The following is a 57,102-nucleotide window of genomic DNA, read 5'->3' as shown; positions in this document are numbered from 1 at the left end:
TAGTTATACGCCCGTCGGAAGATGCGCTCCGTCCCGTCTCCGCGAGCGCGCCGGATGTGCGCGAACGCCGGGATGACGGGGAACCCGATGGCCGTCGTCGCGTCGAAGTCCGGCTCGTCGAACTCCGACGTCCCCGTGAGCGGCGCGCCCTCGCGCAGGGTCCTCCCGACGGAGGCCTCGCGGCCCCCGCGATCCAGGCGGTCCCAGGCGTCGAGGTCCATGCGGATGCGGCGCAGGACCATGCCCGTGCCGCCGGCCAGCCAGCCGTCATCACTCCAGACCACGCGCTCGAAGTCGTCGGTCCCCGGCTGCGGGTTGCTCGTGCCGTCGACCTGTCCGAAGAGATTGCGCATGGTCGTCCCCGGTCGCTCGGTGCCGTGTGCGCGGCGGAAGCCCTGCTGGATCCACCGGACGGTCGCGAAGCCGCGCGCGTCCTTCAGGAGCATGCGCTGCGCGTGTGCGACGGTCAGGGGGTCGTCAGCTGCGATCTGGAGGAGCAGGTCTCCGTCCGAGAACTCCGGCTGCAGGCGGTCCACCCGGAAGGCGGGAAGCGGCGCGAGCCACGAGGGGGTGCTGCCGCCAGCCCGTGCCACGAGTGCCGGACCGAAGCCGAATGTGATCGTCAACCGGGCCGGGGCGACGGCGAGCTCCGGCTCCGAGTCCGCGAGCGCCGACCGTCCCTGGGTGAGCCTCGCCGCATCGTCCGTGAGGATCCGCAGGAGCCGGCGGAGCGCGTCGCGGTCGACCTCCGGGCGCAGATCGAGCGCCACGAACGAGCCGTGCGCCTGCGCCGCGGTGTCGATCCCGGCTTGATGGACGCCGTGGAACGGGACGGTGAGGGAGCCGTTGAGCGGTGCGGGGGCCGCGGGAGCCTCCGTGTCCGCTCGCGTGAGGGCGACATCCGCCCCGACCGCGACGGCGGCCCCGACACCGGCGACAGCCCCTCCGAGGAGGAACTGCCGCCGAGTCGAGCCGGTGCGGCCGGCGCGGGCGCCCGAGACGCGCGCGGACATCAGTGGTCCATGCCCTCGTGGTCGTCGGCGCCGTCGTAGTTCTCGTTCGCGCCGGAGTAGTCCTTCACCGGCGCGGCGAACTCGAACGTGGAGTCGTCCGACAGGGTGACGGTGAACGCGACCTCGTCACCGGCTTTCAGAGGCTCGGAGAGGTCCATCATCATGATGTGATTCCCCCCGGGCTCGAGGGCGAGGGTGCCGCCGGCGGGGACGACGAAGCCCCCGGCGATCTCCCGCATGACCATCTCCCCGGCCTCGTTCTCCACGGTCTCGTGCAGTTCGATCATCGGCGAGGCGGCGGAGGTGACCGACGTCACCGTCACGTCCGCCGCGCCCTCGTTGACGAGTACGCCGAAGCCCGCGGACATGCCGTCATCGGCCGACTTGACCCAGGCGTCGTCGATCCGGAGGACCTCACCGGCGGGGGCGCTGGTCGGCGTCTCGGCTGTGGGCGCGGTGCACCCGGTGAGCGCGACGAGCGAGAGGACGATCGCCGCGCCGAGGCGGGGAAGAGAAGTGCGAGTGTTCATGATGATGCCTTTCAGGAGTTCTCTGCCGTGTCGTCGCCGGATTCCGGCGGCACGGCGGCCGCGCGGCGGCGGCGGAGATTGAGGAGGAGGGCGAAAGCAGCGACGGCGAGTGCCGCGCCCGCCCCGCCGACGAGCAGGACCCGGATCGGGTCGCCCGTCTCGTCTGCGTTCTGATCCGATGCGGTCGACGAGTCGTCCGGGGCGGAGGAGGTCGGCTCCGGGTTCTGTGTCGACTCCAGCGGGACGGCGTCTCCGACGGCGAAGGGGATGACCCCCGCGATCGGGTGCCCGTCCTCGGAGACGACCTGCCAACGCACCTGGTACCCGCCGTCCGGCATGTCCGTCCTGAGAGCGGCCGTGACATTCCGGCCGCGCACCTCCACCTCGCCGGTCGCCCAGTCCTCGCCCTCCGCGTCGACGACGAGGACGACGGCCCCGGCGGTCGACTCGTCGAGGACGAGGAGCTCGCCCGAGAACGTCATGGTGACGCTCGAGGGCGCAGCATCGAGATGCTCACCGTCGCCGGGGTCGCTCTCGAGGAGTTGGTCATGGGCGGTCGCCGGCGCTGCCGTCGCGAGGATCGCGACAGCCGCCAGCACCGCCCCGGCCGCGAATCTGCGGACAGGGGACATGGAAGAGCCTCTCTTCAGACGTCGCCGAGCGACGTGGGTACCTGCGTTCGGACGCGCGTCACCGGGACAGCGCGAGGACGCACCGCACGGCGCGAAGCCGTGGGCGCGGATCAGAGCGCGGGAAGAGAGGGCGGTGCGCGCCCGAGAAGCGGGGTGAGGAGCCGAAGATCATGGGCCGTCCGGACGAGGAAGACCCCGGCCAGGCGACACGGAGAGGTGGCGGAGCGCGGGGCGAGCGTCACGTCCGCACGCCGACGCACCCAGCGGATCAATCGGACGGCGAGATCACGCACGGTGAGGAGCAGCCGCTCGCCGCGGTGGAGCGCCGTCACCGTGAGGAGGGCGGCGAGGGCGTGCCCGAGCCACATCGCGGCGTCCGCGGTCGCGACGACCGCAGCGCCCTCGGCTGCGGGAAGCACGAGCGGTGCGCCGTGCACGTGCCGGATCGCCACGCCGGACGGAGTGACCGTGCCGAGCACGAAGAGCACGTGGAAGAGGAACTGGCTCACAGCCACCGAGAGGGCGAGTCGGGTGAGGGAGAGCTTCCGTCCGGCGAGCAGCACGCTCACCATGAAGGCGAACAGCCAGGGCACGAGGATGCCCAAGGGGCCCGGCATCTCTCCGCCGCCGCTCACATGACCTGCGAGAGCCACGAAGATCGCGAGCGACGAGGTCGCGAAGCCCCGCACGACGGCGGGCTTGCGGGACGGGCTCACGGCCACCAGTCTGCCATGTGCCGGAGTCCGTGACGGGCCGGGGCGCGCGTCAGCCCCGTGGTGCTCCGGTGCGCTTCACGACGTCGTAGGCGGCGAGCGCAGCCTTGCGCGTCTCGCCGAGGTCGACGATCGGCTCAGTGGGGGCGTCCGCAGCCCAGCGCCCGATGTAGTGCCCCTCGCCGTCGAATTTCCTGGCCTGCAGCTCCGGGTTGAACACGCGGAAGTACGGGGCAGCGTCGGCGCCGGAACCCGCGACCCACTGCCAGTTGAACGGATTGCTCGCGTCATCGGCGTCCACCAACGTGTCCCAGAACCACTCCTCGCCGAGGCGCCAGTCGATGAGGAGGTTCTTGACGAGGAACGATGCCGTGACCATCCGCACCCGGTTGTGCATGTACCCGGTGTGCCAGAGCTCGCGCATGCCCGCGTCGACGAGGGGAACTCCGGTTTCGCCGTGCTGCCAGAGCTCCAGACGTGCGGGATCCAGCGGAGGCCACGGGAACGCGTCGAACTCCCGCCGCAGGTTCTTCGTCGCGAGGTCGGGGAAGTGGAACAGCGTGTGCCAGGCGAACTCGCGCCAGCCCAGCTCCGAGAGGAATCCGCCCGCCCCGTCGACCTCGATCGCCTCATGCCACACGGTGAACGGACTGAGCTCGCCCCAGCGCAGTCGCGGAGACAGCCGGGAGGTGGCACCGGCAGCCGGGGCGTCGCGAGCGTGGTCGTACGTGCGGATGTCGTCGGCGAGGAAGTGCTGCAACCGGCGGCGCGCGGCGGGCTCCCCGGGCTCCCATGTCTCGCGGAGCCCGCCCGCCCAGTCCGGGGCGGTCGGTAGCAGCCCCCAGTCGTCCAGCGCATCGGAGGAGAGCCGCTTCCCGGCGCCGGGGAGCTCGCGGGGTTCGGGGAGCGGAGCGCGCGGGGCCGGAAGGGCCAGACAGGCCCGCCAGAACGGCGTGAAGACCGAATAGTGCGTGCCGCTCCCGGTGGTGACCGTCCACGGCTCGTGCAGGAGCGACCCCGCGAAAGACGCCACCTGGAGACCGTCGTCGCGCAGCGTCGCCTTCAGCCCCGCGTCGATCTCGCGCCCGGCCGCCTCGTAGCGGCGGTTCCAGAAGACCGCTCCGGCACCCGACTCGGCGACCAGCTCCCGCACGATCCGGTCGGCGGGCCCGCGCCGCAGCACCAGCGTCGTCCCCTTCTCCTGCAGCCGCGCGGCGAGGGAGGCCAGCGAATGGTGCAGCCACCAACGCGCGGCACCGCCCAGCCGACGGATGCCGGGGGACTCCTCATCGAGGACGAAGAGCGCGATGATCGGTTCGTCGCGGTCGACCGCGGCACGCAGCGCGGGGTTGTCGGCCAGGCGGAGATCGTCGCGGAACCAGACGATCGAGGGCGAGGTCATCGGGTCGCCCACAGGGCCCAGGCGATCAGCAGAGGCTGCAGGAACAGGCGGCCGAACCGCCGCCGCTCCGTGTCGAGCCCGGGCGTCGATCTCCCGGTGCGCCACTGATGCCAGTTGCCAGGGAAGACCGCGGCGAAGAATCCCGCCGTCGCCCACCCCATCTTGCGGCGTTCCCGCGGCAGAGCCACCAGGCCCGCCGCGAGCGCGACCTCGGCCGCACCCGACGCCAGGACGATCGTGTCCTTGTCCATCCGGGTCAAGCGGGTCGCCCAGTCGGGCACGACGACCCGGAACCCGCGTGTCTGGGTGAAGTGCAGCACGCCCATCGTCCCGAGGGCGAGAGCAAGGAGCCAGCGGGCGATCGTCCGTGTCATGCGCCCACGCTACCGTCCCCGTCGGACGCCGTGCCTGTCACACTGAGGCGATGACCGTGCTGCGCATCACCGTCCTCTTCTTCCTCGCCGCCATCGCCGAGATCGGCGGTGCCTGGCTCATCTGGCAGGCGGTGAAGGAGGACAGGGGGTGGCTGTTCGCCGTCCTCGGGGTGATGGCCCTCGGTGCCTACGGGTTCATCGCGGCGCTGCAGCCGGACGCGAACTTCGGCCGCGTCCTGGCCGCCTACGGCGGGATCTTCATCGCAGGCTCCCTCGCCTGGGGCGTCATCGTCGACGGATTCCGCCCCACCTCGTGGGACGTGATCGGATCCGTGGTGGCGCTGGCCGGGGCGGCGATCATCATCTTCGCACCGGCGGCCGCGGATCCGCTGTCGGAGACCGCCGCGTGACGGTCGGCGACCGGCGAGCGGACGAGTAGCCTAGATCCAGACCCAGATGGAGTGATCAGTGCCTGAAAACGCCCAGCCGACCGACGGCTTCGCCCTGTTCTCTGACCGAAACGTCGTCGCCATGCGCGTCGGCGGCGTCCTGAAGGACCTCGCTGCGACGGTCACCGACACCGACGACGTCGAGCCCGTCACGATCGACAGCCCCGACGGCCTGAACATCCTGCGTCACTCGACCGCGCATGTGCTCGCGCAGGCGGTGCAGCGGATCAACCCGCAGGCGAACCTCGGCATCGGTCCGCCCATCACCGACGGCTTCTATTACGACTTCGGCGTCGACACCCCGTTCACGCCCGAGGACATCAAGGCGATCTCCAAGGAGATGCAGCGCATCGTCCGCGAGAGCCAGCGCTTCGTCCGTCGCGTCGTGACCGACGAGGAGGCTCGTGCGGAGCTCGCGGACGAGCCGTTCAAGCTCGAGCTCATCGGGCTCAAGGGCCCGTCGACGGCCTCCGAGGGCGAGATCGCCGAGGGGGCATCCGTCGAGGTGGGCGAGGGCGAGCTCACGATCTACGACAACACCACCCGCGATGGCGAGGTCGTCTGGAAGGACCTCTGCCGCGGTCCGCACCTGCCCAACACGCGCATGATCGGCAATGGCTGGGACCTCACCCGCATCGCCGCCGCGTACTGGCGGGGGAGCGAGAAGAACCCGCAGCTCCAGCGCATCTACGGCACCGCATGGCCGACGAAGGACGAGCTGCGCGCCTACCAGGAGCGCATCGCCGAGGCCGAGCGTCGCGACCACCGCAAGCTCGGCGCCGAGATGGACCTGTTCTCGTTCCCGGACGAGATCGGCTCGGGACTGGCCGTGTTCCATCCCAAGGGCGGCATCATCCGCTACGAGATCGAGGAGAACCTGCGCAAGCACCTGCTGCGCAACGGCTACGACCTCGTCAACAGCCCGCACATCACGAAGAAGGATCTCTTCATGACGTCCGGGCACCTGCAGACCTATGCGGACGGCATGTTCCCCCCGATGCACCTCGACGAGGTCGTCGACGACGAGGGCAACGTCACCCGCCAGGGCCAGGACTACTACCTGAAGCCGATGAACTGCCCGTTCCACAACCTCATCTTCCGTTCGCGCGGGCGCTCCTACCGGGAGCTGCCGCTGCGTCTGGCCGAGTTCGGCACGGTCTACCGCTACGAGAAGTCCGGCACGCTGTCGGGGCTCACCCGCGTGCGCGGTCTGACCCAGGACGACGCGCACATCTACGTCGCCCAGGACCAGGTGAAGGAGGAGCTCACCACCAACCTGAACCTCGTGCTCGACCTGCTCCGGGACTACGGCCTCAACGACTTCTACCTCGAGCTCTCGACGAACGAGGAGGGCAACCCGAAGTTCCTCGGCGAGCCCGAGCAGTGGGCGACGGCGATCGACACGCTGCGCGAGGTCGCGATCGAATCCGGTCTCGAGCTCGTCGCCGACCCGGGTGGCGCGGCCTTCTACGGCCCGAAGATCTCGGTGCAGGCCCGCGACGCCATCGGCCGCACCTGGCAGATGTCGACCATCCAGCTCGACTTCAACCAGCCCGACCGGTTCGAGCTGGAGTACACCGGTCCCGACGGGCAGAAGCACCGGCCTGTGATGATCCACCGGGCGCTCCTCGGCTCCGTCGAGCGCTTCTTCGCGATCCTCCTCGAGCACTACGCCGGCGACTTCCCGCTCTGGCTCGCGCCCAGCCAGGTGGTGGGTGTGCCGGTGGCCGAGCAGTACGGCGACTACCTGGACGACGTCATCGCGCAGCTCCGGGCGGCGGGCGTGCGGGCCGACGTCGACCACTCCGACGACCGGATGCAGAAGAAGATCCGGAATCACACCACCGCGAAGGTGCCGCTGATCCTCATCGTGGGGGAGCAGGATCGTGCCGCGGGGACGGTGTCGTTCCGCTTCCGCGACGGCACGCAGGAGAACGGCGTGCCGGTCGCCGACGCGGTGCGCCGGATCAGCGCCGCCATCGCCTCGCACGCGCTGGTGTTGAAGGCGGGAGACCTCGCATGACGGACGGTGAGGCGGACCTCGAGGACGCCTCCCGTCTCGTCGGGGTGCCCGACGAGTTCCAGCGGCTGTGGACCCCGCACCGGATGGCGTACATCCAGGCCGGGCCGGAGCCGCTGCGCGAGGAATGCCCGTTCTGCGAGGCACCGAAGTACCCGGATGCCGAGCGGCTCATCGTGGCGCGCGGGGAGACCGCGTACGTGCTGCTGAACCTCTTCCCGTACAACTCGGGTCACCTGCTCGTCTGCCCGTACCGGCACATCGCCACCTACGACCAGGCGACGGCCGAGGAGGTCGCCGAGATCGGCGCCCTCACCCAGACCGCGATGCGCGTGCTCCGCGAGGTCTCCGGCTGCGACGGCTTCAACCTCGGCATGAACCAGGGAGCGGTGGCCGGAGCGGGCGTGGACGCGCATCTGCACCAGCACGTGGTGCCGCGGTGGCGCTCGGACGCGAACTTCTTCCCGATCATCGCCAAGACGAAGGCGCTCCCGCAGCTCCTCGGCGAGGTGCGGGAGGCCGTCGCCGAGGCGTGGCCCCCCGCCGACCGCTGAGCCGTCGCGTCGGGGTCCCCGTTCCGGGGACTCAGCGCACCTGCCGTGCGGTGAACTGCATCCGCGGGTTCGCGTAGAACTCCTGCGCCTCGACGAGCTGCAGCTCGCGCTCGCCCGAGTCGAGCGTGGCCTGCAGCAGGTCGTAGACGCTCGAGGCGGTGCGCTCCAGAGCGGTCTGCGCGCTGCCGGTCGCGACGTAGTGCGCGGTGAACAGCGCCGCCGTCACGTCGCCGGAGCCGTTCGCCTTCATCGGCAGGTGCGGGGTCTGCACGAGCCACGCGCCCGCGTCGTCCACGGCGAGCATCTCGATCGTGCCCTCTTCGCGGTCCGGCCGCTCGACGCTCGTGACGAGCACCGTGCGCGGCCCCATCGCCCGCGCGAGGTCGACCGACGCGAGGGTCGACTCGAGCGTGTCGGGCTCGGTCTCGGTGAGGAAGCCCAGCTCGAACTGGTTCGGCGTGATGATGTCGGCCACCGGCACCACGCGTTCGCGGAGCAGGATCGGGATGGCCGGAGCCACGAAGCAGCCGGACTTCGCGTTGCCCATGACCGGGTCGCACGCGTACAGCGCCGTGGGGTTCGCGGCCTTCACCCTGGCGACCGCGTCGATGATGACGTCGCCGATGCCCTCGCTGCCCTGGTAGCCGCTGAGCACGGCGTCGATGGAGCCGAACACGCCGCGCTCCTCGATGCCGGTGATGACCTCGCCCACATCGGCGGGGTCGATCAGCGGGCCGCGCCAGGCGCCATACCCGGTGTGGTTCGAGAAGGTGACGGTGTAGACCGGCAGCACCTCGACGCCGATGCGCTGGAGCGGGAAGACAGCCGCGGAATTGCCGACGTGACCGTATGCGACGGCGGACTGGATGGACAGGATCTTCATACCCGGTCCCTTTCATTCTGGGCGGGCCGGAGCCCGCGTCGGGTGGTCATCGTCCGGCGGCGACGAGGTCGGCGATGAGGGTCGCCGTGTCGTCCTCGGAGAGGTCGTGCACGGTCAGGCGGAGGTGGCGCGAAGGCTCGGCGCGCTCGTCCAGCGCGAAGTCGTCGCCGGTGCGCGCGAGCCAGCCCCGGCGCATGAGGTGGTCGGCGATGGCGCGCGCCGGCTTGGCGAAGCCGACCCACAGGCTCAGGCCGTCCGGGTCCGGGGCGTCGATCCCCTCCGCGCGCAGGCGTTCCGCGAAGGCGGCGTTCCGCGCGGCGTAGTGCCGACCTGCCTCCGCGATCTCATCGCGCACGGCGGGGTCGGTGAGCTGGGCGAGCGTGAGGCGCTGCAGCAGGTGGCTCACCCAGGTGGTGCCGGGGCTGAGCCGCATCGCCAGGCGCTCAGCGGTCTCGGGATCGGTCGCCGCGAGGGCCAGGCACATGTCAGGGCCCAGGAACTTCGACACCGAGCGCACCAGGGCGAACCGTCGGTGCTCCGGGCCGATCAGCGACTCGTAGGGGCGCTGCGAGAGCAGAGAGAAGTGGTCGTCCTCGATCACGAGCACGTACGGGTGATCGGCGAGCACGGCCCGCAGCGCCTTCGCCCGGGCGGGGGAGAGGCTGACGCCCGTCGGGTTCTGTGCCCGCGGGGTGCAGATGACGGCGCGGACACCCGCGTCCAGAGCGGCACGGAGGCCGTCGACCGTCATGCCCTCCTCGTCCACCGGCACCGTGACGGCCCGGTACCCGCCGAGCCGCACGGTATGGATGCTCGCGAGGAAGCAGGGGTCCTCGAGGGCCACCGCGTCGTCCCGCATCAGGGCCTGGGCGAGCAGCCGTTCGACGGCATCCACGGCCCCGCTGGTGACGGTGACGCGGAAGTCCTGCCCTGGAAGGTCGGCGCCCATCCACTCCCGTGCCCACGCTTCGAGACCGCGGTCGATCACCGGCTCGCCGTAGAGCACGGGGCGGCGGCCGATCGTGCCGAGCGCCTGCGACGGGTCGGGGATCCGAGAAGGGTCGGGGTTGCCCGTGCCGATGTCGCGGAGCACGGTGTCCGGCGCGTAGCCCTCCTGCGGCACGACGTCGACGCCGGCGAGCACGGTGCCCGCGCGCCCTCGCGAATGCACGAGTCCCGCCTGCGCGAGCTGGCGGTAGGCGGCGACCGCGGTGTTCCGGTTGACACCGAGTGTCGCCGCGAGCTCGCGCACCGGAGGAAGGACCTCGCCGGGGCGGAGCGTGCCGCGGTCCCGGAGGGCGCGCACGCTGTCCGCGATCTCGGCCGCGGTGGTTCCCCTGATCTGCTCGCTCATGATCCTCCTCCGAGATTCTAGGTGGAGCGGACAGTGCTACCTTTGATCTAGAGCAAAAACCATTTCGGATCATCCGACAGGAGACCCCCATGACCGAGCAGCCCACCACCGGATCCGCACGCGTGAAGCGCGGTCTCGCCGAGATGCTCAAGGGCGGCGTCATCATGGACGTCGTCACCGCCGAGCAGGCGAAGATCGCCGAGGACGCCGGCGCCGTCGCCGTGATGGCACTGGAGCGGGTCCCCGCGGACATCCGCGCGCAGGGCGGCGTCTCGCGGATGAGCGACCCGGACATGATCGACAGCATCATCGACGCGGTGTCCATCCCCGTCATGGCGAAGGCGCGGATCGGGCACTTCGTCGAGGCGCAGGTGCTGCAGGAGCTCGGCGTCGACTACATCGACGAGTCCGAGGTGCTCTCGCCCGCCGACTACGTGAACCACATCGACAAGTTCGGCTTCACCGTGCCGTTCGTCTGTGGGGCCACGAACCTGGGGGAGGCGCTGCGCCGCATCAACGAGGGCGCGGCGATGATCCGCTCCAAGGGCGAGGCCGGCACGGGTGACGTGTCCGAGGCGATGAAGCACATCCGGAAGATCCGGGGAGAGATCGCCGCGCTGACCGCGCTGCCGAAGGACGAACTGTTCGTGGCGGCGAAGGAGTTGCAGGCGCCCTATGAGCTCGTCGCGGAGATCGCCGAGACCGGGAGGCTCCCCGTGGTGCTGTTCGTTGCCGGTGGGGTCGCGACCCCGGCCGACGCGGCGATGATGATGCAGCTCGGCGCCGACGGCGTGTTCGTCGGCTCCGGCATCTTCAAGTCCGGCAATCCCGCCGAGCGGGCGAAGGCTATCGTCAAGGCCACCACGTTCTTCGACGACCCGAAGGTGATCGCCGAGGTGTCCCGCGGGTTGGGCGAGGCGATGGTCGGCATCAATGTGAGCGACCTGCCCGCGCCGCACCGCCTCGCCGAGCGTGGCTGGTAGTCCGCGCGTCGGCGTCCTCGCGCTCCAGGGGGACGTGCGGGAGCATGCCGTGCTCCTCGAGGCCCTCGGCGCCGACGTCGCTCTGGTCCGTCGGCCCGAGGAACTCGCCCGGGTCGACGGCCTCGTGATCCCTGGCGGCGAATCGACCGTGATCGACAAGCTGGCGCGGCTGTTCGGGCTGCAGCAGCCGATCCGTGACGCGATCGCCGGCGGGATGCCGGTGCTCGGCACCTGCGCGGGGCTGATCCTGCTGGCCGATGAGGTCATCGACGCGATCGACGGGCAGCAGAGCTTCGGCGGACTCGATGCGGTCGTGCGGCGCAACGCGTTCGGGCGGCAGGCCGAGTCGTTCGAGGCGGAGCTGACGGTGCCCGCGTTCCACGAGCCGGTGACCGCAGCCTTCATCCGCGGACCTGTCGTGGAGGCGGTGGGGCCGCGGGCCTCGGTGCTCGCGACGCTGCCGGACGGCCGTGTGGTCGCCGTGGAGCAGGACGGGCTGCTCGGCCTGAGCTTCCACCCGGAGATCTCGAACGAGACGCGGTTCCACCGGCGCTTCCTGGATCGGATCTCCCGCCGTTGACTTCGCGACTGCGAGTTCAGGCCTGCGCGGGAGAACAGGCGCCTCCGCGCGCAGATGCCTGAACTCGCGCGAACGCCTGTGCCAGCGGAACCGGAGCGGTGCCGCGGCACGTTTCGATAGACTGGACGACGCCCTGGGCGGCGTTCCGGGGCGCAGACGACGAGCGGAGACTTATGTCCGGGCATTCCAAGTGGGCCACGACCAAGCACAAGAAGGCCGTCATCGACGCGCGCCGTGCGAAGTCCTGGGCCAAGCTCATCAAGAACATCGAGGTCGCGGCCAAGCTGGGCGGCGCCGATCTGCAGGGCAACCCGACGCTCTTCGACGCGGTGCTCAAGGCGAAGAAGACCTCCGTCCCCAAGGACAACATCGACCGCGCCATCAAGCGCGGTGCCGGCATCGGCGGCGAGGCCGTCGAGTACACCTCGATCATGTACGAGGGCTACGGGCCCAACGGCGTCGCGCTCATGATCGAGTGTCTGACCGACAACAAGAACCGCGCCGCGGCCGAGGTGCGCACGGCACTCAGCCGCAACGGCGGCACCCTCGCCGACCCGGGCAGTGTCGCGTACAACTTCAGCCGCAAGGGCGTCATCGTCGTCGGTTCCGAGGGCACCACCGAGGATGACGTCATGATGGCGGCGCTGGAGGCCGGCGCCGAGGAGATCGAGCCGCACGCCGAGGGCTTCGAGGTCATCACCGAGGCGAGCGACCTGGTGGCCGTCCGCTCGGCCCTGCAGGACGCCGGGATCGACTACGAGTCGGCGGACGTCGAGTTCGTGCCGAACCTCAAGGTCGAGATCGACGCCGAGACCGCCCGCAAGGTGTTCCGCCTCATCGATGCGCTCGAGGACAGCGAGGACGTGCAGAACGTCTTCAGCAACTTCGATCTGTCCGCCGAAGTCCAGGCGGAGCTCGAGAACGACGACGCCTAGGCGCGGCGCGAGTCGACGACGGCGCACGCGGCCTAGCCTGATCGGGTGACCACTTCGCTGCGCGTGCTCGGCATCGACCCCGGACTCACCCGGTGCGGTGTCGGGATCGTCGATGTCGACCGTGCCCGCCGCGGCACGCTGGTCCACGTGGGGGTGATCCGCTCCGCCCCGGATGCGGAGATCGGCGACCGCCTCGCCGTCGTCGCGGCGGGCATCCGCGCCGCGATCGCCGAGCACCGACCCGATGCGGTCGCGGTCGAGAGGGTGTTCGCGCAGCAGAACACGCATACGGTCATGGGCACCGCGCAGGCGAGCGGTGTCGCGCTCCTGATCGCCGCAGAGGCGGGCCTGCCGGCGGCGACCCACACGCCGAGCGAGGTCAAGGCCGCCGTCACCGGGTACGGCTCCGCCGACAAGCGTCAGGTCCAGGCGATGATCGCGCGGATCCTGCGGTTGGATGCCCCTCCGCAGCCGGCCGACGCCGCCGATGCCCTGGCGATCGCCCTCTGTCACGCCTGGCGCCGCGGCGCCCCGGTGTCGAGCCGCGCGGGCGGCGGCCTGACCCCCGCGCAGCGCGCATGGGCCGACGCGGAGCGTGTCGCTCGAACATATCTACGAGCCGGCTCCTAGACTGAGAGGATGATCTCCTCTCTGCACGGCACCGTGCTGCACACGACGCCGGACCAGGTCATCATCGACGTCGGCGGCGTGGGCTTCGCGGTCGCGGTCCCGGCCGATGTCGCCCACACCGCGACGGTGGGGGAGAAGCTCCTGCTGCACACGAGCCTCATCGTGCGGGAGGACTCGCTGTCCCTGTTCGGGTTCGCCGACCGCGGAGAGCTGGAGATCTTCAGCCTGCTGCTCAGCGTCACCGGGGTCGGTCCGAAGTCGGCGCTCGGCGTGCTGTCGCACCTCACCGCCGACCAGATCGCCGAGGCGGTGACCGCGGAGGACGACGCTCCGTTCCGTCGGGTCTCCGGCATCGGCCCGAAGACGGCCAAGCTCATCGTCGTGCAGCTCGCCGGCAAGGTGCAGCCCGTGGCTGCGCCGTCGGCTCCTGCGGCGGCCGGAGGCGGGGACATCGTCACCCAGGTGACGGTGGCGCTCGTCGGGCTCGGCTGGTCGGAGAAGGTCGCAGCCGAGGCGGCGACCCAGACGGCGACGGATGCGACGGACACCGAGCGCGCGTCGGTCGCCCTCCTCCTGCGGCGTACGCTCGCGCTGCTCGGACCCGCGCAGGCAGGCCAGGGCCGTGGCTGACGCCCTCGATCCGACCGAGCCGACGGACGAGTCCGAACTCGCCATCGAGGGCGCCCTCCGCCCCTCGAGCCTCGACGAGTTCGTGGGGCAGCAGAAGGTGCGGGGACAGCTGCAGCTCCTCCTGGAGGCGGCCCGCATCCAATCGCGCCCTGCGGACCACATCCTGCTCGCCGGCCCTCCCGGACTCGGCAAGACGACGCTGGCGATGATCGTGGCGCACGAGAGCGAGCGTCCGCTGCGCATGTCCAGCGGGCCTGCGATCCAGCACGCCGGGGATCTGGCGGCGCTGCTGTCGAGCCTCGTGCCCGGCGAGGTCCTCTTCATCGACGAGATCCATCGCATGGCCCGGTCGGCGGAGGAGATGCTGTACCTCGCCATGGAGGACTACCGGATCGACATCATGGTCGGGAAGGGCGCGGGGGCGACCAGCATCCCGCTGGAGCTGTCTCCGTTCACCCTGGTCGGTGCCACCACGCGTTCCGGGCTGCTGCCCAATCCGCTGCGGGACCGGTTCGGTTTCACCGGGCACCTCGAGTTCTACGATGAGGGGGAGCTGGAGCGGGTGATCGGCCGTTCCGCTGCGGTGCTCGGCGTCGACCTCCCGACGGACTCGCTCTCCGAGATCGCGCGACGCTCCCGCGGGACCCCGCGCATCGCGAACCGGCTGCTGCGCCGCGTGCGCGACTATGCGCTCGTGCACGGTGGCGGCGAGGCGACGCTCAGCGGCGTGCGGGCGGCCCTCGACCTCTACGACGTGGACGCGATCGGACTGGACCGTCTGGACCGCGCGGTGCTGGAGGCCCTGGTGCGTCGGTTCCGCGGCGGACCGGTCGGCCTGAGCACGCTCGCGGTGGCGGTGGGAGAGGAGCCGGAGACGGTCGAGAGCGTGGTCGAGCCCTATCTCGTCCGGATCGGCTTCCTGGGCAGGACGCCCCGAGGGCGGGTCGCGACGCCGGAGGCCTACGACCACCTCGGTGTGGCGCACCCGGACGGGATGCTGAAGTTGGATGACCTATAATCGCTGAAGACTTCCCCGATACCGCTGTGCGCCCAAAGGCTGGTGCGTGCACCTGAGAAAGGCGCCATCCCCATGCCCATGGAATTTGTCCTCTTCGGACTCCTCGCCGTCCTGCTGATCTTCATGATCTTCAACACGCGCAAGCGCACCCGGCAGATGAAGGCCGAGCAGGAGGAGAAGGCGACCAAGACGGTGCCCGGCGCCAAGGTCCTGCTGCAGGGCGGCATCTACGGCACCATCGTCGCGTACGACGCCGAAGACCTCGATTCCCCGGCCCTCGTGGAGATCGCGCCCGGCACCGTCATCGAGGTGCACAGCCAGGCCATCCTCCGTGTCGTGGAGCCCAAGGACGCCATCGTCGACGTGCCTCTCGCCGGCGCGGACGACCACATCGTCGACGAGACCGCCGCTCCCGCGCTGGAGACGCCGGAGGAGACCCGCGCCCGCCTCGAGCGGGACGCCGACGACAAGTAGCACGCGGGCCGTCACGGCCTCCCGGATCACCGTCCTTCCAGAAAGCTGAACACACGTGGCTTCATCCTCTCCCGTCCGCCACGCCTGGCGGGTCCTCCTCGGCCTGCTCCTCGTGACGGGCGTGCTCTTCGGCATCAACGCGCTGGGTGTGTACGTCTTCAAGCAGAGCTCGTGGACACCCGAGCTCGCGCTCGATCTGCAGGGCGGCACCCAGATCGTCCTGAGCGCCGAGACCGAGGACGGAGCCGCGCCGACGCAGGAGCAGCTCGATCAGGCCGCGGCGATCATCCGTCAGCGTGTCGACGCCTCCGGCGTCGCCGAGGCCGACATCACCACCGAGGGCGGGCGCAACATCGTCGTCCAGATCCCCGGCGAGGCTGACGAGCAGACGCGGCAGCGCATCCAGTCCAGCGCTCAGCTCGAGTTCCGTCCGGTGCTCTACACCACGGCGGCGAGCACCGAGTTCGTCGGCGAGGACGGCAACTCCACGCCGTACCCGAGCCCGGACCCGTCGCTGAATGCGGAGCCCACGGCGGAGCCCACGGACGCCAGCGACCTCTCGTGGGTCACCGACAAGCTCGCGGCGGAGTTCCAGGCGTACGACTGCGCCAACCCCGCCAACGACCCGTCGAAGGCCCCGAAGGACGAGCCGGTGATCGCCTGCTCGCCCGATGACACGGCCAAGTTCATCCTGGGCCCGGCTGAGCTGGACGGCCGCGCGATCACCGACGCCACCGCGGGACGCGACCCGCGCTCCGGTGCCTGGATCGTGCAGCTCACCATGAACGGCGAGGGCGCGGACGCCTTCGGCCAGGTCAGCACCCGCCTCAACCAGAACCGCATCGACGGACTGTCGCCGCGCGACCAGTTCGCATTCGTGCTCGACGGCGAGGTCATCAGCGCACCGCGCATGAACGGCGTCATCCTCGACGGCCGTCCCAGCATCTCGGGCAGCTTCACGCAGGAGAGCGCGACGACCCTGGCCGACCAGCTCAAGTTCGGAGCCCTTCCGCTCAGCTTCGAGGTGCAGAGCTCGGACACGATCTCCGCGACCCTCGGCACCCAGCAGCTCCAGATCGGTTTGATCGCGGGCCTCATCGGTCTCGCGCTCGTGGCGGTGTACTCGCTGCTGTCCTACCGCGCACTCGGGACGGTGATCATCGCGTCGATCGCGGTGATGGCGGTGCTCACGTACATCGTCATCTGCATCCTGGCGTGGCGGATCGGCTTCCGGCTGTCGCTCGCCGGCGTCGCCGGCCTGATCGTGTCGATCGGCTTCACCGCGGACTCCTTCATCGTCTACTTCGAGCGCATCCGAGACGAACTGCGCGACGGCAAGTCCATCACCGGTGCCGTCGAGGACGGCTGGGGTCGGGCGAAGCGGACGATCTACATCTCCAAGTCCATCAACGTCCTGGCCGCCGTGGTGCTGTACATCCTCGCCGACTCGACGGTCAAGGGCTTCGCGTTCACCCTCGGCCTCACGACGGTCATCGACGTGCTGATCTTCGTCATCTTCACCCACCCGGTCATGCAGCTGCTCGCTCGTACGCGGTTCTTCGGCGGCGGGCACAAGCTCTCCGGCCTCGACCCCGAGGCCCTGGGTGCCGTGTACCGGAGCCGCTCGCAGTACCGCGAGGTCGCCACGGCGTCCGCGGGGCGCGGGGCGAAGAACGCGCGCTCGCGCGGAGAGGCGGACCGCCGGCAGACCATCGCCGAGCGCAAGCGGGCGGAGGCCCTCGCCGCCGAGAGACAGACCACGGCCGGAAGAGAGGGAGACAACTGATGCCTTCCATGAATGAGTTCGGCAACAACCTCTACACGGGCAAGACCTCCTTCCCGTTCGTCGGCCGCCGCCGCCTCTGGTTCATCATCGCGATCGCTCTGGTCGTCGGCTCGGCCCTCGTGCCGCTGTTCCGCCCGATCCAGTTCTCGATCGAGTTCACCGGCGGCTCGCAGTTCACGGTCGCCGCGCCCGACACCACGGATCAGGACACCGCGACCGAAGCGGTGCAGTCGGTGGTTCCCGGCGCCGCCACCAAGGTCGTCATCGTCAACGACCAGGACGTCCGGGTGCAGACCGATCAGATGACGGAGGCGGAGACACAGCAGGTGGCGGGCGCCCTCGCCGACGCCTACGGCGTCGAGCCCAATGCGGTCGCCTCCTCGTTCATCGGCCCGGCCTGGGGCGAGAGCGTCACCCGGCAGTCGCTGTGGGGCCTGGCGATCTTCCTCGCGCTGACCTTCCTCATCCTCGCCATCTACTTCCGCACCTGGAAGATGTCGGCGGCGGCGATCATCGGTCTGCTCGACGTGCTCGTGATCACGGTCGGCGTGTACGCCCTCGCCGGGTTCGAGATCTCGCCGGCGGCCGTCATCGGCTTCCTGACGATCCTCGCGTACTCCCTGTACGACACCACTGTCGTGTTCGACAAGATCAGGGAGAACACCACGGAGGACGGGGAGAAGACGTCGCGGCTGTTCGGGGAGTCGGTCAACCTCGCGGTGAACCAGACCCTCATCCGGTCGATCAACACCTCCGTGGTGGCGGCGCTGCCGGTCGGTGCGATCCTCTTCATCGGCGCCTTCTGGCTCGGTGCCGAGACGCTGACCGACATCTCGCTGTCGATCTTCGTGGGCATCCTCGTGGCGACGTACTCGACGCTCTTCGTGGCCGCGCCGCTGTACTCGCTGTTCCGCGAGAACGAGCCGCAGATCAAGGAGCGCGACGCCCGCATCCGTGCCGCACGGACCAAAGCGGCTGTCGACGCCTGACGCCCCCGCCGCGGGGCCGACCCCCGCTCAGCGCGCGTAGGATTGTCTGATTCGGAGGTGAGTGGATGGCGGAGCCGCAGACGGCATCGCAGGGTTCGAGTCTGCGACGGCTGGTGCCCCGCATCTTCTCGCGCGCGTCCCGGATCAACGATCTCGACAATCTGATCCGCACCGTCAGGGCCAACCACCCGAAGGGCGACTTCGCTGTCATCTCCCGCGCCTATGCCGTGGCGAAGGAGAAGCACGAGGGTCAGAAGCGGCAGAGCGGTGAGCCGTACATCACGCACCCGCTCGCCGTCGCGCAGATCCTCGCGGAGCTCGGTCTCGGACCGCGCGCGATCGCCGCCGCCCTGCTGCACGACACCGTCGAGGACACCGGTTACGCGCTCACCGATCTGACCGCCGAGTTCGGCGACGAGGTCGCGATGCTCGTCGACGGCGTCACCAAGCTCGACAAGGTCAAGTACGGCGAGAGCGCGCAGGCCGAGACCGTCCGCAAGATGATCGTCGCGATGTCGAAGGACATCCGGGTCCTGCTCATCAAGCTCGCCGACCGGCTTCACAACGCCCGCACCTGGGGCTTCGTCCCGCCGGAGAAGGCGGCGAAGAAGGCCAAGGAGACGCTGGAGATCTACGCGCCGCTGGCCAATCGCCTCGGCATCCAGGCGATCAAGTCGGAGCTCGAAGACCTGTCCTTCGCGGTCCTCCACCCGAAGATCTACAACGAGATCCACAGCCTCATCGCCCAGCGCACCCCGCAGCGCGAGAAGTACCTGAGCCAGGTCATCGAGGAGATCGACGAAGACCTCCGCGACCTGCGCATCCGCGGCAAGGTCGTCGGCCGGCCCAAGCAACTGTACTCGGTGTATCAGAAGATGGTCATCCGCGGTCGCGAGTTCGACGACATCTACGATCTGATCGGGATCCGCGTCCTCGTCTCGTCCGTGCGCGACTGCTACGCGGTGCTCGGGGCGATCCATGCTCGCTGGACGCCGCTGCCCGGCCGGTTCAAGGACTACATCGCCACCCCGAAGTTCAACCTCTACCAATCGCTGCACACGACCGTGATCGGCCCGGCCGGTCGCACGGTCGAGATCCAGATCCGCACGCACGAGATGCACCACCAGGCGGAGTACGGCGTCGCCGCGCACTGGATGTACAAGGAGCGGATGAACGGCGGAGGCAAGGCCGAGGTCCGCGCCTCCGACACCGACATGGCGTGGCTCGCGCACATCTCCGACTGGCAGGCCGAGACGGCAGACCCCGGGGAGTTCCTCGACTCCCTGCGGTTCGAGATCGGCGCCAAGGAGGTCTACGTCTTCACGCCGAAGGGGCGCGTGATCGGTCTCCCGGCCGGCGCCACCCCGGTCGACTTCGCCTATGCCGTGCACACCGAGATCGGGCACCGCACCATGGGCGCCAAGGTCAACGGACGCCTGGTGCCGCTGGAGTCGGAGCTGAAGAGCGGCGACGTCGTCGAGGTCTTCACCTCCAAGAACCCCGACGCGGGGCCGAGCCAGGACTGGCTCGGGTTCGTCAAGAGCACCCGTGCCAGGAACAAGATCCGCGGCTGGTTCACCAAGGAGCGCCGCGAAGAGGCCATCGAGCAGGGCAAGGAGGCGATCGCCCGCGCGATGCGCCGGCAGAACCTCCCGCTGCAGCGTCTGATGAGCCAGGACTCGTTCACCGAGGTCGCTCACCAGATGCACTACGAGGACGTCTCGGGTCTCTACGCCGCTGTCGGCGAGGGCCACGTCTCGACCCAGTCGGTGCTGGAGAAGGTCACCGCGCTCGTCGCCACCGACGAGCCGACCACCGGGGCGATCGACCTTCCGGGAAGCGTCCAGACGCGAGAGTCGCGGGGCGGCGACTCCGGCGTGCTGGTGCGCGGTGCGAACGACATCCTCGTCAAGCTCGCGAAGTGCTGCACTCCGGTGCCCGGTGATCCCATCGTCGGCTTCGTCACCCGAGGGAGCGGTGTCTCCGTGCACCGGGCGGACTGCGTGAACGTGAAGGCTCTCAGCGGCGAGCAGGACCGCTTCGTCGAGGTCTCCTGGGCGCCGACGAAGAAGAGCGTGTTCCGTGTGCAGATCCAGGTGGAGGCCCTGGACCGCTCCGGCCTCCTCTCGGACGTCACGCGGGTGCTCAGCGAGCATCACGTGAACATCCTGTCGGCGACCGTGTCGACGACGGATGAGCGCCTGGCACTCAGTCGGTTCGTGTTCGAGATGGGTGACGCCGTGCACCTGGACCGCGTCCTGAACGCGGTGCGCCGGATCGACGCCGTCTACGACGTCTACCGCGTCACCTCCTCCTGACGAGCCGCTCCAACGCCGCGACACCACTGACGCTGCCGGGCACTCGGTGCCGGGCCCGGAGGTCGGCGATGGCGCCGTCGAGCGCGGTCGGGTCGACCTGGGCGAGGGCCTGCATCCACGGGAGCACACGGGGATCGCGGTGCAGCGCCGTGGCGAGGTCGCCCATCGTGCGCACCGGCGACGTCACGAAGATCCCGCCGAGGCGGGCCAGGTCCGCCGCGGGGACCAAGGTGTCGTGGAACGACACTCTGGTCTGCACCCGCGGGCGCACCCGGCGCTCCACGCAGCGTCGCACGTGGTGGATCGACGGCGGGGCATCGCGGGCGCCGTGGATCCAGGCGGCACTGGGCCCGCAGGCCGCTGCGCCCTCCTGGACGAGCGCGGCGATGCTCTGCGCCCGCACATCGGGGGACTCCGGCAGATCAGCCGGGATGTAGGCGTCACCGACCTCGACGACATGGCCGTCGAGCCGGGCGGCACTGAGCTCGCCCACGCTCAGGCGCGCGCCGGGCAGATACAGCAGAGCGGGGTGCATGCCGCCAGTGTGGCGTGATGCACCCCGCTCATGCGGAGATCAGTGAACCTGTGGAGAGCTCAGCCGCCGAGGGCGTTGAGCCAGGCGCGACGGGCCTCGAGGGCGTCCGCTGCCTCCTTGGCGGCCTTGCTGTCCCCGGCCTTCTCGGCGGCGGCCAGTTCGGCCTCGAGCTTCTCGATGGCCTCGTGGAGCTGCGAGCTCATGTCGTTCGCCCGCGCCTTGGTCTCGGGGTTGTTCTTCTTCCAGTCGACGTCCTCGCGCGCCTTGAGTGCCTGCTCGATGACGCGGAGCTTGTCGTCGAGTGCGCGCTCCTTGTCGCGCGGGAAGATGCGTCCGACCTCGTCCCACTCGCGCTGGATACGCGTGAGCAGGGCGCGGGCGCGCTTGATGTTCGGCTCGTCGGCGACCGCCTTCGCCTGCTCGAGCAGCGCCTGCCGGGCCTCGATCTTCGGAGCCGAGTCGGCCTCCTCCGCAGCGGCCTGCTCGGCACGGGCGGCGTAGAGCGCGTCTCCGGCGGCCTTGAACCGTGCCCACAGGGCGTCGTCGGCCTTGCGTCCGGCGCGACCGGCCGTCTTCCACTCGTCCAGGAGGGAGCGGTAGGCGGGGATGCCGTCGACCCCGCGCGGGGCCAGGGCCTCGGCGCGCTCGACCAGTCGGGACTTCGCGTCGCGCGCCGCCTTGTGCGCATCGTCGAGCTCGGAGTAGAACGCCCGGCGGTGCTTGTCGACGACGGCCCTGGCATCGCGGAACCGCTTCCAGAGCTGCTGCGAGACGCCCTTCGACAGGCGCGGACCGTTCTGCTGCTGCGCCTGCCAGGACTCGAACAGCTCGTTGAGCTCGGCGGTCACCTGCTTCCACTGGACCTTGCTCAGGTCGCGGGCGGCGATGGCTTCGGCACGCTCGACGAGGGCGGTGCGCTCGGCGACGGCCTGCTCGACGAGCTCCTTCGCCTGCTGCGCCTCCTGAGCGGTGGCCTCGGACAGCGACGCGGTCAGTGCGGTGAGGCGGTCGCGGAGTCCGGCGAGGTCGCCGACGGCCGCGGCATCCGTAGCCTCGTCGATGAGGTGGGCGGCCTGCTTGGACAGGTCGCTCGCCGAGGCGCCGCCGGCCTGGTGACGCTGCTCGAGGGCGACGACCTTGAAGGCGATGTCGTCGTACTTGCGGACGAAGTAGGCCAGGGCCTCGTCGGGAGTGCCGTCCGGGTACTGACCGACGACGCGCCAGGACTCGCCCTCGCGCACCTCGACAGTGCCGTCTTCGGAGACCCGGCCCCATTCGCCGGCGGAGGAGACCGGGGTCGGCTTCGCCGCGGCCGGCGCGACGGCGGCCGGTGTCGGCGCCTTTCGCGGCAGCGGCACGGCGGGCGGGGTGGGAACGGGCGGGGTCGGCTTCGCGGGCTCGTTGGCAGACACGGTGATTCTCCTTGCGCGGTCACGCCGCGGGAGGCGGAAAGGACGAGGCTCAGCCTAGTACGCCCTCTTCGATCCGCGAGACCCCGTCTTCCCGCCGAGACCCCGTGCTTCGTGCGCGAACGAGGCGGGGTCTCGACGGCGACCCGGGGTCTCGACAAAGTGGGACGTTACCGTTTCGTGAGCAGAACGTTCGACGCAGGAAACACTCCGCGTCATCTCCGGGTAACACGGCGCTCCTATCGTCGCGACCACGACAGTCCCCAGGTCGACAGGAGTTCCATGGACGACAACGCAGCGCGCACAGCGGAGATCGTCGTCGTGGGGGCGGGCGTTGCGGCGCACCGCTTCGTCGCGCGGATGCTGGAGGATCCGGAGCGGGACGTGCGGATCACGGTGTTCGGAGACGAGGGGCGGCTGCCTTATGACCGCTCCGGGCTGGCGCGGGTGGTCGCGGGCGACGCGGTATCGGGCATCGATCTCGACCGGGCGCCGTTCCGCGACGATCGGGTGCGGTTGATCGACGACGACCGGGTGCTGCGTATCGACAGGGCGGGACGCCGCGTGCGGACCCGTTCGCGCCGCTGGTACGACTACGACGCGCTCGTCCTGGCGACCGGGACCCACGCCCGCCCGCTCGAGGTGCCAGGCATCCGCGCTCGTGGGGCCTTCACCTTCCGCGCGATGGAAGACGCACAGACCCTGCGCGCGTTCCTGGCCATCCGCAGGACGGAGCTGCCACGTGCCCTCCGAGCGGTGGTGCTCGGCGGAGACGAGTCCGGGGTCGACGTTGCGCTCGCTCTGGACGAGGCCGGAGTGCAGACGACCCTCGTCGCCACCGCGGATCGGCTGCTTCCCTCCGTGCTGTCGGCGCCCGCCGCGGCGGCGCTGCGGCGGGTCGTGGAGGCACGCGGGATCACCGTGCGGACCCGGACGCGGCTGACGCGCGTCGATCCCGACGAGGCCGGTGCCGTCACCGCGGTCGAGTTCCAGGACGGGACGTTCGTCCGGGCGGACCTCGTCGTGACGACCGGTGCACGGGCCAGAGACGAACTCGCGCGCAACGCCGGTCTCCCGGTGCGCCAGGGCGGAGGCGTGATCGTGGATGCCGCCGGACAGACAGAGGACGAGCGGATCCTCGCCATCGGGGACGTCGCGGTGGGAGTCGGCCAGCTCGAGCGGGGCGTCGAAGCCGCATGCTCCTCCGCGGACCGTGCGGTCGCCGCCCTGTGCGGCGCTCCGCTCACGGACCGAGGACCGCGGCGCTGGTACGGACGGCCCGGTGGCATCGACCTCGCCGTCCTGCGGATCGACGACGTCCGTGGGTCGGCCTTCGCCGTCCCGCTGTCCGCCCTCGACGGACGCCGTTTCGGAGAGATCCTGCTCTCCGCAGATGCGCGTCAGGTGTACGGAGCGACGACGATCGGCGAACAGGGTCAGGCATGGCTGGCGCGGTTCTCGCGCGATGACACCGATCGGCGCGCGGAGGTTCGCGTGCTTCTGGCTTCGGCAGCGTCCGACGACCGCGCGGACGAATGCGGCCACGGTCTCCTGACGCTCCCGCTGGACGCGCTGAGTGTCGAGCTGGATCGCCGGGGGATCCGGACGTTCGCCGATGCCCTGGCCGCAGCGGGGGAGAGCCGTGACTGCGGGCCCTGCCTCCGCCGTCTGGCGGTTGCGCTGCTGCAGCGTGACCCCGCCCCTGCCGACACCCCCGACCGCCGACCGGGCGTCCGCCTCCGTGGTTCGGCCGCCGCTTCCGTCGTCGACGTCGAGGTCGAGGTCGGGAGGGAGATCGACGCTGCGCTCCTCCTCGTGATCGGCCGCCTGGCCCAGCGTCACGACGCCACGATCGGTCTCGGCGAGGCGACGATCACCGTCGGGGGGATCCGGCGCGGCGACCTCCCGCGAGTGCTGGCGGGCCTCCGGGCCGCAGGCGCGGTGATCCGGACCTCGGAGCCGGAAGCCGGCGGGCGCCACCCGATGACGCCGCTGGTCGGACCCGCGGACGGGGGAACCCGCCGGCGTCGAGACCTGGACCGCAGCGGCACAGGGACGGCGGCGGGAGTGCGGTCCGCAGAGGGGGCGAGATGAGCGCGCCGACCCGCGTGGCCCCGGCACTCGTGGGTTCCCGCATCGCGGTCGCCGAGGTGGCACGGCCGGTGCGGCCCGAGCCCGTCGACGCCGACGCGCTCCTGCACGCCCTCACCGGCAGCGGGTCGGAGGTCGTGCGGATCGTGTCACTGCGGGACGATCAGGCGATCCCCGCCGGCACGAAGCGAACGGCGCACCGCATCGCGACCGGCCAGGTCGACGCTGTGCTGTTCCCCGCCGCCGAAGGCGTGCCAGGCCTCCTGGCGATCTTCGAGCGCCTCGGCATGCTCGATGTGGTGCGTGCTCGCGCGCGGGCTTCGCGGTTGCTCCTGGCGACCGCCGACCCCACAGCGACGGCTCAGCTGGCGGAGCTCGGACTGGCCGCGTCCACAGCGTGCGGGCCGACGGCGGAAGACCTCGCCCGCACGGTCATCGATCACTTCGCCCGCGCGGGGCGCGAACGGCGGACGGACGTCGGCGACGTGGCGGTACGCAGCGGGGGCATTCTCATCGACGGCGTGTTCGTCCCGCTCTCCCGCGGAGCCGTGAGCGTCATGGAAGCGCTGTTCGTGGCCGACGGGCGGGTGCTCAGCCGGACGGAGATCGGGCAGGTGCTCCCGGGCGGGCGGCGGAGTCCTCGAGCCGTCGAGGTCGCTGTGGCGCGGCTCCGCGAGGCCCTCGGCGACGTCGACCTCGTGCAGACCGTGGTCAAGCGCGGCTATCGACTCGCGGTGCTCGACGACTGATCGTGCCGGATCGGTTCACTCCGAGGGAGTGGCGGGCGCGGTCGGAGCCTCCGTCGGGGTATCGGTCGGCGCCGGGGACGGTTCGATCGAGGAGGTGGGCGAGGGCGACGGCGTCGGTTCCGGAGCGGTCACCTGCGCATGCACGACCTGGCTGACGATCGCGCCCACGACGATGAGGGCGCCGACGGTGATCGCGATGGCGTTGTCCCGGGTCCGTCGGCGGATCTGGTCCTGGTGCCAGCGGGTGCGAGCGGTGTGCAGCCGAGCGCGCTCCGCCTCGGTGCGTGTCTGCGCCTTCTTGGAACCGCGTGCGGCCATGCCCTGCTTCTCCCGTCCGACGCCGGTCCACGACGTCGCCTGAGAGCCTACCGGGGCGCCGGCCTCGCCTCGTGTCCCCGGCCGCCGTTAGCCTGGAGGAATGTCCTCTCCCTCCGCCCTGCTCTCCGGGCAGACACCGCTCGCCGTGCGCATGCGTCCGGTGTCGCTGGACGAGGTCGCGGGACAGCGCCACCTGCTGCGGGCCGGGTCGCCCATCGTCGCCCTCGCCGATCCGGAGGCCAGCTCGCCCGGTGCGGTGTCTATCATCCTCTGGGGCCCGCCCGGCACCGGGAAGACCACGCTCGCCCAGGCCATCGCCCGGTCCTCCGGCCGCCGGTTCGTCGAGCTCTCGGCCATCACCGCCGGCGTGAAGGACGTGCGGGAGGTCATGCAGGAGGCGATCACGCAGCGCGACCTCTACGGGCAGACGACGATCCTCTTCCTCGACGAGATCCACCGCTTCACCAAGGCCCAGCAGGACGCCCTGCTGCCCGGCGTGGAGAACGGCTGGGTCATCCTCATCGCCGCCACCACGGAGAACCCCTCGTTCTCGGTGATCTCGCCTCTGCTGTCCCGGTCGCTGCTGCTCACCCTGCAGCCGCTCACCGATGACGACATCGGCGTGCTCGTGGATCGGGCGGTGTCGGACGCCCGCGGACTCGGAGGCGCGGTCGCGCTCACCGACGAGGCGCGGTCGGCCCTCATCCGCCTCGCGTCGGGGGACGCCCGTCGCGCCCTCACGGGGCTGGAGGCCGCCGCCGCGGTGGCGCTCTCGCACGCGGCGACGGCCGACGACGACAGCGAGGACCAGGAGTCGACCGTCCCCGAGGTCACCGCCGACGATGTGGCGCAGGCCGTCGACAAGGCTCTGCTCCGCTACGACCGGCAGGGCGACGAGCACTATGACGTCATCAGCGCCTTCATCAAGTCGATCCGAGGCTCCGACCCGGACGCCGCGCTGCACTACCTCGCCCGCATGATCGAGGCGGGGGAGGACCCGCGGTTCATCGCCCGGCGGCTCGTCATCTCCGCGTCCGAGGACGTCGGGCTCGCCGACCCCCAGGCGCTCGGCATCGCCGTGGCCGCCGCCGACGCCGTGGCCTTCATCGGGATGCCGGAGGGACGCATCCCGCTCGCGGAGGCCACCGTGTACCTGGCCACGACCGCGAAGTCGAACGCGGCGTATGTCGGCATCGACGCGGCCATCGCCGACATCCGGGCCGGAGGGTTCGGGCGCGTGCCGCTGCACCTCCGCGACGCCCACTACCCGGGCGCCAAGCGCCTGGGCCACGGCCGCGGCTATCGCTACGCGCACGACAGCGAGTTCGGGATCGTGCCGCAGCAGTACCTGCCGGACGAGCTCGACGGACGCCACTACTACGAGCCGAAGAACCTGGGCGCGGAGCGCGACATCAGTGCACGGCTGGAGCGCATCCGCCGGATCCTCGGCGACCGGTGATCCGCGGGCCTCGGGTGTCTGCCGTCGTCTGTTAGAATTGAGCGGCTCGAAACCGTGTTTTCGGGCATCTCCTCGTTCACACCCCACCTCGACGGCACCCCGGCGTGCGCCCCGAGGAAGAACGCGGTGATACGTCCGTCGGACGTGAAATCCACGTCCACGTCATCGGAAGGATAACTTCGTGGTCACGAAGTCCCAGGACCGCCGCAAGGTGCGTCTCAGCCGCGCCCTCGGCGTGGCACTCACCCCCAAGGCCGCCCGCTACCTCGAGAAGCGTCCCTACGCTCCGGGCGAGCACGGCCGCACCAAGCGCAAGGCCGACAGCGACTACGCCGTCCGTCTGCGTGAGAAGCAGCGTTTGCGCGAGCAGTACGGCATCCGCGAGAAGCAGCTGCGTATCGCGTTCAACGAGGCCCGTCGCCAGGACGGTCTGACCGGTGAGAACCTCGTCGAGCTCCTCGAGATGCGTCTCGACGCGCTCGTGGTCCGTTCGGGCTTCGCCCGCACCACGGCACAGGCTCGTCAGCTCGTCGTGCACCGTCACATCCTCGTCGACGGCCAGCTCGTCGACCGCCCGTCGTTCCGCGTGAAGCCGGGTCAGCTCATCCACGTCAAGCCCAAGAGCGAGGGCCTCGAGCCCTTCCAGGTGGCAGCCGCCGGCGGTCACGCCGAGGTCCTGCCCGCCGTTCCGGGTTACCTCGAGGTCGAGCTCGACAAGCTCCAGGCCCGCCTGGTCCGTCGTCCGAAGCGCGCCGAGGTCCCCGTGACCTGTGAAGTGCAGCTCGTCGTCGAGTACTACGCGGCTCGCTGATCCAGCGGAAGAGCATCAGGCAGGAGGCGTCGGGGTTCCCGACGCCTCCTGTCGTTTCCGCCTACGATGGAGAGACCGCGCCTTCGCGGCTCTAGGGCAAGGATGACGACATGAAGAACGTGCTGTGGTTCCTGATCGGCGTGATCGGCGGCTTCGTCGCGGCTCACTTCATGAACAAGGACCCGCGGGGCCACGACATCCTGGCCGACGTCGACGCCCGCCTCAACGGCCTCGCAGCGATCCTCAGCGACGCATATCGCGCGCAGGAGGCTCGGCTGACCGAGCCGGGCGAGAACTGACCCCCCGCATCTGCGCCTCGGCGCGCCCCCTCACGCAAGGACATCCGGCACTCCTATGAAAACTGCGGAAATCGCGCAGCGCTACCTCTCCTACTTCGAGAAGAACGACCACCTCATCGTCCCCTCGGCATCCCTGGTCAGCGACGACCCCTCGCTGCTCTTCACGGTCGCCGGCATGGTCCCGATGATCCCGTACCTCACGGGCGTGGTCCCGGCGCCGCACCCGCGCATCGCCGACCTGCAGAAGTGCATCCGGACCAACGACATCGAGGAGGTCGGGCGCACCGCGCGTCACGGCACGTTCTTCCAGATGCTCGGCAACTGGTCGTTCGGCGACTACTTCAAGGAAGGCGCGATCCGCTACGCCTGGGAGCTGCTCACGAGCTCGGAGGCGGACGGCGGCCTCGGCTTCGACGAGAAGGATCTCTGGGTCACCGTCTACGAGACCGACGACGAGGCCGAGGCGATCTGGCGCGACATCATCGGGCTCAAGCCGGAGCGCATCCAGCGCCTCGGTCGCGCGGACAACTACTGGAACACCGGCCAGCCCGGTCCCGGCGGACCTGACTCCGAGATCTTCTTCGACCGTGGCCCGGCCTACGGGAAGGACGGCGGCCCCGCTGCCGACGACTCGCGGTTCCTGGAGATCTGGAACCTCGTGTTCATGCAGGACTTCATCGAGAACATCCGCGGCAAGACCGAGTTCGACATCGTCGGCGAGCTGCCGATGAAGAACATCGACACCGGCATGGGGCTGGAGCGCGTCGCCTTCCTCAAGCAGGGCGTCGAGAACATGTACGAGACCGACCAGGTGCGGCCGGTGCTCGACCGCGCCGTCGAGCTCTCGGGCCGTCGCTACGGCGCCGTGCACGAGGACGACGTCCGTTTCCGCGTGATCGCGGACCACGTGCGCTCCTCGCTCATGCTGCTCTCCGACGGCGTCCGTCCGTCGAACGAGGGCCGCGGCTACATCCTGCGACGCCTCATGCGCCGCACCGTGCGGGCCATGCGCCTCCTCGGTGTCGACGATCCCGCGTTCCCCGAGCTGTTCGCCGCCTCACGCGACGCGATGAAGTCGGCGTACCCGGAGCTGGAGCGCGACTGGTCCGTGCTCTCCTCGGCGGCCTTCGCCGAAGAGGAGACCTTCCGGCGCACCCTGGCGCAGGGATCGACCATCCTCGACCTTGCGCTCGACGAGACGAAGAAGGGCGGCGGGAAGACCCTCAGCGGTTCCGAGGCGTTCCTGCTGCACGACACCTACGGCTTCCCGATCGACCTCACCCTGGAGGTCGCCGAAGAGGCCGGGCTGGACGTGGACCGTGCCGCGTTCGACTCCCTCATGCAGGAGCAGCGTCAGCGCGCGAAGGACGACGCCCGCAACCGCAAGCGCCAGCTCGCGGACGTCTCGGTCTACCGTGACCTGCGCGCGCTGGGCGAGACGGGCTTCGACGGCTACACGGCCCTCGAGGTGGAGTCCCGCGTGCTCGGCCTGCTGGTCGACGGTGCGCCGGTGCGCAGCGCCGCCGAGGGCCAGATCGCCGAGGTCGTGCTCGCCGAGACGACGCTGTACGCCGAGTCCGGCGGCCAGGTCGCGGACAAGGGCACCATCGTGGGCCCCGGCTACGAGCTCGAGGTGCTCGACGTGCAGCGGCCGGTCCCCGGGCTGATCAGCCACACGGTGGAGGTCTCCCGCGGCACGGTCGCGGTCGATGACATCGCGACGACGATTGTCGACGCCGCCAACCGGCGCGCCGCCCGTCAGGCGCACTCCGCCACCCACCTCGTGCATGCCGCCCTCCGCGACACGCTCGGCCCGACCGCCACGCAGTCGGGCTCGCTCAACCGCGCCGGCTACATGCGGTTCGACTTCGCCTGGTCGCAGGCACTGTCGACGGACACCCGCACGGAGATCGAGGAGATCACGAACCGCGCCGTGCAGGACGCCCTTGAGGTGACCACCCGCATCGTGACGCTCGACGAGGCCAAGGAAGCGGGCGCCATGGCGCTCTTCGGCGAGAAGTACGGCGACGTCGTGCGGATGGTCGACATCGGCGGCCCGTGGTCGCGCGAGCTCTGCGCCGGCACGCACGTGTCGACCAGTGCCGAGATCGGTCTGGTCAGCGTGGTGGGGGAGTCGTCGGTCGGCGCCTCCAACCGCCGGATCGAGGCTCTCGTCGGCGCGGATGCGTTCCGGGAGCTCGCGGCAGAGCGCGCTCTCGTCTCGCAGCTCACCGCCTCTCTGAAGACCCCGCGCGAGCAGCTCCCGGAGCGGATCGCCGATCTCGCCGCGAGCCTCAAGGCCGCGGAGAAGCGCATCGCGCAGTTCGAGGCGAAGGAGCGAGCGGGACGCATCCCCGCCATCGCCGAGGCCGCGACGCGCGTCGGGGACTTCCGCGTGGCGGCACAGTCGCTGGGTGATGTCGCGTCGGCGGACGATGTCCGCGAGCTCGTCAACGGCGTGCGCGACCGGCTCGGCTCCGACCGCGCAGTCGTCGCGCTCGGGGCGGTCGTCAACGGTCGCCCTGTCATCGTCGTCGCCACGAACGAGGCCGCGCGCGGTGCCGGGGCGAAGGCGGGTGCGCTCGCGAAGCGCGCCGCCGGTGTGCTCGGCGGAGGCGGCGGTGGCCGGGACGACGTCGCCCAGGGCGGCGGTACCGACGCAGCGGCGCTGCCCGCCGCGCTCGAGGCCGTCTCCCAGGAGCTGCGGGGCGCGTGAGCGGTTATCGCCGCGGGGTCCGGCTCGGCATCGACGTCGGCCGGGCCCGCGTGGGCGTGGCCCGGTCCGATCCGGACGGCATGCTGGCCGTCCCCGTCGAGACCGTGCCGCGCGACGAGCACTCGCTGACGCGCATCGCGGAGCTGGCTGCGGAGTACGAGCCGCTGGAGATCGTGGTCGGACTTCCGGTGAACATGCAGGGCGCGGACACGCCGTCGACGGTCGATGCGCGGGAGTTCGCGGCCGCACTCCAGGGGCGCAGTGGCGTGCCGGTCCGCCTCGTGGACGAGCGTCTGAGCACCGTCTCCGCGCATGCCGCGTTGCGGAGTTCTGGGCGATCACAGAAGAACTCTCGTAGCATTGTGGATCAGGTCGCCGCCGTGGTGCTGCTGCAGCAGGCGATCGACACGGAGAAGAGCACCGGAAACCCGGCCGGTGCCCCGGTCCCCGTTGACGAGGAGCCCGCCTGAACATGTCCGAACGCGAGAGCCGTGCGCCCGAGCACGAGCAGAGCACCCGGTTGGGGGATCTGTTCGAGAACCTCCCCGCTCCGTCCCCGCAGGTCCCGACCGCCGCGGATGACACACCGGCACCCGGATCCGCCGCGCGGCGAGGGAGGCCGCGGCCCGCGAGCAGGAGGCTCCGGCCGCCCCGGACGCGACGGCTGCGCCCGATGCCGACGTGCCGGCCCGCCCGGTCTCGGCGTCGGCGGCGACCACCGCGGATGCGGCCGTGACCGACCACCGGCCGCAGGCGAATGCCGCAGACGCCGAAGCGGTCGTGACCCGCGCGATGCCCGTCGCCGCGACGAGCGCGGACGAGGCCCCCGCCCCGGGCCCGCGCCGGTCGACCGGCACCGAAGACACCGCACCGGCGCTGGGCGGAGGACTCGACGAGATCTTCGCCGCTCAGGACGACGGCCGCGATCACGGCGCTCCGACCAAGAAGAAGCGCCGCAAGGGCTGCCTCATCGCCCTGATCATCGTCCTGGTGATCCTCGGCGGCATCGCCGCCGGCGGCGTCTGGGTCGCGAACACCTTCGGCGACCGCATCGCCGACGCCATGGGGTGGGGCGAGCCGAAGGACTGGGAGCCCGGCCAGGCGACCGGTGAGGTACTCGTCACGATCAAGGAGGGCGATACCGGCGGCCCCGTGTCGACCGCGCTCTACGAGGCGGGCGTCACCAAGACCGAGGACGTCTTCTACGACTACCTCATCGACGAGAACATCGCGGTGACCTTCTATCCCGGCGTCTACCGTCTCCAGGAGAAGATGACCGCCGAGGACGCCCTCGCCGCTCTCCGCAACGAGGAGAACAAGCTCGAGAACACCGTCTCCATGCCGGAGGGCGGGACGATCGAATCGGCCCTGCCGTCCATGGCCGAGACTCTCGGGATGCCGCTGGCCGACCTCGAGGCAGCCGTCGCCGATCCGTCCGCGTACGGGGTGGAGGCGCAGAGCCTGGAGGGGTGGCTGTTCCCCGCGGTGTACACGTTCGACCCCGAGGTCACCGCGACGCAGGTCATCCAGCGCATGGTCGACCGGACGCGCGAATCGCTCGCCGCCGCCGGCGTCCCGGACGAGGACGCGCAGCGGATCCTCACGATCGCCTCGATCATCCAGCGCGAAGGCCGCACGGACGACTTCGCCAAGGTGTCCCGCGTGATCCAGAACCGCCTCGACGACGACATGCTGCTCCAGATGGACTCGACGGCGCAGTACGGGTATGGCTCCCTGCACGAGGGCGTGGTCTCGAGCTCGGCCGAGGCTCTGGAAGACCCCAACGAGTGGAACACCTACGTGAACAAGGGGCTTCCGGCCACGCCGATCGCGAGCCCGAACGATGCCGCGATCGATGCCGCGATGCACCCCGCGGACGGGCCGTGGATCTACTTCGTCACCGTCAACCTCGAGACCGGCGAGACGCAGTTCTCGGAGACTCTCGCGGAGCACGAGCAGGGCGTGGAGAAGTGGCGGGACTGGTGCCGCGCGAACCCCGACGCCGGTTGCTGACGCGGTGAACCGGAGACGGCTGGCGGTCTGGGGCGACCCGATCGGGCACTCACGGTCGCCGGAGCTGCACGCTGCGGCCTACGCGGTGCTCGGACTGGACTGGGAGTACGGGCGCCGTCAGGTCGGCGAGGAGGGCTTCACGGACGCGGTCGAGGCCCTCGACGACACCTGGCGCGGCCTGTCCCTGACGATGCCGCTCAAGGAGGAGGCGTACCGATACGCCGCCACCCGGGATGCCCACGCGGAGCTGACCGGCGCGGTCAACACGCTCCTGCTCTCGGAGACCCCGGCGGGATTCAACACCGACGTCGGCGGGATCGTCGATGCCCTCGGTGATGCCGGGATCCGCGAGATCGGAACGGCACGGATCCTGGGCGCCGGAGCGACGGCAGCCTCGGCCCTCGTCGCCCTCGCCGACCTCGGGGCGACGCGGGTCGAGGTCGCCGCCCGTCGGCCGGAACGCGCCGCGGGGCTCGTCGGGATCGGGGAGCGACGCGGCGTCGTGGTCACCCCGCGACCGCTCGACGAGGTGGAGGGCGCCGTCGACCTCACGGTGGCGACCCTGCCCTCCGGCACCGTGCTTCCGCCGGAGAGTGCCGCCCGACTGGCCCAGAGCGGCGGCACGCTGTTCGACGCCGCCTACGCGCCGTGGCCGTCCGCCCTGGCGGCGGCATGGGGTGCGGCGCCGGTGGTCTCCGGGCTCGGGATGCTGCTGCGTCAGGCGGTCCGGCAGATCCGGATCTTCCTGCACGGCGACCCGGTCTCGCCGCTGCCGGACGAGGACGCGGTCCTCGCCGCGATGCGTGCCACCCTCTGACCGCCGCCCGACGAAACGCGGCACGGCGCGGGGGGAAACGCATGGGAGACTAGAGCACATGCTCCGCGTGCTCACGGCCGGCGAATCGCACGGCCCAGAACTCATCGCCGTCATGGAGGGTCTGCCCTCCGGCGTCCCGGTGTCGTCCGAGGCCATCCAGGCCGACCTCGCCCGCCGCAAGCTCGGCTATGGACGCGGCTCCCGGATGAAGTTCGAACAGGACGAGCTCACCATCTCCGGCGGTGTCCGGCACGGGAAGACGCTGGGCAGCCCCATCGCCCTGCGCATCGGCAACACCGAGTGGCCGAAGTGGATCGAGGTCATGAACCCGGAGCCGGTGGAGCTCACCGATCGCTCGCGCGGTCGTGGCGCCCCGCTGACCCGGCCGCGTCCGGGCCACGCCGACCTCGTGGGCATGCAGAAGTACGACTTCGACGAGGCCCGTCCGATCCTCGAGCGTGCGAGCGCCCGGGAGACCGCCGCCCGCGTGGCGCTCGGTGCCGTCGCCCGCTCCTTCCTCGGCGAGCTCGGCATCCGACTCGTCAGCCACACGCTCTCCATCGGGCCGGTGCGTGTGCCGGATGGCGCGGCGCTGCCGACCCCGGACGACGTGGACGCCCTGGACGCCGACCCGCTGCGGTGCTTCGACCCCGCGACCTCCGCACTGATGGTCGCGGAGGTGGACGACGCCAAGAAGGACGGCGACACGCTCGGCGGCATCGTCGAGGTCCTCGCCTACGGCCTGCCGCCGGGCCTCGGCTCCCACGTGCACTGGGACCGTCGCCTGGACGCCCGACTGGCCCAGGCACTCATGAGCATCCAGGCGATCAAGGGCGTGGAGGTCGGCGACGGCTTCGAGACCACACGTCGCCGGGGTTCGGCCGCCCATGACGAGCTCTTCGTCACCGCCGACGGCATCGCCCGCGGCACGGACCGCGCCGGCGGCACCGAGGGTGGCATGTCCACGGGGACCGTCCTGCGCGTGCGGGCGGGCATGAAGCCGATCGCGACCGTGCCGCACGCGCTGCGCACGATCGACATCGCGACCGGCGACCAGGCGACCGCGCACCACCAGCGTTCCGACGTCTGCGCCGTGCCCGCGGCGGGCGTCGTTGCGGAGGCCATGGTCGCCATCGAGCTGGCCCGCGCCGTGTTGGAGAAGTTCGGCGGCGACAGCATCCGTGAGACGCGCCGCAACCTGGAGGGATACCTCGACGGCATCCCCGCGGAGCTGCGCACGGCCCCCGCGTCCGAGGCGGCGCTCATCGCGCATGACGAACGAGGCTGAGCCGCTGACGCTGGTCCTCGTTGGACCGATGGCGGCAGGCAAGACCAGTGTCGGGCGACGGGTCGCGCGGCGTCTGGGGGTCGCCTTCATCGACACCGACAAGCGCATCGTCGCCGCGCACGGCCCGATCCCGGAGATCTTCGCCACGCACGGCGAGGCGCACTTCCGGGAGCTCGAGCGCGCGGCGGTCCGTGAGGCTATCGCCGAGGGCGGCGTGATCTCCCTCGGCGGCGGCGCGGTCACGGACCCGGAGACGCGCGCGCTGCTGCGTGCGCACCCCGTGGTCTTCCTCTCCGTGAGCGAGGCAGCGGTGGCCGACCGACTGCGCGGCGGGACGCGCCCGCTGCTGGCGGGCGAGGACCCGGTCGAGAAGTGGAAGCGCATCTTCGCGGAACGGCGAGGATGGTATGACGAGGTGGCGTCGACCACGTTCGACACCTCACGGCGTCCGATGCAGCGCATCGCGGACGAGATCGTGGCATGGAGGAGAGAACAGCGATGAGCACGACGACCATCAGCGTCACCGGGAACGACGCCTACGACATCACGATCGGACGGGGGATCCTCGACCAGGTGTCCGCGGCTCTCGCGCCGGGCGTCCGCAAGATCCTCGTCGTGCACCCGCCGACCCTCGCGGCCCGCGCCGCCGAACTCCGCGACCGACTCCTCGCCGACACCGCCGATGGCCCGCGGGAGGTGCTGCTCGCCGAGATCCCGGATGCCGAGCAGGGCAAGCGCATCGAGGTGGCCGCGTTCTGCTGGCAGGTCATGGGTCAGGCGGACTTCACGCGCACGGACGCCGTCGTCGGCTACGGCGGGGGAGCGGTGACCGACCTCGCCGGCTTCGTCGCGGCGACCTGGCTGCGCGGCATCCAGATCGTTCAGGTGCCCACCACCGTGCTCGGCCTCGTGGACGCCGCCGTGGGCGGAAAGACCGGGGTCAACACCGCGGAGGGCAAGAACCTCGTCGGCGCCTTCTGGGCACCGCGCGCGGTGATCGGCGACCTCGACGAGCTGGGCAGCCTGAGCCCCAACGAGGCCACTGCGGGGTTCGCGGAGGTCGTCAAGGCCGGCTTCATCTGGGCACCGGAGATCCTCGACATCATCGAGGCCGATCCCGCGCGCGCGGTCGACACCACGACGGAGGAGTTCCGGCGGTCCGTCGAACTCGCGATCGACATGAAGGCGCAGGTCGTCTCGGACGACTTCCGCGAGGCCGGACAGCGCGAGATCCTGAACTACGGCCACACCCTCGGCCACGCGATCGAGCATGCCGAGCGGTATCGCTGGCGGCACGGGGCGGCCATCTCGATCGGCATGCTGTATGCCGCGGAGCTGTCCCGGCTGGCGGGGCGCCTCTCGGACGCCGCGGCGGAGCGCCACCGCACGATCCTCGAGTCGCTGGGCCTGCCCACCTCGTACCGTGCCGGAGCCTGGCCGCAGCTGCTCGCCACGATGCAGCGCGACAAGAAGAGCCGCGGCGGCATGCTCCGCTTCATCCTGCTGGACGACATCGCCAAGCCCACCGTGCTCCAGGCGCCGGACGAGTCGCTGCTCTTCGCCGCGTATCAGGAGATCGGCGCATGAGCATCGCCGTCCGGCGCATCACGCCGGAGGACTGGCGGGAGGTGAAGGCGCTGCGGCTGCAGGCCCTCGCCGACCCCGCCGCGCCGATGGCCTTCCTCGACACCGTCGAGCACGCCGCCGCACAGCCCGACCGCTTCTGGCAGGAGCGCGCGGCGAACGCCTCGGGTGACGCGGCCGCGGCGCAGTTCGTCGCGATCGCCGACGACGGCACCTGGACCGGGACGATCACGCTGCTCCCGCATCGCGAGCAGCATGACGCCGGCCTGGTCGTGGGGGTCTACGTGGCGGATGCGCACCGCGGTGCGGGCGTCATCGATGCGCTCCTCGACGCCGCGGCCGCCTGGGCACGTGATCGTGGGCTGCGTGCGCTCGTGCTCGAGGTGCACGTGGACAACTCCCGGGCGCAGGCCGTCTACCGTCGAGCCGGCTTCGTCCCTACCGGCGAGATCGAGACCTCGGGTTTCGGTCGGGAGTGGGTCATGCGCCGCGAACTGGCCGACACGGGGAGCGTGCCCGCATGACCGCTCCGCGTCGGCTGCTGCTCGTCAACGGCCCCAACCTGAACCTCCTCGGCACCCGCGAACCCGAGGTGTACGGCACGGCGACCCTCGCCGACGTCGAGCGGATCACCGCCCAGGCCGCCGCGGCGTTCGGGTTCGAGGTACGGGCGCTGCAGAGCAACCACGAGGGCGTGCTCATCGACGCGATCCACGACGCGCGGTCGGACTGCGCGGGCATCGTCATCAATCCGGGCGGCCTCACCCATACGTCGGTGGCCCTGCGCGACGCGCTCACCGGCGTCGCGTTGCCCTTCGCCGAGGTGCACATCTCCGACGTGTACGCCCGCGAGGAGTTCCGTCACCACTCGTACCTGCACGACGTCGCCGCGGTCCGTGTCGTCGGACACGGCGTCGACGGCTACCCGGAGGCCGTGCGGGAGCTCGTCGCGCACCTCTGACCAGGCGGGATCAGGGCAGGCCGACGAGCAGGACGCAGACGGTGATGCCCACGAGCGTCAGCAGAGCCATGGCGAGGAAGCAGCCGGCGAGCGCACGGAGCCGAGGACGCACAGGCGCCACGGTGAGGCGGATGACCACCATCGCCACCAGGCCCAGCACCAGGACGATCGCCGTGATGAGGCCAACCGTTCCCGCCGCCCCGCCGCTGCGGACGATCCCGATCAGGGGCACGAGGCTGACCGCGGTGAAGATCGCGGCGACGATGAGCCACACCGCCCCGGACGACGTCCGCAGTGCCGGCTGATTCGCCATCCTGGTCGGGTCGCGGTCGCGGTCGTTCTCACTCATGTCGATTCCTCCTGTCCCGCTCCAGGCTGCCCGGGGGCGGTCATCGTCGTCACGGGGCTTCCCCTCGCACCCAGGAGCGTCTATCGTGCCCACGCGGCGGCTGGCGCCGGGCATCCCGTAGAATCGACTGTCGGCCGACCCCGGCCCCCACGGACTCAGGAACGGAACTCCTCGCACATGGCATCCACCGCAGACATCAAGAACGGCGTCGTCCTCAGCATCGACGGGCAGCTCTGGAGCGTCATCGAGTTCCAGCACGTCAAGCCCGGCAAGGGCGGCGCGTTCGTCCGCACGAAGCTGAAGAACGTCGTCTCGGGCAAGACCGTGGACCGCACGTACAACGCCGGTGCGAAGATCGACATCGAGAACGTCGACCGTCGCGACTACACCTACCTCTACACCGACGGTGACGGGTTCGTGTTCATGGACCAGACCGACTTCGACCAGATCACGCTGCCGGCCGCCACGGTCGGCGACGCGAAGAACTTCCTGCTCGAGAACCAGCAGGTCACCATCGCCCTCAACAACGGCAACCCCCTCTACATCGACCTCCCGGCGTCGGTCATCCTCGAGGTGACCTACACCGAGCCCGGCCTGCAGGGCGACCGCTCGTCCGCCGGCACCAAGCCCGCGACGCTCGAGACCGGCTACGAGATCCAGGTCCCGCTGTTCCTGGAGACCGGCACCAAGGTCAAGGTCGACACCCGCACGGGCGAGTACCTCGGCCGCGAGAAGTAAGGCGTGAGCGCCCGCACGAAGGCGCGCAAGCGCGCGCTCGACATCCTGTTCTCCGCCGACGTCCGCGGCGACGACGTCGCGGTGGCCCTCGCCGCCGAGGCGAAGCGTGCCGCGAACGAGCCCGCGCGCGAGGCGTCGTGGCTGTACGCCCGCGAGATCGTCGACGGCATCATCGACCAGCGCGATGAGATCGATGAGCAGATCACGACGCACAGCCGTGACTGGAAGCTCGAGCGGATGCCCGCCGTCGACCGCGCCCTGCTGCGCATCGGCGCGTGGGAGATCCTCTACAACGACGAGGTGCCGACCGCGGTCGCGATCGACGAGGCGGTGGAGCTCGCGAAGGAGTTCTCCACCGATGAGTCGGGCGCGTTCGTGCACGGCGTGCTCGCCCGCGTCGCCCGCTCGGCCTGAGCGCCGCAGCGGCGGTGTCGGCGATGGCGGGCAGGATCATCCCATGATCCGCCCGCCCGTCTCCGCCTCGGGTGCCCCGGGAGACGGGGCGCGGGACTGGCGCGCGCTGTTCGAGGGCGGCGCCGCTCCGGCGGCGACGACCCCGCTGGCCCTCGGGTTCGAGCTGCGCGTCCGCGACGCCCGAGGAGCGAATCCGTGGGCGTCCCGGCCGCAGCGCACCGCGACTCCGCGTGATGTCGCGAAGGCGACCGGAGAGATCCTCCTCGGCATCCGTCCGCTGGAGCGGAGCGCGGCGACGGGGTCCTGGGTGCTCGGCTCCGCCACCTGGGACGCGGTCCGCCGCGCGCCGGACCAGTACGGTCGGGAGCAGTCGCGGTGGTTCGCCGATCTGCTGAGCATCGCGCGCGACGCGCTGCTCTCCGGCACGGCGGGGGACTGGCTCGTCGCCGACCTGATCGAGTCGCGGCTCCTCTGGGGGCATCTGCGGTCGGCGACCGACCTTGGCATCCCGCTCGTGGCGGCCCAGCGGTCGACGACGCTCGTCCTCGCTGACAGCGCAGAACTGGCGGCGACCGTGTCCCGTGACGACGACGGCGGCCTCGTCGTCCGTCCGGTCGTGACCCTGGACGGGCGCGAGACGCTGCCGGGCAGCATCCGCGCCCTCGGGCGCTCCGGCGTGTACGAGGTCGCGCAGAGCGGGTCGCGCCTGCAGGTGACGCTCGCGGAGCTTCCGCTCGCGGGGCCCGCGCCGTCGCTGCTCCGGGCCGGGATGCTCGTCGTCCCCGCAGCGGAGGAGGCGGCCTTCCTCCAGGACGCCTATCCGCTCCTCGCGCGTCGCCTCTCCGTCCGCGCGGTCGGCCGCGTCTCGCTGCCGGACCTCCCGCCGCCCCGTGCCGTGCTGCGGGTGGCGTTCCGTCGCGGCGACACCGTGGAGTACGCCGTCGAGTGGGACTATCGCGGCTTCGGGCGGGTGCCGTTCACGCCGGGTCCGGAGGCCGTGCGCGATCCGGAGGCCGAGGCCGGGGTGACGGAGCGGATCCGGAACGTCTGGCAGGAGCACGGTGTCGCGTTCGCCCCCGCGGGCGCGTTCCACGACGTGGAAGCCGCGGAGTTCATGACCCGCGTCGTCCCCGCCGTGGAGGCGGAGGGCGTCGAGGTGGAGGTGTCGGGCCGCCGCAAGACGTATCGCGAGCTCGCCGGGGAGCCGGAGATCACGGTCTCGACCGTGGAGAGCACCGACCCGGACTGGTTCGACCTCGGCGTCATCGTCCGCATCGACGGTCGGAACATCCCGTTCGAGCCGCTCTTCACCGCCCTGAGCGCGGGGAGACGGAAGCTCCTGCTCGTCGACGGCAGCTACTTCTCCCTGAACCACCCGGCGCTCGACCGTCTGCGTGACCTGCTCGACGAGGCCGGAGACCTCGACGAGTGGGAGACGGGCCCACGGATCAGTCGTCATCAGACGGATCTGTGGGAGGAGTTCGAGGATCTGGCGGACGAAGCCCTTCCCGCGGTGAGCTGGCGCGCCACGGCCGAGGGACTGCGCAGCGCCACTGCGGTGCCGTCGGTGCCGATCCCGCCGGGGCTCACCGCACACCTTCGGCCGTACCAGAAGGAGGGCCTCGACTGGCTCGCGTTCCTCTGGACGCACCGCCTCGGCGGCATCCTCGCCGATGACATGGGGCTCGGGAAGACCGTCCAGTTGCTCGCGCTCATCCTGCATGCCAGGGCGGCGGGGGAGGAGCGCCCCTTCCTCGTCGTGGTCCCGACGTCCGTGCTGGCCACGTGGCGCACCGAAGCCGCGCGATTCGCTCCCGGCCTCCGCGTGGTCACCCGGGACTCCACGGCCGGACCGTCGGCGAGTGTCGCGGCTCGCGAGGCCGACGTCGTGCTGACGACCTACGCCGTCGCCCGGCTCGATGAAGAGGGGTTCGCAGGCGTCACCTGGGCCGGATTGTTCCTCGACGAGGCCCAGTTCGTGAAGAATCCGGCGACGAAGCTGCACCGTGCCGTCGCCCGCTTCCCAGCCGACGTCACCATCGCGGTCACGGGCACGCCGCTGGAGAACAGCCTGGAGGAGCTCTGGGCGCTGCTGAAGCTCACGGCGCCCGGCCTGTTCGCCTCGGCGCGGAAGTTCCGCGAGCACTACATCCAGCCGATCGAGCAGGGGAAGGTCCCGGAGAACGCGGAGGGCGGACCCTACCGGCAGCGCCGCCTCGCGCAGCTTCGACGGCGCATCCGTCCCCTCGTGCTCCGCCGCACCAAGGAGCTCGTCGCCCCCGATCTTCCGCCGAAGCAGGAGCAGGTGCTGGAGGTCGAGCTGAGCGCGGGGCATCGCGAGCTCTACGAGACGGTGCTGCAACGCGAGCGGCAGAAGGTGCTCGGCCTGCTGGAGGATCTCGATCGGAACCGCTTCATCGTGTTCCGGTCGCTGACTCTGCTGCGCATGCTGAGCCTCGCTCCGGCGCTGATCGACCCGGCCGATGCGCGCCTCGGCTCCCGCAAGCTCGACGAGCTCCTGGAACGGATCGTCGAGCTGCAGGCGGAGGGGCACCGCGCGCTCGTGTTCAGCCAGTTCACGTCCTTCCTCGACATGGCGGCCGCGCGTCTGGACGCCGCCGGCATCCCGTACGCGCACCTCGACGGCTCGACGCGGCATCGCGAGCGGGTGGTCACGGACTTCGCGGAGGGGGAGCAGCCCGTCTTCCTCATCAGCCTGAAGGCCGGCGGATTCGGACTCACCCTGACCGAGGCCGACTACGTCTTCCTCCTCGACCCGTGGTGGAACCCCGCCGCCGAGGCGCAGGCCGTCGACCGCACGCACCGCATCGGCCAGCGCAGCCAGGTGTTCGTGTACCGCATGATCGCGACCGGCACGATCGAGGAGAAGGTCCTCGCGCTGCAACGCCGCAAGGCGCGGCTGTTCACGGCCGTGCTCGACGACGACGCGCTCTTCGCCCAGGCGCTCACCGCCGACGACATCCGCGGTCTCTTCGACGACTAGACCGTTTTCCCCGGCCCGTCCCGCCGGCTGCTCAGGGAGCCGTCGGTACAATCGAACGGTTCATCTTCGAGAGGAATGCAATGCGGATCACGGGACTCGGCCACGCCGGCATGTTCATCGAGACGGTGGGCGGCAACATCATCTGCGACCCGGTGCTCGGCCCGTCCTTCTTCGGGTCCTGGTTCCCGTTCCCGGACAACCGCGCGCTCGACTGGGAGCGGTACGGACGGGAAGCCGACTTCCTCTACATCTCGCACCGGCACCGCGACCACTTCGACCCGGCGCTGCTGGAGCGGTACATCCGCAAGGACATCGAGGTGCTCCTCCCGGAGTACCCGATCGACGACCTGGAGCAGGACATCCGGGCGCTCGGCTACACGAACATCACCTACGCGCCCGCCGGCGAGATCATCGAGCGCGGGGCGCTCAAGATGATGATCACCCCGCTGCGCGCTCCGAGCGACGGCCCGATCGGCGATTCGTCGCTCAGCGTGGACGACGGCACGGGGTCGATGCTGAACCAGAACGACTCGCACCCGCTCGATCTCGACAAGCTGCTGCACTTCGGGAAGCCCGACGCCTACTTCACCCAGGTCTCCGGAGCGATCTGGTGGCCCATGGTCTACGACCTGCCTCTGGACGCCAAGCAGAACTTCGCCCGTCTCAAGCGCGAGGCGCAGAACAAGCGGGCGATGTACTACATCGAGAAGGTCGACGCGCCGCACGTCTTCCCGATGGCAGGGCCGCCCATGTTCCTCCGCGACGACCTCTTCGACTTCAACGGGATGGGCCGCAACGGCGAGTCCATCTTCACGGACCAGAAGCAGTTCATCGCGCACATGAAGGAGCTGGCGCCGAAGTACGACGGGCAGCTCTTCGTCCCCGGCACGCTCGTCACGATCGACGGCGGTGCGGTGACCACCGAGCAGACGCTCTACACCGAGGCCGAGCTCGCCCACATCTTCGACGAGAAGTGGGAGTACCTGGAGGAGCAGCGCGCGACCCGCCAGCAGGAGATCCGCGACGAGGAGGCGTCTCGCGCCGAGACCATCCCGCCCGACGAGATGTTGGCGGCGATCAAGGAGTGGTGGGAGCCGCTGCTGAAGAAGTCGCGCACCATCCGCCTCGGTGTCGGCGGGCACGTCCGCTTCCGGATCGGGGAGCTGGACATGGTGGTCGACTTCCCGCGCGCCAAGGTCCGCGAGTACGCGGGCGAGGAGTGCGTGTACTGGTACACGATCCCGGCCGACCTCGTGTCGACGAACATCCGCGACCACGAGATCGACTGGTCGAACTCGATCTTCCTGTCGATGCAGTTCTCGGTCGGGCGCAGCGGCAAGTTCAACGAGTTCCTCACCACCTTCCTCAAGTGCCTCTCGGTCGACCGGATCGAGTACGTCGAGAACTGGTACCAGGAGCAGACCGACCAGACCGAGGATGCGGAGATCGGCGACTGGGTCGTCCAGCGCCGCTGCCCGCACCTTCGTGCCGACCTCACCAAGACGGGGAAGGTCGACGAGGACGGCATCCTGACGTGCAGCATGCACGACTGGAAGTGGGACCTGAAGACCGGGCGCTGCCTCTCCACGAGCGGCCACCCGATCCGTTCCTCGAAAATCGACGACGTGACGGATCCCGTGCTCCGCGAGGCGAGCTGACCGGGGGGACCATCGCGGGTCCGATAGACTGGGGGCACTAGCAACCTTTAACACCGTCCTGTGAGGCGGAGAAGGGAGCGGCTGATGAGTGTGCGCACTGTGCTGCACCAAGCCGACATCTCACGAGCGCTGACCCGGATCGCGCACGAGATCCTCGAGTCCAATCGCGGGGCCGACGGCCTCGTCCTGCTGGGCATCCCGACCCGCGGTGTCACGCTGGGTCACCGGCTCGCCGCCCTGATCAGCGAGATCGCCCAGGTCTCCGTCCCGGTCGGCTCCCTCGACGTGACGCTCTTCCGCGACGACCTCGCCAAGCACCCGACGCGGTCGCCGCAGCCGACGGAGATCCCCCCGGGCGGCATCGACGGGAAGACGGTCGTCCTCGTCGACGACGTCCTGTTCTCCGGCCGGAGCATCCGCGCCGCGCTCGACGCCCTGCAGTCGATCGGCCGTCCCGCCGTCGTGCGGCTCGCGATCCTCATCGACCGCGGACACCGGGAGCTTCCCATCCGCCCGGACTTCGTGGGCAAGAACATCCCCTCCGCGCGCACCGAGCGCGTCAACGTGCGCCTGTTCGAGAACGACGGCGCCGAGGAGGTGACGATCGGCGAATGAGGCACCTCCTCGACACCCGCACGCTCGACAGAGCCACCGCCCTGCGCATCCTCGACGTCGCCGAGGACATGGCTGACACGCAGTCCCGCGAAGTTAAGAAGCTCCCCACGCTCCGTGGCAAGACGGTCGTGAACCTCTTCTTCGAGGACTCCACGCGCACCCGCATCTCCTTCGAGGCCGCGGCGAAGCGCCTGTCCGCCGACGTCATCAACTTCGCCGCGAAGGGCTCCAGCGTCTCCAAGGGCGAGAGCCTGAAGGACACCGCGCAGACGCTCGAGGCCATCGGCGCCGACGCGGTCGTCGTGCGGCACCCCGGCTCCGGCGCCCCGCAGACCCTGGCCACGAGCGGCTGGATCTCCGCCGGGGTCGTGAACGCCGGCGACGGTACGCACGAGCATCCCACCCAGGCACTCCTCGACGCCTTCACCATCCGCAAGCGCCGGTTCGGAGCGGACAGCCGCGGACGCGATCTGTCCGGTCTCCGAGTGACGATCGTCGGCGACGTGCTGCACTCGCGGGTGGCGCGCTCCAACGTCTGGCTGCTCACGACGCTCGGCGCCGAGGTCACGCTCGTCTCGCCGCCGACCCTGGTTCCGCAGAACGTGTCCTTGTGGCCGGTCCGCGTGGTCTACGACCTGGACGAAGCCCTCGCGGAGGGGCCCGACGCCGTGATGATGCTGCGCATCCAGCTCGAGCGGATGAACGCGGCGTATTTCCCGACTGAGCGGGAGTATTCGCGCCGGTGGGGCCTGGACGCACGGCGCGTGGCGGCTCTGCCGGGCGGTAGCATTGTCCTGCACCCCGGACCCATGAACCGGGGACTGGAGATCTCCTCCGAAGCTGCCGATTCCCCCCGTTCGACGGTGCTGGAACAGGTGTCGAACGGGGTCTCCGTGCGCATGGCGGTGCTGTACCTGCTGCTGGCAGGGGAACGAGACGACGAACGAGGGGGAGACCTGTGAGCGAGACCCTCGTCATCACCGGTGCACAGCTGCTCGGCGCGACGAGCGCCGACATCATCATCGAGGACGGCGTGATCGCCGAGGTCGGGACGGGGCTCACCCGCACCGGCGCGCGCGTGATCGACGCCGCGGGCCTGGTCGCGCTGCCGGGTCTCGTCGATCTGCACACCCATCTGCGCGAACCCGGGTTCGAAGCCTCCGAGACGATCCTCACCGGCACCAGAGCGGCCGCCGCCGGCGGGTTCACCGCCGTGTTCGCGATGCCGAACACCTCCCCGGTCGCCGACACGGCGGGCGTGGTCGAGCAGGAGCTCGCCCTCGGCGAGGCGGCCGGTTACGCGACCGTGCAGCCGATCGGCGCCGTCACCGTGGGCCAGAAGGGCGAGCGCCTCGCGGAACTCGGCGCCATGGCCACCTCGCGTGCCCAGGTGCGGGTCTTCAGCGACGACGGCTTCTGCGTCTGGGACCCGCTGATCATGCGCCGGGCTCTGGAGTACGTGAAGTCCTTCGACGGCGTCATCGCCCAGCATGCGCAGGACCCGCGGCTCACCGAGGGCGCCCAGATGAACGAGGGCACCGTCTCGGCCGAGCTCGGGCTGGCCGGGTGGCCGGCGGTCGCCGAGGAATCGATCATCGCCCGTGACGTGCTCCTCGCCGAGCACGTCGGCTCGCGGCTGCACGTGTGTCATCTCTCGACGGCCGGCTCGGTCGACATCATCCGCTGGGCCAAGAAGCGAGGCGTCGACGTCACGGCGGAGGTCACGCCGCACCACCTGCTGCTCACCGACGAACTCGTCCGCGGCTACGACGCGCGGTTCAAGGTCAACCCGCCGCTGCGCCGCGAGGAGGACGTCCTCGCGGTCCGGGAGGGTCTCGCCGACGGCACGATCGACATCGTCGCGACCGACCACGCACCGCACCCCAGCGAGCACAAGGCGTGCGAGTGGCAGGCCGCCGCGAACGGCATGGTCGGTCTGGAGAGCGCCCTGCGCGTCGTGCACCAGTCGATGGTGCAGACCGGTCTGCTCGGCTGGGCCGACGTCGCCCGCGTCATGAGCTCGACGCCCGCCCGCATCGGCCGGCTCTCCGGCCACGGCACGCCGCTCGCAGCCGGGCAGCCCGCGCACATCACGCTGTACGACCCCGCGGTCGACGGTGTGTTCACCGCCGCGGACCTGCACGGGCGCAGCGTGAACTCGCCCTACCTGGGCCGCGCACTGCCCGGGCGCGTGGAGTACACGGTGCACGGCGGCGTCCTCACGGTCGACGGCGGCACCGTCGTCGAGGAGCTCGGCGCATGAGCGCACGGGACCTCGCGGTCGCGATCATCATCGCCGTCGCGCTGCTCATCCTGCTGTCGATGCTGTTCGCCTGGCGACGACGAGTGCGGCGCGATGCCGCGTACACGGCCCCGCTCGGGGTGCCGGAGCACGCGGAGGTGACGCGCCGCGACGAGGTGCTCTACGTGTCCACCACTCGGCACGAGCAGCCCCTCGAACGGCTCGCGATCACCCCGCTGGCGTTCCGTGCACGCGGCGAGCTGGCCGTGACCGACCGCGGCATCGCGCTGGCCCTGGACGGTGCCCCCACCGTCTTCCTCGCCGCCGACCGCCTGGTCTCCGTCGACCGCGCGACCGTCACCATCGATCGCGTCGTGGAGCCCGGCGGGCTCGTGCGCATCGCGTGGCACGTCGACGACGCGACCGTCGTCGACAGCTATGTGCGCCTCACCGGCGGCGACCTCCCGACCCTCATCTCCGACCTGCAGCGGCTCATCCCCGCCGCCCCTGACACAGGAGCCACGTCATGACCCTCTCGACTTCCTCCCCGCAGGCCTCCGCGGCCCGCCTCCCCGATCCCGCCGTCCTCGTGCTCGAGGACGGCACCCGACACCGCGGACGCGCCTACGGCGCGCGCGGACGCACCCTCGGCGAGGTCGTGTTCGCCACCGGCATGTCGGGATACCAGGAGACCATCACCGACCCGTCCTACGCCGGACAGATCGTCCTGCAGACGGCCCCGCACATCGGCAACACCGGCATGAACGACGAGGACACCGAATCCCGCCGCATCTGGGTCGCCGGCTACATCGTGCGCGACCCCTCGCGCGTCGTCTCGAACTGGCGTGCGACCGCGTCCCTCGACGAGGTCCTCGTCGAGGACGGCATCGTCGGCATCAGTGGCATCGACACGCGTGCGGTCACCCGTCACATCCGCTCCGCCGGCTCCATGCGCGGCGGCATCTTCTCGGGTGCGGACGCGGAGCTCGACCCGGAGGAGCAGCTGCGCATCGTCCGCGAGGCTCCGGAGATGACCGGCCTCAACCTCTCTGCCCAGGTGTCCGTCGAGAACGCGACCGTGACCCCGGCGGTGGGGGAGCGCATCGGCAACCTCGCCGTGCTCGACCTGGGTGTGAAGCAGGCCACGATCGACAACCTCGCCGCCCGCGGCTTCGACGTGCACGTCCTCCCGCAGGACGTGAGCATCGACGAGATCCGGGCGATCGAGCCTGTCGCCGTCTTCTACTCGAACGGCCCCGGGGACCCCGCGGCGTCGGGCGACCACGTCGAACTGCTGCGCGCGGTCCTCGACGACGGGCTGCCCTTCTTCGGTATCTGCTTCGGCAACCAGCTCCTCGGCCGCGCCCTGGGTCTCGGCACGTACAAGCTGCCGTTCGGCCACCGCGGCATCAACCAGCCGGTGCTGGACAAGCAGACGGGCAAGGTGGAGATCACCGCGCACAACCACGGCTTCGCCGTCGAGGCGCCCCTGGAGGGCTCGTTCGACAGCCCGCACGGCTACGGCAAGGTCGAGGTCAGCCACGTCGGCCTCAACGACAACGTCGTGGAGGGCCTGCGCGCCCTCGACATCCCCGCCTTCTCGGTGCAGTACCACCCCGAGGCCGCGGCGGGACCGCACGACGCCAACTACCTCTTCGACCGCTTCCGCGACATGGTCATCGCGACCCTTCGACCCGCTCAGGGACCCACCCAGGGAGATGCAAAGTAATGCCCAAGCGCGACGACATCCACTCCGTCCTCGTCATCGGCTCCGGCCCGATCGTCATCGGCCAGGCCTGCGAGTTCGACTACTCCGGCACCCAGGCGTGCCGCGTCCTCCGCGAGGAGGGCGTCCGGGTCATCCTCGTCAACTCGAACCCGGCGACGATCATGACCGACCCCGACTTCGCCGACGCGACGTACATCGAGCCGATCACCCCCGCGGTGATCGAGACGATCATCGCGAAGGAGAAGCCCGACGCGATCCTGCCGACGCTCGGCGGTCAGACGGCGCTGAACGCCGCGATGGCGCTGCACGAGCAGGGCATCCTCGAGAAGTACGACGTCGAGCTCATCGGCGCGAAGGTGGACGCCATCAAGAAGGGCGAGGACCGTCAGGTCTTCAAGGAGCTCGTCCTCGAAGCGGGCGCGGACGTCGCCAAGAGCGTCATCGCGCACACCATGGACGACCTCCTCGCCGGTGCCGAGCAGCTCGGCTACCCGCTCGTGGTGCGCCCCTCCTTCACGATGGGCGGGCTGGGCTCCGGCTTCGCCTACGACGAGGAGGACCTGCGCCGTATCGGCGGTGCCGGCCTGCGCGACTCGCCGACGACCGAGGTGCTCCTGGAGGAGTCGATCCTCGGCTGGAAGGAGTACGAGCTCGAGCTCATGCGCGACACCGCCGACAACACGGTCGTCGTCTGCTCCATCGAGAACGTCGACCCGGTCGGCGTGCACACGGGCGACTCGATCACCGTGGCCCCGGCGCTGACCCTCACCGACCGCGAGTACCAGAAGCTCCGCGACATCGGCATCGACATCATCCGTGCGGTGGGCGTGGACACGGGTGGCTGCAACATCCAGTTCGCGGTCAACCCGGAGAACGGGCGCATCATCGTCATCGAGATGAACCCGCGCGTGTCCCGGTCGAGCGCCCTGGCGTCGAAGGCCACCGGCTTCCCGATCGCCAAGCTCGCGGCCAAGCTCGCCCTCGGGTACCGCCTCGACGAGATCCCGAACGACATCACCGGCGTGACCCCGGCGAGCTTCGAGCCGACGCTCGACTACGTCGTCGTCAAGGTCCCGCGGTTCGCGTTCGAGAAGTTCCCGGCCGCCGACGCCACGCTCACCACGACCATGAAGTCGGTCGGCGAGGCGATGGCGATCGGCCGCAACTACGCCACCGCACTCCAGAAGGCGCTGCGGTCGCTCGAGAAGCGGGGCTCCAGCTTCCACTGGGGCGAGGAGTCGCGCAGCGTCGAGGAACTGCTCGAGATCGCGAAGACGCCGACCGACGGCCGGATCGTCACCCTGCAGCAGGCGCTGCGCAAGGGCGCGACCATCGAGCAGGCGTTCGAGGCCACGGCCATCGACCCCTGGTTCCTCGACCAGATCGTCCTCATCAACGAGGTCGCCGAGGTCGTGCGCACCGCCGGCGAGCTGGACGACGCGACGCTGCGCTACGCCAAGGAGCACGGCTTCTCCGACGCGCAGATCGCCCAGCTCCGCGGCGAGAGCGAGGCCGAGATCCGCGGCGTGCGCCACGGCCTGGGAATCCGCCCCGTCTACAAGACGGTCGACACCTGCGCGGGGGAGTTCCCCGCGCTGACGCCGTACCACTACTCGAGCTACGACGCCGAGACCGAGGTCGCGCCGTCCGAGCGCACCAAGGTCGTCATCATCGGCTCCGGCCCGAACCGCATCGGTCAGGGCGTCGAGTTCGACTACTCCTGCGTGCACGCCTCGTTCGCGCTGTCGGACGCGGGCTTCGAGACCGTGATGATCAACTGCAACCCGGAGACCGTGTCGACCGACTACGACACGTCCGACCGGCTGTACTTCGAGCCGCTGACGCTCGAAGACGTCCTGGAGGTCCTGGACGCGGAGGCGGCGAGCGGCACCATCCTCGGCGTCGTCTGCCAGCTCGGCGGCCAGACCCCGCTCGGGCTCGCGAAGGGCATCGAGGCGGCCGGCTACACGGTCCTGGGGACGAGCCCGGAGGCCATCGACCTGGCCGAGGAGCGCGAGCTGTTCTCGCGACTGCTCGACGAGGCCGGGCTGCTGGCGCCGCGCAACGGCACGGCGATCGACGTGGAGGGCGCGGTGCGCATCGCCGAGGAGATCGGCTACCCCGTGCTCGTGCGCCCGAGCTTCGTGCTCGGCGGTCGCGGCATGGAGATCGTCTACGGCACCGATGCGCTGCGCGACTACTTCGTGCGGACGGCCGGCGAGGTCGTGATCGAGGAGGGCAAGCCGCTCCTGGTCGACCGGTTCCTCGACGACGCGATCGAGCTCGATGTGGACGCCCTGTACGACGGCACCGACCTCTTCATCGGCGGCGTCATGGAACACCTGGAGGAAGCCGGCATCCACTCCGGCGACTCGAGCTGCACGCTGCCGCCGGTCTCGCTCGGTCGCAGCGACGTGGACCGCGTCCGCGAGGCCACCCTCGCCATCGCGCAGGGCGTCGGCGTGCGCGGCCTGCTGAACGTGCAGTTCGCGATCAGCGCCGGCGTGCTCTACGTCATCGAGGCCAACCCCCGCGCCAGCCGCACGGTGCCGTTCGTCTCCAAGGCGCTGGGCATCCCGATGGCGAAGGCCGCGAGCCGCATCATGGCCGGCTCGACGATCGCCGAGCTCCGCGCCGAGGGGATGCTGCCCGAGCAGGACGGCTCGCGCGTCCCGCTGGACGCCCCGGTCTCGGTCAAGGAGGCCGTGCTGCCCTTCAAGCGGTTCCGCACCGCCGACGGCAAGACCGTCGACTCGGTCCTCGGCCCGGAGATGCGCTCGACCGGCGAGGTCATGGGCATCGACCGGGACTTCCCGACCGCGTTCGCGAAGTCCCAGGCCGCGGCCTACGGCGGCATGCCGACGTCGGGAACCGTGTTCATCTCGGTCGCCGACTCCGACAAGCGTGCGGTGATCCTCCCGGCGCACCGCCTCCAGCAGCTCGGCTTCACGATCGTGGCGACCGAGGGCACGGCGGAGATCCTGTCGCGCAACGGCATCGCCGTCACGGTGGTCGAGAAGTACAGCGAGACGCAGGAGTCCGGAGCCCGGAACATCGTCGACCTCATCAACGACGGGGAGATCGACATCGTCGTGAACACCCCGTCGGGTGGTGCCGCTCGCGCGGACGGCTACGAGATCCGCGCCGCCGCGGTGGCTGCGGACAAGGCGCTCTTCACGACCATCGCCGTGCTCGGTGCGGCGGTGAGCGGGATGGACGCGGCGCACGAGGGCTTCCAGGTCAAGAGCCTGCAGGAGTACGCGCAGGACCGGATGGCCGCGGTATGACGGAACGCTTCGGCGAGCGGGCCCGCGCCGCCCTGGAGGCGCACGGTCCGCTCTGTGTCGGCATCGACCCCCACGCCGCTCTGCTGGCGGCGTGGGGGCTGACCGCCGATGCTGCCGGAGTCCGGGAGTTCGGGCTCCGTACCGTCGAGGCGGCCGCCGGTCGCGCCGGTCTCGTGAAGCCGCAGGTGTCGTTCTTCGAGCGGTACGGCGCGGCCGGGTTCGCCGCCCTCGAGGAGGTGCTGGCGGCCGCGCGCGCGGCCGGACTGCTGGTGATCGCCGACGCCAAGCGCGGCGACATCGGGTCGACGATGGCGGATTACGCTCAGGCCTGGCTCCCCGCGGGCGCGCCGCTGGAGGCGGATGCCCTGACGGTGAACCCGTACCTCGGCGTCGGTGCGCTGGAGGGTGCGTTCGCCCTCGCGGAGGAGCACGGCAAGGGGCTCTTCGTCCTCGCCGCGACCAGCAACCCCGAGGCGACCGTGCTGCAGCGCGCGACGACCGCGGACGGCGAGACCGTGTCCGCGGCCGTGATCGCCGAGGTATCGCGCCGGAACGCCACCGGGACGCCCGAGGGGGAGTGGGGGAGCTTCGGCTTCGTCATCGGTGCCACAGTGGACGCGGTGGAAGCGGGGCTGACTCCGTTCGCGCCCGTCGCCCCGATCCTCGCCCCCGGCTTCGGCGCACAGGGCGCCACTCCCGCGGATCTCGTCCGCCGCTTCGGCCCCCAGGCCGCCTCGGTGATCGCGAGCGAGAGCCGCAGCCTCCTCTCCGCGGGCCCGGCGGCCCTCGCCGAGACGATCGCCGACCGTGCCGCCCAGTATCGAGAGGTCAGCCGTGGCTGAGGAACGCCGGACCGTCCCCGAGGTCGACAGGGCCGCCGCCGCACGTCGAGCGGTCGAGCGGCGACGCGCCAGGGCCTCGCTCAAGCGCGACCTCACCATGCGCGTCGTCACCCCGCAGGCCGTGCTGCATCGCGCGACGGAGGACCCCGACTCGGTCGAGGGGTCCATGCGCATCACCGACTTCCTCCTGGCCCTCCCCGCGATCGGTGCGGGCAAGCGCGACCGGGTGCTGGAGCAGCTCCACATCTCGCCGGTCAAGCGCCTCGGCGGACTCGGCGCGCGTCAACGCCGAGTGCTGGAGGAGTGGCTCGACGAGCGCTTCCCCGTTCCGACCCCCCGTGGGGCGCGCAGCCGGCTCCTCGTCCTCGCCGGCCCGACGGCGGTGGGTAAGGGGACCGTCGCCGCGCACATCCGCGAGAACAACCCGGAGATCCACCTGTCCGTCTCGGCCACCACCCGGCCGCCGCGCCCGGGCGAGATCGACGGTGTGCACTACTACTTCGTGGACGACGCCGAGTTCGACCGCCTGGTCGCCGACGGCGAGCTGCTGGAGTATGCGGTGGTCCACAACCGCTCGCGCTACGGCACCCCGCGCGCCCCGATCGACGCCGCACTGGCGGAGGGGAAGACCGTCCTGCTGGAGATCGACCTGCAGGGCGCGCGCCAGGTGCGCGATGCGGAGCCGTCCGCGACGCTGATCTTCCTCCTGCCGCCGAGCTGGGACGAGCTGGTCCACAGGCTGGTCGGCCGCGGCACCGAGGACGCCGAGGAACGCGCCCGGCGGCTGCGCACCGCGAAGGTCGAGTTGGCGGCGCAGAACGAGTTCGACCACCTCATCGTGAACGAGGACGTCGCCACCGCCGCCCGCGAGGTCGTAGACTTGTCTACAAGCTCTGCGCGCTGACCTGATTCCAGGGTCGAGCACCACGCCGGTCCCTGAGCTCGTCGAAGGGTCGCGCGCCCGCAGCATCGTCTTCGCGGCGAATCCCGTCGCCTGATCAGGAGGTCCACCCATGGCCGGACGCAACAACGGCATCATCGATCCCCCCATCGACAACCTGCTGGAGCGCGTCGACTCCAAGTACGAGCTCGTCATCTACGCCGCCAAGCGCGCCCGTCAGATCAACGACTACTACTCCGACCTGCACGAGGGCAACCTCTTCGACAACGTGGGCCCGCTCGTCGACTCCTCGGTCGAGGACAAGCCGCTCACCATCGCCCTGCACGAGATCAACGAGGACAAGCTCCGCCTGCGTCACGCGGAGTGACTCGACGACCGCGCCGCCGCGACGTCGGTGGCGCGGTCCAGAATGGGTGCCACACCCTCCCACCGTCCGTCCCCGTTCTGGAGCATCGATGAGCGCGCTGCGTCTGTTCACGTCCGAGTCCGTCACCGAAGGGCATCCGGACAAGATCTGCGACCAGATCTCGGACAGCATCCTCGATGGACTGCTCGCGAAGGACCCGGGCTCCCGGGTCGCGGTCGAGACGCTCGTCACGACCGGCCTCGTCCACGTGGCGGGGGAGATCCGCACGGACGCCTACGTCGACATCCCGACGATCGTCCGCCAGGTCGTAAACGGCATCGGCTACACGTCCTCCGACACCGGCTTCGACGGTGACTCGTGCGGCGTCAGCGTCTCGGTGGGGGAGCAGTCCACCGACATCGCCCACGGTGTCGACAACGCCCAGGAGCACCGCGACGGCTCGTCCGTGGATCCGCTCGACGGTCTCGGCGCTGGCGACCAGGGCATCATGTTCGGGTTCGCCACCAACGAGACCCCGCAGCTCATGCCGATGGCCGCATGGACCGCGCACCGCATCGCCGAACGGCTGACGGAGGTGCGCCGCAGCGGGCTGCTGCCCTTCCTGCGCCCCGACGGCAAGACGCAGGTCACCCTCGGCTATGACGGCTTCACCCCGAAGACCGTCGACGCCGTCGTGCTGTCCACGCAGCACAACCCGGACATCGCCCAGGACGACCTGAAGGCGCAGATCCGCGAGCACGTCATCGATCCGGTCCTCGCCACGACCGGCCTCGACCTCGACGACGTCACCTACTACATCAACCCCGCGGGGCCCTTCGTCACGGGCGGCCCGAAGGGGGATGCCGGGCTCACCGGACGCAAGATCATCATCGACACCTACGGGGGAGCCGCACGGCACGGCGGCGGCGCCTTCAGCGGCAAGGACCCGTCGAAGGTCGACCGGTCGGGCGCGTACGCGACCCGCTGGGTCGCCAAGAACGCGGTCGCCGCTGGTCTGGCCGACCGCCTCGAGGTGCAGGTCGCCTACGCGATCGGTGTCGCGCGCCCCGTCGGTCTGTACGTGGAGACCTTCGGCACGGGGCGCGTGTCCGACGAGGTCATCACGCGGGCCATCGACGAGGTGTTCGATCTGCGGCCGCAGGCCATCATCGAGCAGCTCGACCTGCTGCGGCCGATCTACGCCCAGACGGCGGCCTACGGGCACTTCGGTCGGGAGCTGCCGGACTTCACCTGGGAGCGGACGGACCGGGCCGAGGAGCTGCGGCGCGCTGCCGGGCTCTGACGAGGCCGCGGTGCTGATCTCTCCGGAGAGCCGGCGCATCGCCCGGGTGCTCCTGGAATCCCCGCTGCCGCAGCTCGACCGCCTGTTCGACTACGCCCTTCCTCCCGAGCTCGGTGACGTCGAGCCCGGGGTCCGGGTGCGTGTCCCCCTGCGGACCGCCGGCCGCGTGGTCGACGGGTTCGTGGTGGAACTGGACGTGGAGGGCGACGCCGATCGGCCGCTCTCCGAGGTCGAGAGCATCGTGTCGAGCGTCCCCGTGCTGCCGGATCGTCTGTACCGACTGGCTCGGCGGGTCGCCGATCGCGCGGCGGGGTCGGCGTCCGACGTGCTGCGGCTGGTCATCCCGAAGCGGCAGGTGCGCGTCGAGAAGGCCTGGACCGCCGATTCTCCGACGCCGCTCCTCGGACCCGAGGCGCGCGACGCGGCCGCGTCCGTGGTCGGACTGTACGACGGAGTGCAGGCGGTGCTCGACGAGAGCGGTCGTGCGGCGGTCGAGGCCATCCCGCAGCTCACCGATGACGCACCGGGCTGGGCACGGATGCTCGCCGCCGCCGCTGCGACGACGCTCGCGGCCGGGAAGTCGAGCATCCTCGTCGTCCCGGACCACCGCGACCTCGATCGGCTCCTGGCGGCCCTCGACGGGTTCGTCCCCCCGGAGGCGATCGCGCGGCACGACTCCCGACAGACCAACCCGGACCGCTACCGCTCCTTCCTCCGCACGCTCGAGGACGCGCCCTGCATCGTCGTCGGGAACAGGTCCGCGGTGTACGCCCCCGTCGTCGCCGGTCTCGTGGCGGTGTGGGACGACGGCGACAGCCTGCTGGGCGAGCCGCTCGCTCCCTACGTCCACGCCCGGGATGCGGCGCTGCTGCGGCAGGAGGCGGAGGGATCGGCACTGCTCTTCGCCGGTCATACGCGGACGACCGAGGTGGAGCGGCTCGTGGCGCGCGGCTGGCTGCAGGACATCCGCGCGGCCCGGCGCGTGCTGCCGCGTGTGGTGCTCAGCACGCCCCAGGAGATGGAGCAGCCGACGCCGCAGCGCATGCCGTCGTCGGCCTTCCTCGCCGCCCGGAACGCGGCCGCGGAGGGACCCGTGCTCATCCAGGTCTCGCGGCCCGGCTTCGCGCCGTCCCTCGTCTGCGCCGACTGCCGAGCCCCCGCCCGATGCCCGCACTGCGGCGGCCCCCTCGGCGCCCGCCATCGCGGCGCGGTCCCGGTATGCGGGTGGTGCGGGCGCGGTGCCAGGGCATGGACGTGCCCGGCGTGTTCCTCGACCCGTCTCCGGCTCGCCTCGTCGGGAAGCGAACGGACCGCCGATGAGCTGGGCCGCGCGTTCCCCGGCGTCCGCGTCATCGTCGCGGACGGCAGCCACCCCGTCGAGCGCGTCGACGCGCGTCCGGCGCTGGTGGTGGCCACCCGCGGCGCCGAGCCGCTCGCGGAGGGCGGCTACCGTGCCGTCGTCCTGCTCGACGGGCCGCGCATGCTGCAGGCGCCGGATCTGCGCATCGGCGAAGCCTGCCTGCGGTGGTGGTCGAACGCGGCCGCTCTGGCCGCTCCCGGCGCTCCCGTCCACCTCGTCGGTGTGGACGGCGCCGTCGCCAAGGCCCTGGCGACCTGGAACCACGCTGCCTACGCGCGCACCGAGCTGGAGCAGCGAGCGCCGCTGCACATGCCGCCGACCGCCCGCGTCGCGCTCGTGGAGGGATCCGCCGCCGCGGTCGCCCGTGCTCTGGAGGCGCTCTCCGAGCTCTCGCTGCCCGGGGACGCGGTCCTCGGTCCCGTCCCCGTCGAATCGGACGACGTCCCCCCGCGGGTCCGGGCTCTCGTACGCTTCGACTACGGCGCGGGAAGCCGCGTCGCGACCACCCTCCGTGCGGCCGTCGTGGCCGAGGCGGTGAGCGGTCGCCGCGGTCGGACCAAGGCCGCCCGCAGCACGCTCTCGGTCCGCCTCGATATCCTCGATCCAGAACTCTGACCCTTCCGGAGAACCTTCATGCGCCTCGTCTTCGCCGGCACTCCCGCCGCCGCGGTCCCCACTCTGCGTCGCCTCGCCGCCGAGCACGACATCGCCGCCGTCGTGACGCGCCCCGACGCTCCCCTCGGGCGCAAGCGTGTGCTCACTCCCTCGCCCGTCGCCCAGGCCGCGGCCGAACTCGGCCTGCCCGTCATCCACGCCGCGCGCCTCGACGAGGCGGTGACGGAGGAGATCGCTGCCCTGCGCCCCGAGCTCGGCGTGATCGTCGCGTACGGCGGGCTCGTCCGCGAGCCTCTGCTGTCCACGCCGGAGGCCGGGTGGATCAACCTGCACTTCTCGCTCCTGCCGGCCTGGCGGGGCCCCGCCCCCGGGGCGCCCGGCC

55 protein-coding genes (1 of these 55 only partly in view) are annotated in these 57,102 nt (G+C 70.7%); 43 read left to right on the top strand and 12 right to left on the bottom strand.

Annotated elements, in window-relative coordinates:
- The 6 genes from M4D53_RS13645 to M4D53_RS13620 form a co-directional block, all read right to left on the bottom strand.
- Positions 1-1,013: the 5' portion of a Dyp-type peroxidase gene (locus tag M4D53_RS13645; protein ID WP_259954530.1), read on the bottom strand. Its footprint begins 214 nt before the window's first position; 1,013 of the gene's 1,227 nt are visible here — the first part of the coding sequence; it begins with the start codon at positions 1,011-1,013; its stop codon lies off the left edge, out of view.
- On the bottom strand, positions 1,013-1,543 hold the full coding sequence (locus tag M4D53_RS13640) for a copper chaperone PCu(A)C (protein ID WP_259954529.1): 531 nt from the start codon (positions 1,541-1,543) through the stop codon (positions 1,013-1,015). Before M4D53_RS13640 ends, M4D53_RS13645 begins: the two co-directional genes overlap by 1 nt.
- 11 nt (positions 1,544-1,554) lie before the next feature.
- Positions 1,555-2,175 (bottom strand): copper resistance CopC family protein, encoded by a 621-nt coding sequence (locus tag M4D53_RS13635; RefSeq protein ID WP_259954527.1) that lies wholly within the window; start codon positions 2,173-2,175, stop codon positions 1,555-1,557.
- A 110-nt stretch (positions 2,176-2,285) separates the two neighbouring features.
- On the bottom strand, positions 2,286-2,891 hold the full coding sequence (locus tag M4D53_RS13630; RefSeq protein WP_259954525.1) for a hypothetical protein: 606 nt from the start codon (positions 2,889-2,891) through the stop codon (positions 2,286-2,288).
- A 49-nt stretch (positions 2,892-2,940) separates the two neighbouring features.
- Positions 2,941-4,290: a cryptochrome/photolyase family protein gene (locus tag M4D53_RS13625; RefSeq protein WP_259954524.1), complete on the bottom strand. Its 1,350-nt coding sequence runs from the start codon at positions 4,288-4,290 to the stop codon at positions 2,941-2,943.
- Positions 4,287-4,664 (bottom strand): DoxX family protein, encoded by a 378-nt coding sequence (locus tag M4D53_RS13620; protein ID WP_259954523.1) that lies wholly within the window; start codon positions 4,662-4,664, stop codon positions 4,287-4,289. Before M4D53_RS13620 ends, M4D53_RS13625 begins: the two co-directional genes overlap by 4 nt.
- A 50-nt stretch (positions 4,665-4,714) precedes the next feature.
- Here M4D53_RS13620 and M4D53_RS13615 point away from each other — a divergent pair, with 50 nt between their 5' ends.
- From M4D53_RS13615 to M4D53_RS13605, 3 genes are all read left to right on the top strand, one after another.
- Positions 4,715-5,074, top strand: a complete 360-nt coding sequence (locus M4D53_RS13615) for a YnfA family protein (RefSeq protein WP_259954522.1) — start codon at positions 4,715-4,717, stop codon at positions 5,072-5,074.
- A gap of 121 nt (positions 5,075-5,195) precedes the next feature.
- On the top strand, positions 5,196-7,136 hold the full coding sequence (thrS, locus tag M4D53_RS13610; protein ID WP_259954535.1) for a threonine--tRNA ligase: 1,941 nt from the start codon (positions 5,196-5,198) through the stop codon (positions 7,134-7,136).
- Positions 7,133-7,687 (top strand): HIT family protein, encoded by a 555-nt coding sequence (locus M4D53_RS13605; RefSeq protein ID WP_187661532.1) that lies wholly within the window; start codon positions 7,133-7,135, stop codon positions 7,685-7,687. Before thrS ends, M4D53_RS13605 begins: the two co-directional genes overlap by 4 nt.
- 31 nt (positions 7,688-7,718) lie before the next feature.
- On the opposite strand, the gene pdxY is transcribed toward M4D53_RS13605, so the two are convergent.
- Together pdxY and M4D53_RS13595 are read right to left on the bottom strand one after the other, a co-directional pair.
- The gene (gene pdxY, locus M4D53_RS13600; RefSeq protein ID WP_187661531.1) at positions 7,719-8,570 is read right to left on the bottom strand and encodes a pyridoxal kinase PdxY; all 852 of its coding nucleotides are present in this window, start codon (positions 8,568-8,570) and stop codon (positions 7,719-7,721) included.
- A gap of 46 nt (positions 8,571-8,616) precedes the next feature.
- A complete protein-coding gene (locus tag M4D53_RS13595) occupies positions 8,617-9,924 on the bottom strand; it encodes an aminotransferase class I/II-fold pyridoxal phosphate-dependent enzyme (protein ID WP_259954521.1) in 1,308 nt (435 codons plus the stop codon).
- A gap of 89 nt (positions 9,925-10,013) precedes the next feature.
- Between M4D53_RS13595 and pdxS the strand changes: the two genes are divergently transcribed.
- The 10 genes from pdxS to M4D53_RS13545 all read left to right on the top strand — a co-directional run bounded on the left by pdxS (position 10,014) and on the right by M4D53_RS13545 (position 20,267).
- A complete protein-coding gene (pdxS, locus tag M4D53_RS13590; protein WP_259954520.1) occupies positions 10,014-10,907 on the top strand; it encodes a pyridoxal 5'-phosphate synthase lyase subunit PdxS in 894 nt (297 codons plus the stop codon).
- The gene (gene pdxT, locus M4D53_RS13585) at positions 10,897-11,487 is read left to right on the top strand and encodes a pyridoxal 5'-phosphate synthase glutaminase subunit PdxT (RefSeq protein ID WP_259954519.1); all 591 of its coding nucleotides are present in this window, start codon (positions 10,897-10,899) and stop codon (positions 11,485-11,487) included. The genes pdxS and pdxT overlap by 11 nt, the downstream gene beginning before the upstream one ends.
- Before the next feature lie 173 nt (positions 11,488-11,660).
- Positions 11,661-12,422, top strand: a complete 762-nt coding sequence (locus M4D53_RS13580) for a YebC/PmpR family DNA-binding transcriptional regulator (RefSeq protein WP_187661527.1) — start codon at positions 11,661-11,663, stop codon at positions 12,420-12,422.
- 45 nt (positions 12,423-12,467) lie between these two features.
- On the top strand, positions 12,468-13,052 hold the full coding sequence (gene ruvC / locus M4D53_RS13575) for a crossover junction endodeoxyribonuclease RuvC (RefSeq protein ID WP_187661526.1): 585 nt from the start codon (positions 12,468-12,470) through the stop codon (positions 13,050-13,052).
- 9 nt (positions 13,053-13,061) lie between these two features.
- Positions 13,062-13,682 (top strand): Holliday junction branch migration protein RuvA, encoded by a 621-nt coding sequence (gene ruvA, locus M4D53_RS13570; RefSeq protein WP_259954517.1) that lies wholly within the window; start codon positions 13,062-13,064, stop codon positions 13,680-13,682.
- Positions 13,675-14,700: a Holliday junction branch migration DNA helicase RuvB gene (gene ruvB, locus M4D53_RS13565; protein ID WP_259954516.1), complete on the top strand. Its 1,026-nt coding sequence runs from the start codon at positions 13,675-13,677 to the stop codon at positions 14,698-14,700. The genes ruvA and ruvB overlap by 8 nt, the downstream gene beginning before the upstream one ends.
- Before the next feature lie 72 nt (positions 14,701-14,772).
- A complete protein-coding gene (locus M4D53_RS13560; protein WP_311198662.1) occupies positions 14,773-15,174 on the top strand; it encodes a preprotein translocase subunit YajC in 402 nt (133 codons plus the stop codon).
- A gap of 55 nt (positions 15,175-15,229) precedes the next feature.
- Positions 15,230-16,960, top strand: a complete 1,731-nt coding sequence (gene secD, locus M4D53_RS13555; protein ID WP_187661523.1) for a protein translocase subunit SecD — start codon at positions 15,230-15,232, stop codon at positions 16,958-16,960.
- Positions 16,960-17,949, top strand: a complete 990-nt coding sequence (secF, locus tag M4D53_RS13550; protein ID WP_259954515.1) for a protein translocase subunit SecF — start codon at positions 16,960-16,962, stop codon at positions 17,947-17,949. Before secD ends, secF begins: the two co-directional genes overlap by 1 nt.
- Positions 17,950-18,014: 65 nt before the next feature.
- Positions 18,015-20,267 carry a RelA/SpoT family protein gene (locus M4D53_RS13545; protein ID WP_187661521.1) on the top strand — a complete coding sequence of 751 codons (2,253 nt, stop codon included), beginning with the start codon at positions 18,015-18,017 and terminating at the stop codon, positions 20,265-20,267.
- Here M4D53_RS13545 and M4D53_RS13540 read toward each other — a convergent pair.
- Together M4D53_RS13540 and M4D53_RS13535 are read right to left on the bottom strand one after the other, a co-directional pair.
- Positions 20,254-20,802 carry a type IV toxin-antitoxin system AbiEi family antitoxin gene (locus M4D53_RS13540; protein ID WP_259954514.1) on the bottom strand — a complete coding sequence of 183 codons (549 nt, stop codon included), beginning with the start codon at positions 20,800-20,802 and terminating at the stop codon, positions 20,254-20,256. The two genes, M4D53_RS13545 and M4D53_RS13540, sit on opposite strands and share 14 nt — an antisense overlap.
- 59 nt (positions 20,803-20,861) lie before the next feature.
- Positions 20,862-22,214 (bottom strand): DUF349 domain-containing protein, encoded by a 1,353-nt coding sequence (locus M4D53_RS13535; RefSeq protein WP_259954513.1) that lies wholly within the window; start codon positions 22,212-22,214, stop codon positions 20,862-20,864.
- Between the two features lie 279 nt (positions 22,215-22,493).
- On the opposite strand from M4D53_RS13535, the gene M4D53_RS13530 reads away from it, so the two are divergent.
- Together M4D53_RS13530 and M4D53_RS13525 are read left to right on the top strand one after the other, a co-directional pair.
- Complete coding sequence (locus M4D53_RS13530) at positions 22,494-24,305, top strand: NAD(P)/FAD-dependent oxidoreductase (RefSeq protein WP_259954512.1); 1,812 nt, start codon at positions 22,494-22,496, stop codon at positions 24,303-24,305.
- Complete coding sequence (locus tag M4D53_RS13525) at positions 24,302-25,051, top strand: winged helix-turn-helix domain-containing protein (protein ID WP_259954510.1); 750 nt, start codon at positions 24,302-24,304, stop codon at positions 25,049-25,051. Before M4D53_RS13530 ends, M4D53_RS13525 begins: the two co-directional genes overlap by 4 nt.
- Before the next feature lie 15 nt (positions 25,052-25,066).
- Here the strand turns inward: M4D53_RS13525 and M4D53_RS13520 are convergent, their stop codons facing one another.
- The gene (locus M4D53_RS13520) at positions 25,067-25,369 is read right to left on the bottom strand and encodes a hypothetical protein (protein ID WP_187661516.1); all 303 of its coding nucleotides are present in this window, start codon (positions 25,367-25,369) and stop codon (positions 25,067-25,069) included.
- A gap of 100 nt (positions 25,370-25,469) precedes the next feature.
- Here M4D53_RS13520 and M4D53_RS13515 point away from each other — a divergent pair, with 100 nt between their 5' ends.
- The 12 genes from M4D53_RS13515 to aroQ all read left to right on the top strand — a co-directional run bounded on the left by M4D53_RS13515 (position 25,470) and on the right by aroQ (position 37,317).
- Positions 25,470-26,828 carry a replication-associated recombination protein A gene (locus M4D53_RS13515; RefSeq protein ID WP_259954509.1) on the top strand — a complete coding sequence of 453 codons (1,359 nt, stop codon included), beginning with the start codon at positions 25,470-25,472 and terminating at the stop codon, positions 26,826-26,828.
- 181 nt (positions 26,829-27,009) lie between these two features.
- Entirely contained in the window at positions 27,010-27,639 is a 630-nt protein-coding gene (rpsD, locus tag M4D53_RS13510; RefSeq protein WP_187661514.1) for a 30S ribosomal protein S4, read from the top strand.
- A gap of 110 nt (positions 27,640-27,749) precedes the next feature.
- Entirely contained in the window at positions 27,750-27,938 is a 189-nt protein-coding gene (locus M4D53_RS13505; protein ID WP_025103513.1) for a hypothetical protein, read from the top strand.
- A 55-nt stretch (positions 27,939-27,993) separates the two neighbouring features.
- Entirely contained in the window at positions 27,994-30,654 is a 2,661-nt protein-coding gene (gene alaS, locus M4D53_RS13500; RefSeq protein ID WP_259954507.1) for an alanine--tRNA ligase, read from the top strand.
- Entirely contained in the window at positions 30,651-31,124 is a 474-nt protein-coding gene (ruvX, locus tag M4D53_RS13495) for a Holliday junction resolvase RuvX (RefSeq protein WP_187661512.1), read from the top strand. The genes alaS and ruvX overlap by 4 nt, the downstream gene beginning before the upstream one ends.
- A 211-nt stretch (positions 31,125-31,335) precedes the next feature.
- On the top strand, positions 31,336-32,667 hold the full coding sequence (gene mltG, locus M4D53_RS13490) for an endolytic transglycosylase MltG (protein WP_259954506.1): 1,332 nt from the start codon (positions 31,336-31,338) through the stop codon (positions 32,665-32,667).
- A gap of 4 nt (positions 32,668-32,671) precedes the next feature.
- Positions 32,672-33,484, top strand: a complete 813-nt coding sequence (locus M4D53_RS13485; protein WP_259954505.1) for a shikimate dehydrogenase — start codon at positions 32,672-32,674, stop codon at positions 33,482-33,484.
- A gap of 58 nt (positions 33,485-33,542) precedes the next feature.
- The gene (gene aroC, locus M4D53_RS13480; protein WP_259954504.1) at positions 33,543-34,772 is read left to right on the top strand and encodes a chorismate synthase; all 1,230 of its coding nucleotides are present in this window, start codon (positions 33,543-33,545) and stop codon (positions 34,770-34,772) included.
- Entirely contained in the window at positions 34,756-35,274 is a 519-nt protein-coding gene (locus tag M4D53_RS13475; RefSeq protein WP_259954503.1) for a shikimate kinase, read from the top strand. The genes aroC and M4D53_RS13475 overlap by 17 nt, the downstream gene beginning before the upstream one ends.
- Complete coding sequence (gene aroB / locus M4D53_RS13470; protein ID WP_101845666.1) at positions 35,271-36,359, top strand: 3-dehydroquinate synthase; 1,089 nt, start codon at positions 35,271-35,273, stop codon at positions 36,357-36,359. Before M4D53_RS13475 ends, aroB begins: the two co-directional genes overlap by 4 nt.
- The gene (locus M4D53_RS13465; protein ID WP_187661507.1) at positions 36,356-36,880 is read left to right on the top strand and encodes a GNAT family N-acetyltransferase; all 525 of its coding nucleotides are present in this window, start codon (positions 36,356-36,358) and stop codon (positions 36,878-36,880) included. The genes aroB and M4D53_RS13465 overlap by 4 nt, the downstream gene beginning before the upstream one ends.
- The gene (aroQ, locus tag M4D53_RS13460; protein ID WP_259954502.1) at positions 36,877-37,317 is read left to right on the top strand and encodes a type II 3-dehydroquinate dehydratase; all 441 of its coding nucleotides are present in this window, start codon (positions 36,877-36,879) and stop codon (positions 37,315-37,317) included. The genes M4D53_RS13465 and aroQ overlap by 4 nt, the downstream gene beginning before the upstream one ends.
- A gap of 10 nt (positions 37,318-37,327) precedes the next feature.
- Here aroQ and M4D53_RS13455 read toward each other — a convergent pair whose 3' ends face one another.
- A complete protein-coding gene (locus M4D53_RS13455; protein WP_187661505.1) occupies positions 37,328-37,666 on the bottom strand; it encodes a hypothetical protein in 339 nt (112 codons plus the stop codon).
- Between the two features lie 177 nt (positions 37,667-37,843).
- Between M4D53_RS13455 and efp the strand changes: the two genes are divergently transcribed.
- The 16 genes from efp to M4D53_RS13375 form a co-directional block, all read left to right on the top strand.
- Complete coding sequence (gene efp / locus M4D53_RS13450) at positions 37,844-38,404, top strand: elongation factor P (protein WP_025103502.1); 561 nt, start codon at positions 37,844-37,846, stop codon at positions 38,402-38,404.
- 3 nt (positions 38,405-38,407) lie between these two features.
- Positions 38,408-38,818, top strand: coding sequence for a transcription antitermination factor NusB (gene nusB, locus M4D53_RS13445; protein WP_101845674.1), 411 nt, complete (start codon positions 38,408-38,410; stop codon positions 38,816-38,818).
- Positions 38,819-38,861: 43 nt separating this feature from the next.
- Complete coding sequence (locus tag M4D53_RS13440; RefSeq protein WP_259954500.1) at positions 38,862-41,822, top strand: DEAD/DEAH box helicase; 2,961 nt, start codon at positions 38,862-38,864, stop codon at positions 41,820-41,822.
- 80 nt (positions 41,823-41,902) lie between these two features.
- Positions 41,903-43,480 carry a Rieske 2Fe-2S domain-containing protein gene (locus M4D53_RS13435; RefSeq protein ID WP_259954498.1) on the top strand — a complete coding sequence of 526 codons (1,578 nt, stop codon included), beginning with the start codon at positions 41,903-41,905 and terminating at the stop codon, positions 43,478-43,480.
- Between the two features lie 84 nt (positions 43,481-43,564).
- Entirely contained in the window at positions 43,565-44,095 is a 531-nt protein-coding gene (gene pyrR, locus M4D53_RS13430) for a bifunctional pyr operon transcriptional regulator/uracil phosphoribosyltransferase PyrR (RefSeq protein WP_259954496.1), read from the top strand.
- The gene (locus M4D53_RS13425) at positions 44,092-45,057 is read left to right on the top strand and encodes an aspartate carbamoyltransferase catalytic subunit (RefSeq protein ID WP_062634500.1); all 966 of its coding nucleotides are present in this window, start codon (positions 44,092-44,094) and stop codon (positions 45,055-45,057) included. The genes pyrR and M4D53_RS13425 overlap by 4 nt, the downstream gene beginning before the upstream one ends.
- Complete coding sequence (locus M4D53_RS13420) at positions 45,054-46,358, top strand: dihydroorotase (RefSeq protein WP_259954494.1); 1,305 nt, start codon at positions 45,054-45,056, stop codon at positions 46,356-46,358. The genes M4D53_RS13425 and M4D53_RS13420 overlap by 4 nt, the downstream gene beginning before the upstream one ends.
- Positions 46,355-46,867: a PH-like domain-containing protein gene (locus M4D53_RS13415; protein ID WP_187661502.1), complete on the top strand. Its 513-nt coding sequence runs from the start codon at positions 46,355-46,357 to the stop codon at positions 46,865-46,867. The genes M4D53_RS13420 and M4D53_RS13415 overlap by 4 nt, the downstream gene beginning before the upstream one ends.
- Entirely contained in the window at positions 46,864-48,066 is a 1,203-nt protein-coding gene (gene carA, locus M4D53_RS13410) for a glutamine-hydrolyzing carbamoyl-phosphate synthase small subunit (protein ID WP_187661501.1), read from the top strand. The genes M4D53_RS13415 and carA overlap by 4 nt, the downstream gene beginning before the upstream one ends.
- Positions 48,066-51,353 (top strand): carbamoyl-phosphate synthase large subunit, encoded by a 3,288-nt coding sequence (carB, locus tag M4D53_RS13405; RefSeq protein WP_259954491.1) that lies wholly within the window; start codon positions 48,066-48,068, stop codon positions 51,351-51,353. The genes carA and carB overlap by 1 nt, the downstream gene beginning before the upstream one ends.
- On the top strand, positions 51,350-52,195 hold the full coding sequence (gene pyrF / locus M4D53_RS13400; protein ID WP_259954490.1) for an orotidine-5'-phosphate decarboxylase: 846 nt from the start codon (positions 51,350-51,352) through the stop codon (positions 52,193-52,195). The genes carB and pyrF overlap by 4 nt, the downstream gene beginning before the upstream one ends.
- Complete coding sequence (gmk, locus tag M4D53_RS13395) at positions 52,188-53,099, top strand: guanylate kinase (RefSeq protein ID WP_259954489.1); 912 nt, start codon at positions 52,188-52,190, stop codon at positions 53,097-53,099. The genes pyrF and gmk overlap by 8 nt, the downstream gene beginning before the upstream one ends.
- Positions 53,100-53,208: 109 nt before the next feature.
- Positions 53,209-53,463 (top strand): DNA-directed RNA polymerase subunit omega, encoded by a 255-nt coding sequence (gene rpoZ, locus M4D53_RS13390; protein ID WP_025103490.1) that lies wholly within the window; start codon positions 53,209-53,211, stop codon positions 53,461-53,463.
- Positions 53,464-53,551: 88 nt separating this feature from the next.
- Positions 53,552-54,745: a methionine adenosyltransferase gene (gene metK, locus M4D53_RS13385; protein ID WP_071328627.1), complete on the top strand. Its 1,194-nt coding sequence runs from the start codon at positions 53,552-53,554 to the stop codon at positions 54,743-54,745.
- A gap of 16 nt (positions 54,746-54,761) precedes the next feature.
- On the top strand, positions 54,762-56,720 hold the full coding sequence (locus M4D53_RS13380; RefSeq protein ID WP_259954531.1) for a primosomal protein N' family DNA-binding protein: 1,959 nt from the start codon (positions 54,762-54,764) through the stop codon (positions 56,718-56,720).
- An 18-nt stretch (positions 56,721-56,738) separates the two neighbouring features.
- The coding region (locus tag M4D53_RS13375) for a methionyl-tRNA formyltransferase (RefSeq protein WP_259954488.1) at positions 56,739-57,102 on the top strand (364 nt) is incomplete at its 3' end.

It is taken from the genome of Microbacterium meiriae (assembly GCF_025143875.1).
Classification (GTDB): Bacteria; Actinomycetota; Actinomycetes; order Actinomycetales; family Microbacteriaceae; genus Microbacterium; species Microbacterium meiriae.
The sequence above is the reverse complement of the archived record's forward strand: the minus strand, read 5'-3'. Positions and strand labels throughout refer to the sequence as shown.

Coding starts and splice junctions, on each gene's coding strand:
- carA (WP_187661501.1), top strand. CDS start 46,864: ATGACCCTCTCGACTTCCTCCCCGCAGGCCTCCGCGGCCCGCCTCCCC.
- M4D53_RS13605 (WP_187661532.1), top strand. CDS start 7,133: ATGACGGACGGTGAGGCGGACCTCGAGGACGCCTCCCGTCTCGTCGGG.
- M4D53_RS13625 (WP_259954524.1), bottom strand. CDS start 4,290: ATGACCTCGCCCTCGATCGTCTGGTTCCGCGACGATCTCCGCCTGGCC.
- M4D53_RS13615 (WP_259954522.1), top strand. CDS start 4,715: ATGACCGTGCTGCGCATCACCGTCCTCTTCTTCCTCGCCGCCATCGCC.
- carB (WP_259954491.1), top strand. CDS start 48,066: ATGCCCAAGCGCGACGACATCCACTCCGTCCTCGTCATCGGCTCCGGC.
- M4D53_RS13455 (WP_187661505.1), bottom strand. CDS start 37,666: ATGAGTGAGAACGACCGCGACCGCGACCCGACCAGGATGGCGAATCAG.
- M4D53_RS13640 (WP_259954529.1), bottom strand. CDS start 1,543: ATGAACACTCGCACTTCTCTTCCCCGCCTCGGCGCGGCGATCGTCCTC.
- thrS (WP_259954535.1), top strand. CDS start 5,196: ATGCGCGTCGGCGGCGTCCTGAAGGACCTCGCTGCGACGGTCACCGAC.
- M4D53_RS13595 (WP_259954521.1), bottom strand. CDS start 9,924: ATGAGCGAGCAGATCAGGGGAACCACCGCGGCCGAGATCGCGGACAGC.
- M4D53_RS13560 (WP_311198662.1), top strand. CDS start 14,773: ATGCCCATGGAATTTGTCCTCTTCGGACTCCTCGCCGTCCTGCTGATC.
- pdxY (WP_187661531.1), bottom strand. CDS start 8,570: ATGAAGATCCTGTCCATCCAGTCCGCCGTCGCATACGGTCACGTCGGC.
- ruvA (WP_259954517.1), top strand. CDS start 13,062: ATGATCTCCTCTCTGCACGGCACCGTGCTGCACACGACGCCGGACCAG.
- M4D53_RS13540 (WP_259954514.1), bottom strand. CDS start 20,802: ATGCACCCCGCTCTGCTGTATCTGCCCGGCGCGCGCCTGAGCGTGGGC.
- secF (WP_259954515.1), top strand. CDS start 16,960: ATGCCTTCCATGAATGAGTTCGGCAACAACCTCTACACGGGCAAGACC.
- M4D53_RS13520 (WP_187661516.1), bottom strand. CDS start 25,369: ATGGCCGCACGCGGTTCCAAGAAGGCGCAGACACGCACCGAGGCGGAG.
- M4D53_RS13415 (WP_187661502.1), top strand. CDS start 46,355: ATGAGCGCACGGGACCTCGCGGTCGCGATCATCATCGCCGTCGCGCTG.
- M4D53_RS13475 (WP_259954503.1), top strand. CDS start 34,756: ATGACGAACGAGGCTGAGCCGCTGACGCTGGTCCTCGTTGGACCGATG.
- M4D53_RS13425 (WP_062634500.1), top strand. CDS start 44,092: ATGAGGCACCTCCTCGACACCCGCACGCTCGACAGAGCCACCGCCCTG.
- aroC (WP_259954504.1), top strand. CDS start 33,543: ATGCTCCGCGTGCTCACGGCCGGCGAATCGCACGGCCCAGAACTCATC.
- M4D53_RS13635 (WP_259954527.1), bottom strand. CDS start 2,175: ATGTCCCCTGTCCGCAGATTCGCGGCCGGGGCGGTGCTGGCGGCTGTC.
- pyrR (WP_259954496.1), top strand. CDS start 43,565: ATGAGTGTGCGCACTGTGCTGCACCAAGCCGACATCTCACGAGCGCTG.
- M4D53_RS13435 (WP_259954498.1), top strand. CDS start 41,903: ATGCGGATCACGGGACTCGGCCACGCCGGCATGTTCATCGAGACGGTG.
- efp (WP_025103502.1), top strand. CDS start 37,844: ATGGCATCCACCGCAGACATCAAGAACGGCGTCGTCCTCAGCATCGAC.
- M4D53_RS13530 (WP_259954512.1), top strand. CDS start 22,494: ATGGACGACAACGCAGCGCGCACAGCGGAGATCGTCGTCGTGGGGGCG.
- M4D53_RS13465 (WP_187661507.1), top strand. CDS start 36,356: ATGAGCATCGCCGTCCGGCGCATCACGCCGGAGGACTGGCGGGAGGTG.
- aroB (WP_101845666.1), top strand. CDS start 35,271: ATGAGCACGACGACCATCAGCGTCACCGGGAACGACGCCTACGACATC.
- pyrF (WP_259954490.1), top strand. CDS start 51,350: ATGACGGAACGCTTCGGCGAGCGGGCCCGCGCCGCCCTGGAGGCGCAC.
- alaS (WP_259954507.1), top strand. CDS start 27,994: ATGAAAACTGCGGAAATCGCGCAGCGCTACCTCTCCTACTTCGAGAAG.
- M4D53_RS13620 (WP_259954523.1), bottom strand. CDS start 4,664: ATGACACGGACGATCGCCCGCTGGCTCCTTGCTCTCGCCCTCGGGACG.
- M4D53_RS13440 (WP_259954500.1), top strand. CDS start 38,862: ATGATCCGCCCGCCCGTCTCCGCCTCGGGTGCCCCGGGAGACGGGGCG.
- rpoZ (WP_025103490.1), top strand. CDS start 53,209: ATGGCCGGACGCAACAACGGCATCATCGATCCCCCCATCGACAACCTG.
- M4D53_RS13515 (WP_259954509.1), top strand. CDS start 25,470: ATGTCCTCTCCCTCCGCCCTGCTCTCCGGGCAGACACCGCTCGCCGTG.
- M4D53_RS13580 (WP_187661527.1), top strand. CDS start 11,661: ATGTCCGGGCATTCCAAGTGGGCCACGACCAAGCACAAGAAGGCCGTC.
- M4D53_RS13545 (WP_187661521.1), top strand. CDS start 18,015: ATGGCGGAGCCGCAGACGGCATCGCAGGGTTCGAGTCTGCGACGGCTG.
- metK (WP_071328627.1), top strand. CDS start 53,552: ATGAGCGCGCTGCGTCTGTTCACGTCCGAGTCCGTCACCGAAGGGCAT.
- aroQ (WP_259954502.1), top strand. CDS start 36,877: ATGACCGCTCCGCGTCGGCTGCTGCTCGTCAACGGCCCCAACCTGAAC.
- M4D53_RS13525 (WP_259954510.1), top strand. CDS start 24,302: ATGAGCGCGCCGACCCGCGTGGCCCCGGCACTCGTGGGTTCCCGCATC.
- M4D53_RS13505 (WP_025103513.1), top strand. CDS start 27,750: ATGAAGAACGTGCTGTGGTTCCTGATCGGCGTGATCGGCGGCTTCGTC.
- pdxS (WP_259954520.1), top strand. CDS start 10,014: ATGACCGAGCAGCCCACCACCGGATCCGCACGCGTGAAGCGCGGTCTC.